43 protein-coding genes and 3 pseudogenes (2 of these 46 cut by a window edge) are annotated in these 57,671 nt (G+C 68.1%); 32 read left to right on the plus strand and 14 right to left on the minus strand.

Features of this window, described 5'->3' with window-relative positions; translation table 11 throughout:
- The 8 genes and pseudogenes from ALI144C_RS07855 to ALI144C_RS58975 all read left to right on the plus strand — a co-directional run.
- Positions 1–2,452, plus strand: the 3' end of a protein-coding gene (locus ALI144C_RS07855) for a protein-glutamine glutaminase family protein (protein WP_076986342.1). The gene continues 10,439 nt to the left of window position 1, outside the view; only the last 2,452 of its 12,891 coding nucleotides appear in the window; its start codon lies off the left edge, out of view; the stop codon is at positions 2,450–2,452.
- 105 nt (positions 2,453–2,557) lie between these two features.
- On the plus strand, positions 2,558–4,060 hold the full coding sequence (locus tag ALI144C_RS07860; protein ID WP_076986343.1) for a hypothetical protein: 1,503 nt from the start codon (positions 2,558–2,560) through the stop codon (positions 4,058–4,060).
- The gene (locus ALI144C_RS07865; RefSeq protein ID WP_076986344.1) at positions 4,057–4,620 is read left to right on the plus strand and encodes a type VII secretion system-associated protein; all 564 of its coding nucleotides are present in this window, start codon (positions 4,057–4,059) and stop codon (positions 4,618–4,620) included. Before ALI144C_RS07860 ends, ALI144C_RS07865 begins: the two co-directional genes overlap by 4 nt.
- An 81-nt stretch (positions 4,621–4,701) precedes the next feature.
- Positions 4,702–5,757: an AraC family transcriptional regulator gene (locus ALI144C_RS07870; RefSeq protein ID WP_083752832.1), complete on the plus strand. Its 1,056-nt coding sequence runs from the start codon at positions 4,702–4,704 to the stop codon at positions 5,755–5,757.
- Positions 5,758–6,013: 256 nt separating this feature from the next.
- Positions 6,014–7,438 (plus strand): carotenoid oxygenase family protein, encoded by a 1,425-nt coding sequence (locus ALI144C_RS07875; RefSeq protein WP_076986345.1) that lies wholly within the window; start codon positions 6,014–6,016, stop codon positions 7,436–7,438.
- Positions 7,439–7,563: 125 nt separating this feature from the next.
- On the plus strand, positions 7,564–8,334 hold the full coding sequence (locus ALI144C_RS07880; protein WP_076986346.1) for an alpha/beta fold hydrolase: 771 nt from the start codon (positions 7,564–7,566) through the stop codon (positions 8,332–8,334).
- Positions 8,335–8,566: 232 nt separating this feature from the next.
- A complete protein-coding gene (locus tag ALI144C_RS58970; RefSeq protein WP_143230508.1) occupies positions 8,567–8,638 on the plus strand; it encodes an SDR family oxidoreductase in 72 nt (23 codons plus the stop codon).
- Positions 8,639–8,801: 163 nt separating this feature from the next.
- Positions 8,802–9,178: pseudogene (locus ALI144C_RS58975) on the plus strand (SDR family oxidoreductase).
- On the opposite strand, the gene ALI144C_RS07895 reads toward ALI144C_RS58975, so the two are convergent.
- The gene (locus ALI144C_RS07895) at positions 9,114–9,449 is read right to left on the minus strand and encodes an acyl carrier protein (RefSeq protein ID WP_076986349.1); all 336 of its coding nucleotides are present in this window, start codon (positions 9,447–9,449) and stop codon (positions 9,114–9,116) included. The pseudogene ALI144C_RS58975 and the gene ALI144C_RS07895 sit on opposite strands and share 65 nt — an antisense overlap.
- Positions 9,436–10,128 carry a ketoreductase domain-containing protein gene (locus ALI144C_RS07900; protein ID WP_168211205.1) on the minus strand — a complete coding sequence of 231 codons (693 nt, stop codon included), beginning with the start codon at positions 10,126–10,128 and terminating at the stop codon, positions 9,436–9,438. The genes ALI144C_RS07895 and ALI144C_RS07900 overlap by 14 nt, the downstream gene beginning before the upstream one ends.
- A 328-nt stretch (positions 10,129–10,456) precedes the next feature.
- On the opposite strand from ALI144C_RS07900, the gene ALI144C_RS07905 reads away from it, so the two are divergent.
- Positions 10,457–10,735 (plus strand): hypothetical protein, encoded by a 279-nt coding sequence (locus ALI144C_RS07905; protein WP_076986351.1) that lies wholly within the window; start codon positions 10,457–10,459, stop codon positions 10,733–10,735.
- Between the two features lie 365 nt (positions 10,736–11,100).
- Here ALI144C_RS07905 and ALI144C_RS07910 read toward each other — a convergent pair whose 3' ends face one another.
- Complete coding sequence (locus tag ALI144C_RS07910) at positions 11,101–11,529, minus strand: hypothetical protein (protein WP_143230499.1); 429 nt, start codon at positions 11,527–11,529, stop codon at positions 11,101–11,103.
- A 153-nt stretch (positions 11,530–11,682) separates the two neighbouring features.
- Between ALI144C_RS07910 and ALI144C_RS07915 the strand changes: the two genes are divergently transcribed.
- The 3 genes from ALI144C_RS07915 (at position 11,683) to ALI144C_RS07925 (ending at position 13,182) form a co-directional block, all read left to right on the plus strand.
- Positions 11,683–12,057 (plus strand): VOC family protein, encoded by a 375-nt coding sequence (locus ALI144C_RS07915; protein WP_076986353.1) that lies wholly within the window; start codon positions 11,683–11,685, stop codon positions 12,055–12,057.
- A gap of 249 nt (positions 12,058–12,306) precedes the next feature.
- A complete protein-coding gene (locus tag ALI144C_RS07920) occupies positions 12,307–12,549 on the plus strand; it encodes an acyl carrier protein (protein ID WP_076986354.1) in 243 nt (80 codons plus the stop codon).
- Between the two features lie 261 nt (positions 12,550–12,810).
- On the plus strand, positions 12,811–13,182 hold the full coding sequence (locus ALI144C_RS07925; RefSeq protein ID WP_143230500.1) for a hypothetical protein: 372 nt from the start codon (positions 12,811–12,813) through the stop codon (positions 13,180–13,182).
- Between the two features lie 22 nt (positions 13,183–13,204).
- Here ALI144C_RS07925 and ALI144C_RS07930 read toward each other — a convergent pair whose 3' ends face one another.
- Together ALI144C_RS07930 and ALI144C_RS07935 are read right to left on the minus strand one after the other, a co-directional pair.
- Entirely contained in the window at positions 13,205–14,323 is a 1,119-nt protein-coding gene (locus tag ALI144C_RS07930; protein WP_076986356.1) for a carboxylate-amine ligase, read from the minus strand.
- Between the two features lie 230 nt (positions 14,324–14,553).
- On the minus strand, positions 14,554–15,297 hold the full coding sequence (locus ALI144C_RS07935) for a GAF and ANTAR domain-containing protein (protein ID WP_076986357.1): 744 nt from the start codon (positions 15,295–15,297) through the stop codon (positions 14,554–14,556).
- Between the two features lie 511 nt (positions 15,298–15,808).
- Here ALI144C_RS07935 and ALI144C_RS07940 point away from each other — a divergent pair.
- The 7 genes and pseudogenes from ALI144C_RS07940 (at position 15,809) to ALI144C_RS07975 (ending at position 26,189) form a co-directional block, all read left to right on the plus strand.
- Positions 15,809–20,011: a SpoIIE family protein phosphatase gene (locus ALI144C_RS07940; RefSeq protein WP_076986358.1), complete on the plus strand. Its 4,203-nt coding sequence runs from the start codon at positions 15,809–15,811 to the stop codon at positions 20,009–20,011.
- Positions 20,008–20,316, plus strand: a complete 309-nt coding sequence (locus ALI144C_RS07945; RefSeq protein WP_076986359.1) for an STAS domain-containing protein — start codon at positions 20,008–20,010, stop codon at positions 20,314–20,316. The genes ALI144C_RS07940 and ALI144C_RS07945 overlap by 4 nt, the downstream gene beginning before the upstream one ends.
- Before the next feature lie 226 nt (positions 20,317–20,542).
- Positions 20,543–21,364, plus strand: a complete 822-nt coding sequence (locus tag ALI144C_RS07950) for a S1 family peptidase (RefSeq protein ID WP_076986360.1) — start codon at positions 20,543–20,545, stop codon at positions 21,362–21,364.
- A 510-nt stretch (positions 21,365–21,874) separates the two neighbouring features.
- A pseudogene (locus ALI144C_RS07955) lies at positions 21,875–22,648 on the plus strand (prenyltransferase); the annotation flags it as partial.
- 282 nt (positions 22,649–22,930) lie between these two features.
- Positions 22,931–23,380, plus strand: a pseudogene (locus ALI144C_RS07960) (VOC family protein); the annotation flags it as partial.
- A gap of 141 nt (positions 23,381–23,521) precedes the next feature.
- Complete coding sequence (locus ALI144C_RS53080) at positions 23,522–25,087, plus strand: oxygenase MpaB family protein (protein ID WP_143230501.1); 1,566 nt, start codon at positions 23,522–23,524, stop codon at positions 25,085–25,087.
- A 13-nt stretch (positions 25,088–25,100) separates the two neighbouring features.
- Positions 25,101–26,189 carry a polyprenyl synthetase family protein gene (locus ALI144C_RS07975; protein WP_083752835.1) on the plus strand — a complete coding sequence of 363 codons (1,089 nt, stop codon included), beginning with the start codon at positions 25,101–25,103 and terminating at the stop codon, positions 26,187–26,189.
- Here ALI144C_RS07975 and ALI144C_RS07980 read toward each other — a convergent pair.
- Together ALI144C_RS07980 and ALI144C_RS07985 are read right to left on the minus strand one after the other, a co-directional pair.
- Complete coding sequence (locus ALI144C_RS07980; RefSeq protein WP_076986361.1) at positions 26,145–26,969, minus strand: hypothetical protein; 825 nt, start codon at positions 26,967–26,969, stop codon at positions 26,145–26,147. The genes ALI144C_RS07975 and ALI144C_RS07980 overlap by 45 nt on opposite strands.
- Positions 26,969–27,604, minus strand: coding sequence for an ATP-binding cassette domain-containing protein (locus tag ALI144C_RS07985; protein ID WP_237774038.1), 636 nt, complete (start codon positions 27,602–27,604; stop codon positions 26,969–26,971). The genes ALI144C_RS07980 and ALI144C_RS07985 overlap by 1 nt, the downstream gene beginning before the upstream one ends.
- A 268-nt stretch (positions 27,605–27,872) precedes the next feature.
- Here ALI144C_RS07985 and ALI144C_RS07990 point away from each other — a divergent pair, with 268 nt between their 5' ends.
- Positions 27,873–28,502 carry a hypothetical protein gene (locus ALI144C_RS07990; protein ID WP_143230502.1) on the plus strand — a complete coding sequence of 210 codons (630 nt, stop codon included), beginning with the start codon at positions 27,873–27,875 and terminating at the stop codon, positions 28,500–28,502.
- A gap of 169 nt (positions 28,503–28,671) precedes the next feature.
- On the opposite strand, the gene ALI144C_RS07995 is transcribed toward ALI144C_RS07990, so the two are convergent.
- Complete coding sequence (locus tag ALI144C_RS07995; RefSeq protein WP_076986364.1) at positions 28,672–29,976, minus strand: helix-turn-helix domain-containing protein; 1,305 nt, start codon at positions 29,974–29,976, stop codon at positions 28,672–28,674.
- 489 nt (positions 29,977–30,465) lie between these two features.
- Between ALI144C_RS07995 and ALI144C_RS08000 the strand changes: the two genes are divergently transcribed.
- A complete protein-coding gene (locus ALI144C_RS08000) occupies positions 30,466–31,431 on the plus strand; it encodes an AAA family ATPase (RefSeq protein ID WP_143230503.1) in 966 nt (321 codons plus the stop codon).
- A 4-nt stretch (positions 31,432–31,435) separates the two neighbouring features.
- Positions 31,436–32,602 carry a DUF58 domain-containing protein gene (locus tag ALI144C_RS08005; protein WP_076986451.1) on the plus strand — a complete coding sequence of 389 codons (1,167 nt, stop codon included), beginning with the start codon at positions 31,436–31,438 and terminating at the stop codon, positions 32,600–32,602.
- 5 nt (positions 32,603–32,607) lie between these two features.
- Here the strand turns inward: ALI144C_RS08005 and ALI144C_RS08010 are convergent, their stop codons facing one another.
- Complete coding sequence (locus ALI144C_RS08010; RefSeq protein WP_076986366.1) at positions 32,608–33,888, minus strand: toll/interleukin-1 receptor domain-containing protein; 1,281 nt, start codon at positions 33,886–33,888, stop codon at positions 32,608–32,610.
- Between the two features lie 69 nt (positions 33,889–33,957).
- Between ALI144C_RS08010 and ALI144C_RS08015 the strand changes: the two genes are divergently transcribed.
- Positions 33,958–38,703, plus strand: coding sequence for an nSTAND1 domain-containing NTPase (locus ALI144C_RS08015; RefSeq protein ID WP_076986367.1), 4,746 nt, complete (start codon positions 33,958–33,960; stop codon positions 38,701–38,703).
- On the opposite strand, the gene ALI144C_RS08020 is transcribed toward ALI144C_RS08015, so the two are convergent.
- Positions 38,659–41,316 carry a PKD domain-containing protein gene (locus tag ALI144C_RS08020; protein ID WP_168211206.1) on the minus strand — a complete coding sequence of 886 codons (2,658 nt, stop codon included), beginning with the start codon at positions 41,314–41,316 and terminating at the stop codon, positions 38,659–38,661. The two genes, ALI144C_RS08015 and ALI144C_RS08020, sit on opposite strands and share 45 nt — an antisense overlap.
- Before the next feature lie 301 nt (positions 41,317–41,617).
- Positions 41,618–43,861 (minus strand): transglutaminase TgpA family protein, encoded by a 2,244-nt coding sequence (locus ALI144C_RS08025; RefSeq protein WP_083752839.1) that lies wholly within the window; start codon positions 43,859–43,861, stop codon positions 41,618–41,620.
- Between the two features lie 385 nt (positions 43,862–44,246).
- Between ALI144C_RS08025 and ALI144C_RS08030 the strand changes: the two genes are divergently transcribed.
- Together ALI144C_RS08030 and ALI144C_RS08035 are read left to right on the plus strand one after the other, a co-directional pair.
- A complete protein-coding gene (locus ALI144C_RS08030) occupies positions 44,247–45,896 on the plus strand; it encodes an amidase (RefSeq protein ID WP_193441163.1) in 1,650 nt (549 codons plus the stop codon).
- 369 nt (positions 45,897–46,265) lie between these two features.
- Complete coding sequence (locus tag ALI144C_RS08035) at positions 46,266–47,234, plus strand: helix-turn-helix domain-containing protein (protein WP_076986370.1); 969 nt, start codon at positions 46,266–46,268, stop codon at positions 47,232–47,234.
- A gap of 69 nt (positions 47,235–47,303) precedes the next feature.
- On the opposite strand, the gene ALI144C_RS08040 is transcribed toward ALI144C_RS08035, so the two are convergent.
- The 3 genes from ALI144C_RS08040 to ALI144C_RS08050 form a co-directional block, all read right to left on the minus strand.
- Positions 47,304–47,972: an ArsR/SmtB family transcription factor gene (locus tag ALI144C_RS08040; RefSeq protein WP_076986371.1), complete on the minus strand. Its 669-nt coding sequence runs from the start codon at positions 47,970–47,972 to the stop codon at positions 47,304–47,306.
- A gap of 11 nt (positions 47,973–47,983) precedes the next feature.
- A complete protein-coding gene (locus ALI144C_RS08045) occupies positions 47,984–49,201 on the minus strand; it encodes a CynX/NimT family MFS transporter (RefSeq protein WP_083752840.1) in 1,218 nt (405 codons plus the stop codon).
- Positions 49,202–49,268: 67 nt separating this feature from the next.
- On the minus strand, positions 49,269–50,357 hold the full coding sequence (locus tag ALI144C_RS08050) for a methyltransferase (RefSeq protein ID WP_076986372.1): 1,089 nt from the start codon (positions 50,355–50,357) through the stop codon (positions 49,269–49,271).
- Positions 50,358–50,673: 316 nt separating this feature from the next.
- Here ALI144C_RS08050 and asnB point away from each other — a divergent pair, with 316 nt between their 5' ends.
- The 7 genes from asnB to ALI144C_RS08080 form a co-directional block, all read left to right on the plus strand.
- A complete protein-coding gene (gene asnB / locus ALI144C_RS08055) occupies positions 50,674–52,431 on the plus strand; it encodes an asparagine synthase (glutamine-hydrolyzing) (protein ID WP_076986373.1) in 1,758 nt (585 codons plus the stop codon).
- A complete protein-coding gene (locus tag ALI144C_RS08060) occupies positions 52,428–53,474 on the plus strand; it encodes a PrpF domain-containing protein (RefSeq protein ID WP_076986374.1) in 1,047 nt (348 codons plus the stop codon). The genes asnB and ALI144C_RS08060 overlap by 4 nt, the downstream gene beginning before the upstream one ends.
- Positions 53,471–54,544 carry an acyl-CoA dehydrogenase family protein gene (locus tag ALI144C_RS08065; protein ID WP_076986375.1) on the plus strand — a complete coding sequence of 358 codons (1,074 nt, stop codon included), beginning with the start codon at positions 53,471–53,473 and terminating at the stop codon, positions 54,542–54,544. Before ALI144C_RS08060 ends, ALI144C_RS08065 begins: the two co-directional genes overlap by 4 nt.
- Positions 54,532–55,869 (plus strand): dihydroorotase, encoded by a 1,338-nt coding sequence (locus ALI144C_RS08070; RefSeq protein WP_076986376.1) that lies wholly within the window; start codon positions 54,532–54,534, stop codon positions 55,867–55,869. The genes ALI144C_RS08065 and ALI144C_RS08070 overlap by 13 nt, the downstream gene beginning before the upstream one ends.
- Positions 55,870–55,898: 29 nt before the next feature.
- Positions 55,899–56,069 carry a hypothetical protein gene (locus tag ALI144C_RS57330; RefSeq protein ID WP_237774047.1) on the plus strand — a complete coding sequence of 57 codons (171 nt, stop codon included), beginning with the start codon at positions 55,899–55,901 and terminating at the stop codon, positions 56,067–56,069.
- Complete coding sequence (locus ALI144C_RS08075; protein ID WP_237774045.1) at positions 55,997–57,157, plus strand: FAD-dependent monooxygenase; 1,161 nt, start codon at positions 55,997–55,999, stop codon at positions 57,155–57,157. Before ALI144C_RS57330 ends, ALI144C_RS08075 begins: the two co-directional genes overlap by 73 nt.
- A gap of 148 nt (positions 57,158–57,305) precedes the next feature.
- On the plus strand, positions 57,306–57,671 hold the 5' portion of the coding sequence (locus tag ALI144C_RS08080) for a class I SAM-dependent methyltransferase (protein ID WP_076986378.1). It continues 348 nt past the right edge of the window; 366 of the gene's 714 nt are visible here — the first part of the coding sequence; its start codon is at positions 57,306–57,308; the stop codon falls past the right edge of the window.

Genomic DNA, 57,671 nt, shown 5'->3' on the forward strand with positions numbered 1-57,671 from the left:
GGTGCGGTGGCTCGTCGACCTGGCGGGCACGGTCAGCGCGTGGTCCGGCTACGAGCCGAAGCTGGTCCTCGTGACCGACGAAGCGACGACCAGCCTGGTCGGGGAGACCATGCAGAACCACCTTGACGACGTCTGGGACGCGGGGCCCGGCTTCGCCGTTCCGAACCTGGAGGCGCGGCCTCCGGAACCCGGCGAGAACGCGCACATCGAGTTCGTCCACGACCTCAGACCGTCCACTGCGGAAGATGTACCGGTTTCCGCTCCGCCCACCAGGCCGGTCGACGATTCGGCGCGTTCGCTGGATCCGGATCTGACTGGCGGGGCGGGTGGACCCGCCCGGACGAGCGCTCCGGTGGGGGAAGCACCGCTCAACGTGCGCCGGGCATTGGATCTGCCCGCTGGTTCTCTTGTGGCACAGGGGACTTTCGCGACCAGAGGCGAAGCGGCGAACTATTTCGCCTCACGGTACGGAAATCTGCGTGGCGTGGACACGAACGAGGCCGCCAACAACTGTTTCGAGGTGACTGTCCAGGGATCGTTCTCCATCCTGGACGAGGACACCTTCGTGGCGGGTTCCAGTGAATGGACGAGGGTGGGTGACGCGAACGATCTCGCGGGCGCCCAGTTCCGGACGGCCACGTTCGACGAGATCTTCCGGCACATGCGCGATCAGGCGCCGGGTGCCCAGGGCATGGTCTTCATGGGCGGTGGCGGTGCCGAAGGGCACTACATCCTCGTCCACAAGGACGAACGCGGTGTCGTCAACTTCGTCGACGTGAAGAACCAGACCATGGGCGCACTGCCCACGAACCGGCCGATCGTGGGTTTCGTGCCGCTGCCGTGGACCGGAGCCACCGAGCTGCCTCCGCTGTCCACACTGCCCATGGAGGGGCAGAGTGTGCCGCGGGAGCCGGTGCCGGAGGACGAGCGTGGCGGCGCGGACGCCTACTGGCATGCCCAGCTGGTCGCGAACCCCGGCTATGAACTGGAGCGCGGGGAACCGACGTCGGTGAACGACGTCGACGTGATGCGGCCGGAGGCGCCGGTCATGCGTGTGCCCGGTGGGATCGGCGGTTCGTACGAGGTGCGCAGGATGGAGGTGGATGCCGACGAGTGGGTGCGCGAGGCGACGGTCAACGTGTTCCTGGACGGCCCCGGCCTGACCACCGATCAACTCGATCAGGTGTCGGAGCACCTGATCAAGAGCATCGACCAACGGTTCAACCAGGGGTACCGGTTGCCCGACGGGGACGAGTTCCAGGTGAATCCGGTCCGGGTGCGAAACGCGGCTGACGCCGATCTGGCCGTTCCCGTCGGGCTCGCCGACGCCGGGAAGCCGGAGACTCCCGAGGACCGCGCCCGGCTGGAAGCTTCCGGCGAGAGACTCGCCCGGACGATGGGGGCCTTCCTGGGGCTCGGTCCTGACGGTCGACTGACCTGGCGGAATCTGTCCGGCCTGCAGTGGATCGAGCAGGAGCCGGCCAGTCTCTCGCTCGATGACCAGCGTCCGGAGCGGGACTGGCTGGAAGGCATCGACGACGCCGGCAGGTTCAGGGCGTTCGCCGTCGACCAGGTGAAGACGACTCCGCTGGACCACCCCGCCAGGGGGATCATGCTGTACGACGCGCCCGACGAGATCACGGCGGTGCGGAGCTGGGCCGCCTACCTCGATCTGGCGGTCAGCCGGATGTACGAGGTCGGCACATCCGAACATGAGCTCATCGACCTGGTGAACAACCGGCCCGACCAGCTCGACACCGTGCGCAGCATCAACAGCGACCTGCCGTTCACGATCGATGAGGCGTTCATCGTCCAAGGGCACGGCCACGACACGATCGCCGCGGTCACCGTGCCGGGAATCGGGACGATGTCCGTCGACGGGAAGGACCTGGCGAAGATCATCCGGAAGTCTCCGGAGTTCCGCGCGGCCAGGGGCGAAGGACGTCACACACTGGTGCTCGCCCTCTGCTCGGCCGGCGGCAGCGTGGAGCGTGGCGACCTGGCGCCCGATGTGTTCCGGAAGCTGTCCAACCATGGCGTCGATCGCGTGTTCGCGCCCACCACGCACGCCGTCTGGTCGGCGATGTGGATGCCTGGCGTGGCCAGGCCGGTGAGTACCAGCATGCTCGTCGCCGGAGGACATTGGAACGTGTACGGCGAGACGGCGCCCCACCACGATCAGGCCATCGTGCGGGAACTGGTGACCGCGGTCCAGCAGGGCTGGCAGTACAAGCAGGGCGAACCGCACGACGGGCCGGTTCGGTTGTCCGACCGCGTTGCCACGCTCGGGCTTGTGAGGGATATCTGGGCGGCGTGGCGCCAAGGCCAACGGGACTACGTACAGCAATTGCTGAACTCGCACGAGCGGCCCGAGTTGATCAAAGACGTGATGCGGGAGTTGGGGCGGGTCGCGGCCGGCAGGGCTGGACAGCCGAGCGGCGTTGGTTCGTGAGGGAAATCCAGCAATGCCCACCGGTTGGGTCGACGGTGCCCACGGACGTGGCCGGGTTGGGTGATGGTGAAGGGACCAGAGGTCCCTGACCCGAAGAGGAAGCCCATGTCTCTGTTGACCAGGATCCGCGTACGGATGCGAACCGGTGCTGGCGCCACGCGGACCACTGTGCGGACTACTGTGGGCAACGCGCTGCTGGTGCACGGGGCAGATGGGCCGACGGAGGACGCCCGCACGCTGGCGGAGTCGTTGCCCGTCGATCCAGGGCACGAGCTGGTGGTGGCGGACCTGCCGCCCGACGCCCCGGCCGAGGTGTGGGAGTCCTTCGTGGCCGCTTTGCCCAAGGGGCGCAACCCGATGCGGCTGGTGCTCGGCCGGCATCCCCGCGAGGTCGGGCCGCGTCTCGGGCAGTGGCTCGCCGACCGGACCGGCCGGGTCGTGCTCGCGCCCTACGGTCTCATGCACCAGGGTGTCGCAGGTGCTCTGTTCGTGCATTCCGTGGCGAGCAGTTGCTGGGTGCGGTTCCGGCGGGGCCAGATGGCGGTGCGGGAGTCGAAACGCTTTCCCCGCCCGGCTTGGGAGTCGCCCGCGGTGGCGGAGGTCCGGCCGGTGGGAGCGGACGGCAGTGTCGCCGAACCGTTGCCTGCCGGGATGTGGATCCGGCCGGGCGGTGTCGACGACTTGTTCGTGGGCAGCCGCACCAGGCTTGTCAGGGCACTGCCCTGCCAGCCCGGCGTGCCGGTGATCGTGGTGGGCAGCCCGGGTGCTCCCGCGCTCGAACTCGGCGCTGTCAAGGCGTTCTGGCAGACGCTGCCCGCCGACATCAAGTCCGAGGCGTGGTTCACCCGGTTCGGTGAGGTGGCTCTGCCGGACGGCGCTTCGCTCGGGCAGACCCTGGCGAACGTGCTCAAGCAGGAAGTGCGCTGCTACACGGGCATTCCAGTCGGTGCGCCGGACGCTCCAGCTGTGGTCGCGCTCCGTGCGGACGGTACGCACGGCTGGAACACGTTCGCACAGGGATTCGCCTACCGTCCTCAGGGGACTGACGCCCAGCCCGGTCCACGCCGACTGCGTGCCCACCGACCGCCGGCCCCGCAGTTGCGCGAGGTCTCGCCCGGCGTCTACGAATGCGCGCCGGACATCGTCGTCGAGGTCGTGGAGGCAGGGCTCTGGGTCCGGTCCGCGGAAGAACCCGCGGCCGCGGCCGTCGTACGGGCTGCCGAGCTCGATCCCGTACGCAACCACGTGCTGTACGAGGCGGTTGATCCCCAGCAGGCCCAACGCGTGCGTGCGGCGGCGGAAAGCCTGGTAGGCCGCATCGACTACCAGACCAAGCTCGTGACCACGCTGATGCCCGTTACCACACCGCCGAGCCCAGCTCCGCCGAGCACGGAGTCACCAACCGCCGCCCTGCCCACCGTGGAACCAGAAGAGTCCGGTATGAAACCGATCACGGCGGAGTCGGCCACCACCGCGCTGCGAAAGGCGGAGCCGTCCGGCGTGGAGCCGCCCCTGCCGGAGTTGCCGTTGCTGTCCCGCATGATGGAGACGATGGCGATGCGGGCACCCGAGTTCCCGTCCCTGCCCACGGAAGGCACCGGACGATGACCGAGCACGACCCGCGGGGCGGGCTGCTTCTGCTGATCGACCCCGAACGGGCGTCGCTCGACGACACCTCGGACGCGCCGGTGGACGCGGTGATCGGCGCCTGGCTGGTGAACCCGGACGGCACCCGCGGCCGGTTCCAGCCCAACCCCGTGTACCAGCCGTCCAGCCCGAACTCGCCACTCGACCCGGTCGACGCGGTACTCGGCCTGATCGCCCATGACGACACCGACGCCGCGGAGCTCCTCCCCGCTGTGCTCGCCGACATGACATTCGGCGTCGCACTGGACGAGCAGGGGGTCGCGCTTGTCCGTCCCGCTCCCGACGGCGTCCCCTCGGTCCTGGTGACGACGTCGTACGGGCACCGCGGCCGTGTGAACGCCGCGGGATGGCGAGACACCACACTCGCGGAACTCGCCGCCGCCCTGCCACCCCAAGGTGTCGACGTCCTGCTCAACCCCAGCGCACCGACGTCCATACGGCTCCACGCCGACGTCGTACGGGAAGCCACGGAGCGGCAACCGGACCAGCCCGGGCCGCACCCATCCGATAGCCCCGCCTGACAGGACCGCTCCCGAGCCGGTTGACGGGCCGAGGCAGAATTGGCTCAGCGAGCGTGGCCTGGACGGGGGGAGACGCACGGGATGTCGGTCGAACCGTCGCTCGGCTCTTCGGGCAAGGCTGTGATCCCTCCGACGATCCTGGCCGGGGTCCTGGACATCGGGCGCCGCGAGGGGTTGCCGGTGACGTCGTGGCTCTCGGGAACCGGCCTCGATCCCGCTGTGCTCTACGCGCCCGGCGCACGTGTTTCGTTGCGGCAGGCGCGGACGGTGTTGCGCCGCGCGCTCGCCGCCTTGCCGGGACGTGCGCTGGGGCTGGAGGTGGGCGAGCGGGACGCGTTGCTGTCGTTCGGCCTGCTCGGGGTGGCGATGCGGGCGTCGGGGACCGTCGGCGAGGGTCTCGATCTCGCCGAGGAGCTGCACCAGGCTTCGGGCAGCCTGCTCGACGTGGAGCGCGAGGATCTCGGTGGCCGGATCGGGGTTCGGTTCTGGGAGCGCTGGCCCGACCCGGAACTGCTGGCGTTCCTGTGCGAAGAGGCGCTGGTCAGCACCGTCATGGTCATTCGTTCGATGCTGGCAGACCCGACATGGGCGCCGCTGCGGGTCGACCTGGCCTACCCGCGGCCTGCGCACGCCGCGCGCTACCACACTGTCTTCCGGTGCCCGGTCACATTCCGGAGCGACGCGAACCGGATGGTCATCCCGGGCACGCTGATGGAACGTCCACTCCCGACCCGGCACGAGCCGACGCGGCGGGCGGCCATCGAGGCGTGCCAGAAGATGCTCGCCCCCAGCGACCCGCCGTCCGACCTCGTCGCCTCACTCGAGACGCTGCTCGCCATGCACCTGCGGCGGCCGCTGAGCATGCGAGACGTCGCCGAGCGGTTGCACGTGACCGAGCGGACGCTGCACCGCCGGCTGGCCGAGTCCGGCGTGCGCTTCCGCGACGTCTCGGACCGGGTGCGCGAGCACCGCGCCACGTCGCTACTGCGTCATTCGTCGGTCCCGGTCAGCGAGGTAGCGGCCGAGGTCGGGTTCGGTGACAGCCGCGAGTTCCGGCGTGCCTACCTCCGGTGGACCGGCCGCACGCCTTCGCAGACGCGCGGCCAGTCCACCGGAGCAGGTCCGGTGGGAGGCTGAGGCGAGGTTGTCCGCCGTCTTGGACACCCAGTTCCGCTTCTGACCGCCGCCGCGCCCGTCGAAGTACAGGAGCGCCCGGAGCGCGCATGTCCGGTCCGCCCCACTTCGTGTCTGTTCCAGCCCTCCATCACCGTGCGCACCGACGTGTTCCATGGACTGCGGGCACAGGCATCGCCGCCGCGATGGCCGCACATCGCGGCGTTTCTTGTTGCTCGACAACCCATTGCCGCGCGCACCTGAACCAAGAGGAAGAACGATGACAGAAACGGCGAACACCAGCACGTCCGGCATTCCCCTCCACGTGACCGGGCACCTCGCTCCAGTAGCTGACGAGATCGACGCTGTCGACCTGCCCGTGGAGGGTGCGCTGCCGCCCGAACTGGTCGGCCGCTACCTGCGCAACGGCCCCAACCCGCTGCCCGGCCAGCCGTCGGTGCACTGGTTCGCAGGCCACGGCATGGTGCACGGCATCCGCCTCGACGGGGGCCGCGCGCGGTGGTACCGCAACCGCTGGGTGCGGACGAAGGCGTTGGCCGGGGAGTCCGCGACGCGGCCTGACGGGAGTTTCGACCTGACCGTCGGCGAGGCGAACACGAGCGTCATCGCCCACGCGGGCAAAATCCTGACGCTGGTCGAGAGCGGCTTGCCGCACGTGCTCACCCCGGACTTGGAAACCGTGGGCACCAGCGACTTCGACGGCCGGCTCACCACTGCCATGACCGCGCACCCCAAAACCGATCCGGTGACGGGCGACCTGCACTTCTTCGGCTACAGCGTGACGGCACCGTTCGTCACGTACCACCGGCTCTCCGCCAGGGGTGAGCTGGTGACCAGTGCGCCGATCACTGTCCCCGGCCCGACGATGATGCACGACTTCGCCATCACCGACCGGCACGCGGTGTTCCTCGACCTCCCGATGACGTTCAACCCGGAACGGATCGGCCACCCGCTGCCCTTCGACTGGGACGAGTCCTACGGCGCGCGCATCGGAGTGATGCCGCTCGAGCGGCCGGGCGAGGTGCGCTGGTACGACATCGACCCGTCCTACGTCTTCCATGTCGGCAACGCGCACACCGACCACGCCGGTCGGGTGGTGCTTGACGCTGCCCGGTACGCGGGCGCGGACGCGGCTCGAGCGTGGGCACGCACCGGCACCCCGTCCGCGTCGACCGGGGTTCCCGCCCATCCCGACCCGGCCGGCCCCGCCGCCGCGGCCGCCAACAGTGGTTTGGCCCGCCTGCACCGCTGGGTGCTCGACCCGGTCACCGGCACCGTCACCGAGACCACCATGGACGATCGCGGAATCGAGTTCCCCACCGTCGACGACGACCGCGTCGGACGTAGCGCCCGCTACCGCTACGCCGTCTCCGGTGGCGGTCGCTTCGCGACGGCGATCGTCAAGCTCGACGCGGATGCCGGTGTCATCGCCGAGCACGCACTCGGCCCCGACGTCGTTGCCGGTGAAGCGGTGTTCGTGCCCTCCGCGGCGCCCGACCGCGCCGAGGACGACGGCTGGCTGCTCAGCATCGCCAGCCGGCGCGATGGCGGCGGCTCGAAGCTTCTCGTGCTCGACGCCACCGACGTCGGCGGCAGGCCCGTCGCCTCGGTCACCCTGCCCCGACGAGTCCCAAGCGGTTTCCACGGCTCGTGGATCACAGACGAGGAGCTCGAGCAGCCGTAGGTAATGAGCACTGACCATGGAGCGGAGCACAGCATGAGGTCCCGGCTCGATACCGGAGCCGCACTCACCGGACCAGGACCGGCCTGGCACCGGGGCACAGCACACGTACGACGGAGGACTGATTCATGACCGCGGTGTTCGTACACGGCAATCCGGAGAGTGCGGCGATCTGGACCGCCCTGCTCGACGAGCTGGCGAAGGTCGGCAACACCGACACGGTGTGCCTGTCCCCGCCGGGGTTCGGCGCTCCGCTCCCGGACCACTTCGCCATCGACGTGACTGGCTACCGGGACTGGCTGATCGCCGAGCTCGAGCGCTTCAACGGGCCGGTGCACCTGGTCGGGCACGACTGGGGCGGCGGCCACGTCGTCAACGTCGCCATGACCCGGCCAGACCTGCTTCGGAGCTGGGCCAGCGACGCCATCGGGATCTTCGACCCCCACTACGTCTGGCACGACCTCGCCCAACGCTGGCAGGCCGACGGCGTGGGCGAAGCCGACGTCGCCGCCCAGTTCGGTGCCCCGCACGAGGAGAAGACCGAGCAGATGGTCTCGCTCGGGTTCGAAAGGTCGGTCGCCGAACACGTCGCGCACGCCCAGAACCCCGACATGGGCCGCGCGCTGCTCGGGTTGTACCGCACCGCCAGGCAACCGGCGATGGCGGAGTTCGGCCGCGCGCTACCCGACGCCGCGGCTCGACCCGGGCTCGCCCTGGTGGCGAGCGAGGACCACTACGTCGGCTCCGTGGCCCAGCGTCGCCGGGCGGCCGCGCGTGCCCGCGCCCGCGTCGAGGTCCTTGAAGGTTGCGGGCACTGGTGGATGGCCGAGGCACCGGCAGAGGCCGCTGACGTCCTCACCCGGTTCTGGGCCTCGGCCCCCGACCGGGTGCGCATATGACGACGATCGGCTTCCTCGGCGCCGGTGAGGTCGATGTCCACCAGCAGCGCGCCGTAACGGTGGCCGTTTCGCGACGTGACAGTCCGCACCACGTTACGACTCGCCTCACCCGTGCCTCGGTTGGGTGAATCGTCTTTCGCCTCGTCGAGTGGGTGTGTCGGATATCAGGCCCTCGTGCTGTGTGCTGGTGTGGGGCCGCGACACTGGGAACTGAGCGGGAGTCTTTCGCCGTATGGATATCGCTGTCACGGGTGCTACCGGTTTTCTGGGGTTGCATTTGGTTCGTGAGCTGTTGGCTGGGTGACGGGGCGTTGACTGTGCTGGCGCGGCGTTCGGTTCCTGATCCGTTGTTGCGGATCAGGAGGTTTCTGGCTCTGGTTGATCCGCCGGGCCCGTTGCGGCAGGAGCTGGCCTCGCGTGTGCGGGTGGTGGAGGTCGATCTGACCGAGCTCGCCGAGGACGTCGATGTGATCTGGCACTGTGCCGGGGACACGGACCTGACCGGTGACCTGGAACCGTTGCGGCAGACCAATGTGGAGGGTACTCGCCGGGTTCTCGAGTGGGCGGCGCTGTGTCCCAGGAAGCCGGTGGTGCACCATCTCAGCACTGCGTTCGTCGCCGGACGGCGTGGCGTGACGTGGTGTATGAGGGCGATCTAGCCGATGCGCACGGTTTCGTGACGGCCTACCAGCGTTCGAAGTACGAGGCGGAGGTGCTGGTGCACCGATGGTCTCGGGTGCACCAGCGGCCGGTGGTGATCTTCCGCCCGACTGTTCTGGTCACCGACCGACCACCGCACCCGGCGATGCCCGCGCACACCTTTCGGTCTTCGCCGACGTGCTGATGAGCAACGTGCGTGAGGTCTTCATCAGTTCCATCGGGGAGATCCGGCACTGGAACTGTTCACGCACGATGGCCAGCAGTTCCATGGCCATCAACGAGTCCACGCCCATCTGGTCAAGAGCCGCGTCACGCTCGACGCGTTCCGGATCAGTCTGCATCACCGTGGCGGCATGGCGCACGATCTCGTCCTCGATCAGGTGCAGTGCCTCGTCATGGGGCAGTGTTTTCAGCTTGTCGCGCAGTTCGTTGACGCGCAGGTCACTGCCATGCACCAGGGCAGGCGACAGCCCTGCCCGGCCGGGGGCTGTCCATCATCGGCAGCCACGAGCTGGCCCGGCTCCAGTCAGCTTGGGCGGACACCGTGACGTCGGTTTCCGGCTCGGCCAGAACGTCTTCCAGGAGGTCGAGTGCCCGATCGACCCCCATGCTGTGGAAGTCGGCCTTGCGCAGATGTTCTCCCAGGTTGTGGCGGACCACGTATCCGACCTGGTCGATAGCGCCCCAGGCGATGACCGTCGCGGGTTTGGCGCAGGCGCGGCGCGCGCGGGTGAAGGCTTCCAGGAACAAGTTCCCCGCGCCGTAGTTGGCCTGATGGACGTTGCCGACCAGGGTTGTCCCGGATGAGTAGGAGACGAAGAAGTCCAGCGGCCGGTCTCCCAGCACCTCGTCGAGGACGAGCACGCCGAGCGCTTTGGGCGCCAGGACCGCCTCGAAGGTATCCTTCGTGGCCTCGGCCAGTGGCATGTCGTTGAGCACCATCGCGGCGTGCACCACGCCGCGCACTGGATGTCCGGTGTGGTCGACCGTGTCGACGACATGCCGCATCGCGTCAAGGTCGGTGACGTCGGCAGCGTGCACGCTCACCTGCGCGCCGAGCCGGGTCAGTTCGTCGAGTGTGTCGGCGGCTTCGGACGTGTCCGCTCCACGGCGGCCGACCAGAGCCAGGTGCACTGCGCCAGGGACACTACTTCCCAGCCGGAGCCTGACCAACCACAGCACAACCACCCAGATCCCCACCACACCATCATCCAGCACTGACCGGATGCCACCGATCGGGTGCACACGGCTTCTTCACTGCAAACCTCGCCCTAGACGGACTGCCCAGAGAAACCTCACCACCATGCGCAAACCAGTCGGGGCCGTCATCGCCGCCACGACCGCGCCTCCACCTTCACCCTGATCGGCTCGGGGTCCGCTCCCGCCACATCCTCTCGGTCGAGACCAACCAAGCCGTGCGGACGGGTGGGGTTGGCGTGCTCTCGCGCATATCGTAGGGGTCGTGTCGGATCCTTGGCTGCTCATCGAGGTGCTCGACGGGGAAGTCCCAGCGAGCGAGTGGCGTCGCGCCCATGGTGAAGCATTTCTCAACGCCGCGATCGCCGAACGGGCCGTGCGGTGGTCGTGGCGAGTGCATCGTCGCGGTGTGGTGTTCGAGATCGCCTTCCGGACGGAGCGCATCCGCGACGAGTTCCGCAGCCGATCCTCGATCAAGGAAGCACTCGCCGCCGTGCCGGACCCGCATTACGGGCTCACCATTGTTCCAGGCGGCGGCGACTAGCATCCGTCAAGCTGTCTTCGGAGAGCGCGTCCCGAACATCACGGGGCGCTGGCTGGGATGGCAGGACATGGGCATGGTGTATCGGCAGCGTCCCGATCACCTGTCCGTGAAGAGCGTCTACAAGCCAGGCGACTTCGAAAGTTCGCTGGAACCGAGTCTCGTACGGGCGGAGCCGATCCGTTCTCACCGTTTCGGCGGGACGTCCCGGGGTCGACCGGCACACAGCGCAGATGGTGAGCGCTTGAACGAAGTGCACAGAGAAGACTGACCGGTCTGACGTCCTTCCTCGGGAGGGTGACTGTTGTCGCCCGACGCCTGGCGACTGCGGCCGTCCGCGTTCGGTAGGTTCGCATGGCGGGTCCTGGTCACGTGCAGGAGATGATCCGTGAATGTGGTCCCTGGGCGAGGTCCTCATTCGGCAGGAAGGTTTGCGTCAGCTGACACCGCACCAGGTCGCCCACTCGCTTGCCAGGGCCGACTGGAACGTCGTCGTTGACGAACTCGCGCAGCGGAGGCGAATCCGCGGTACCTGGCACGCTTTCGATCCGCTGCCTCTCGGGTCCGATGTGGACTATTCGGAATGTCATGGCCCCGTCCCAGGTCCTTGTCATGAAGTATTCGCGATAGATCATCACACCGCAGCCGCCGAACATCAGCACAACCACTGCCAGCACCCAGACCACGGGACGGCGATGAATCGGGCGCCGGTCCCGCCGGGCGGTGACAGAGCGCGGCGTGCGCTGGTTGACCGGCAATCCCGTTGATCGAGGATCCTCAGGCGACGACGGGAGCATACCGGGCATTGTGCCGCACTCTTGCGGTCGCGGTCGGAGCCCTATCGCAGTGCGCAGCGGACAACGGTCGTTCACGAGCGAGGTTGCGAAAAGTGCAACATCTGCTGCACGGTCTGTTTTACGAGCCGAAGGGCCTGTGCCAGACTTGGCCACATGCTGACTCTAGGCGCCGTCATCCTCGGCGTGGACGACATGGCTCGGGCAGTCGAATTCTGGAGCAGAGCGCTCGGATATCAACCACGGCAGGGAGAATCCCGCGACGACTGGACGGTGTTGGATCCACCGGAATCGTCACGGGGAATCCAATTGGCCTTGGACAGGAGCGATTCGGCTGTCCAGGAAATCCCACGGATCCACCTGGATCTGCATACCGAGAACGCACAGGAGCAGGCCGCGGAGGTCGATCGCCTGATCTCGTTGGGTGCGACCAGAGTCGAGTGGCCGCTCTATCCGCCCGACCCGGATTTCATCGTATTGGCCGACACCGAGGGCAACCGGTTCTGTGTCATCGACCTCGCGCACGGCTGACACTCGCCAGGCGGTCGACAACGGCCGGATGCAGCCCGACGGCGCCCGGCGCATTGCGATGAAGCATCTAGAGGTTCGGACAATGCGAGAGCGGGCACTGAACCCCGTCGCTCGCCCGCGGCCAGCCACCTGCGGACAGTGGTGAGCTGTCGCCCCTGTGTACCGCAGCACGCGGGAGGCGGCTTGGTTAAGCGGCCGACAGCCGGGTACATCGGATGCGCAGGTGGTTCTCGGTGAGAAGGAGTTGTGATGGCTACGGGCGAGACCGGTTTTGACGACGTGACCTTCGACCTTGTCTCCGTGCAGTATCACGCGTTGAAAGCGGGGCACGACTACGGGCAGTACGTGCGGGATGCCAAGAACGCCGGCCGCGATGACATCGCCGAATTCTTCAGCTCGATCATGGCCGAGGACTCGGCTCGGGCGAAGCGGTGCCACGAGTTCTTGAAGGACCTCGCGGGTAGCGCGCAAGCGGGACCTGCGACATCGTGACCCGGGGCCCTGGGCAGAGGACGGGGCCGTGAGACAGCTCGCACGCAGGGCGGTTCTCGCTGCGACGTGCTGGGCGTAGAAAGGAGCGGTTCGTCCCGTCGGTCGTGTGACCGGCGAGGCGGGCCGCTCCGGGACGCGTCCGCACCGACGCGAAGAGTCGCGACGCCTCCTGGACACAGTCGCCGTCGACGCATCCCACCGGCGACGATCCAGTGCCATCGCTCGATCGTGTTCTCGGGACGTGCCCTATCGTCGCTGGTCATGACAACAATGGTGGCGGGCGCTGTCACGTACTCCGTGACCTTGAGGCGAACGGGTTCCGACTCCGCGACGGTGCTCAGCCGCTGCGCCCACGCACCGACGCCGATCATCGCGTTCCTCGACGACCTGATCACCCTCGCCGCGGCGATACCCCAGGACATGCGTCATCGGACCGACCCCGACAAGCTCTACGTCGTCGACATCGAGGGGCGCCTGCTGGACGGGCCCGAACTCGTGCGCACGGACTGTCGCGGCATGCCTGCCGACGTCGCCCGTTTCCTCACCGGTCTGGCACACCTGTTCGCGGAGCGGTTCCACACTGCGAAGCCGAAACTCACTGAGCCGTGTGGCCCAGAATTTCACTGCCAGTAGCGGCACAGAGCATTGTCCGCTGTCATCGGCGAGATCGTGGAGCGTCCATGGTCGCCCGGTTGTCCACGTAGCCGACGGCGAGCATGCTCACGACATCCTCGGCTTGGCCGCTGTGTTCGAGCGTCTGTCGTTGGCGGTCTGCCCCGCCCCCGCGAACGGCTAAAAGCGCGGCTTGCTCGCACGCGAAGTCGTAGTCACCGTTCTCGCGCAGGATCGGCGCGAGGTCAAGCAGCAGGTCGGACACCAGCACATGGGTAGGAACGGCGTCGCCGTGCAGGGGATGGGGACAGTGGCCGGTGAAGCCGTCTCGAGACGCCCGCCACAGCCGTGCTCGCAGGATCTCGTTCGACAGCTCCGGTGCGGGCGTTGTGGCGTTCAGCGCGGCGTGGGTGAGGGCTCGGATGAGCACCGCGAGCAGGACCGCCTCCTGCGCGGTCGCGGCGACGTCGCTGACGCGGAACTCCACCGTGGGGTGGGCGTCGGAGAGCCTGATGTCCCAGTAGACCATCGCCCGGTCCAGGATCGCCCCGGACGCGAGGCACCCGTCCACGATGGACTGGTAGTGGTCGTGCGAGGAGAACCGGGGCGGCGGCCCGGCCGAGGGCCATTGTGTCCATTGCCGGTACCGCCAGCTCGCGTAGCCGGTGTCGGCGCCTGCTTCGATCGGTGAGTTCGCGGTCAGGGCGAGCAGGAGCGGCAGCCAGGGCCGGACGTGGTTGATCACCCGGACACCGGCTTCCTTGTCCGGTATCCCGATGTGCACGTGACAGCCACACGTCGTGACTTGTTCGGCCACGGCACCGAAGTGGTCGGCCATTCGTTGGTAGCGGGGATTCGGTGTGATACCGGGCGGGTCGGACTCGGCGACCAGCGCCGCGCCGCTGGGAACCACCCGCAGGCCTCGCCGTTGACCGGCTGTGGCCAGGCCGGTGCGCAGGTCGTTGAGCTGTCCGAGCAGTTCCTGATGTGTCTGGCAGACGCCGGTGGCGAGTTCCGCCTGGGATCGGTTGAGTTCCGTCTGTAGCTCGCCCTCGTGCTCGTCCGCGGCGTCGACGAGAGCGGCCGCGTGCCGGGACAGCCGACCACGGCGGTCCACGACGAAGAACTCCTCCTCGACCCCGAAGGTCAACTGCTCACTCATAGTGTTCTTCCTGCCGCGGGCTGCTCGCCATCCGAATCGATCTGCGCGAGAAGTACCCTTTCAACGCCATCACCAATCACGGCACCGGGATCGGCGCGCGGAGGTCGCGCACAGTGACGGCGTGACAGCGATGAAAGCACAGTCTACTGTGGACTATCCTGCTGGATGTCGAGCCTGACCCGGATGTCCTGATCCGGCCGATCGGACCATGCAGCGGTGGCGTCACACCTCTACGTCGTGTCGCCACTGCTCGGTGGACGAGTGGGTGCGTCGGTGGAGGCGGCTTTGCGGACGAAGTCGGCGGCGACGTGCCGGAGTTTGGTGTTGGTGTCCTGGGAGTGGGTGATCAGGCGCTGGATCGCCATCTCGTCGGTGATCTTGTGGGTTGCCATGAGGATGCCTTTGGCTTGCTCGATCACCGCGCGGGTGCGCATCGCTGTTTCGAGGTGGTCGGCCAGCTCCCGCACTTGTTGGTAGCGGCGGGTGGTGCGGAGTCCGAACACGACCACCGTGGTGTAGAGGGTGAGTAGCTGGGAGTCCAGTTCGGCGAAGCCGTGGTTGTCGAACCCGAACAGGTTGATCGCGCCCGAGAGGTGGTCGTCCACTCGCAGGGGTGTGGCGAGGTAGCTGCCCAGGCCGATGCGTTTGGCGCTGGCGGTGAAGTCCGGCCAGATCTCGCTGGCGGTGTCGAGCGACAGCCGCACTGTTTCGCCGGTGGTGGCCGCGTGCAGGCATGGGCCGTGCCCCAGCGCGTACTGAGCTTGGTCGACCTGGAGGGCTCGGGCATCGGTGTACGCCGCGGTGCGGGCCGTACCCTCGTCGATGGTGGTGATGCTTGCCATGTCGGCGCCGGGGACCACCCGGACCGCTTCCGCGCAGACCGCGTCGAGCATCTCCGCGGTACCGGAGGCTGTTTCCAGTGTGGCGGTCAAGGTGACCAGTGCGGATCTGATGTCATCCAGCAATTCGCTCATACGCGGGTCACCCACCAACCAGTCAGCTTCTACCGCTGTTTCCTGACATCGGAGGAAACAGCGTGCGATCAACTCGGAGATGATCGCTGACTGTTCAACGCCACCGAGGTCACCTTACCGCTGAGGGTGCGTGCGGCGAATGGGGTGATCCGTGCTGGTTTGATCGGCGGGCAACTCGGAAACTTCCGCAGTAGGCCTGCTTACATCATGTGGTGTAGGAGGGCCGCGGCCTCGTCGGTCCAACAGTGTGCCGACGAGGCCGTCTTCCTCGTCAGGGGTCGTCCCTGGCGAGTCGACGTCGACGGTTCGGTCGCGCGTGGGCTTCCCGGGCAGCGGACGGTGGTTCTGCTAAGTTGTGCGCGCCGGTCAAGAAGGTCGCCGGTGTCTCGCGCCCGGCCGGTGCGCTGTATGCCGCGCACCGCCAAGGACACACCATGTTGGGGATGCGCTGTGGTGCGTCCTGTGCTGGGTTGGTGGTGGATGGGTACGGGGTCGGGAAGGGCGGCGCACGATGGCCGGTTCGGACGAGGTCGTGGCTCGCGTGACGTCAGGGGTGGACGTCTTCGCCGCCGACGCCGAAGTAGGTCGTGACCTGGCCGCGGTCGACTGGGCCGGCACGCCGCTTGGCCCGCCGCAGGGGTGGCCGCAAAGCTTGCGGACCGCGGTGAACATCCTGTTGTCGTCGCGGTTTTCCATGTGGATGGCCTGGGGCCCGGAGCTGACGTTCTTCTGCAACGACGCTTACCGGCGCGACACGCTGGGCCAGAAGTACCCGTGGGCGCTGGGACGCCCGGCCAGCGAGGTGTGGCAGGAGATCTGGCAGGACATCGGTCCACGCATCGACCGGGTGCTCGAGATCGGTACCGCGACCTGGGACGAGGGACTGCTGCTGTTCCTGGAGCGCGCGGGCTACCCGGAAGAGACATATCACACCTTCTCCTACAGTCCGCTGCGCGATGAGCACGGCGCGGTGGTGGGCATGTTGTGTGTGGTCACGGAGGACACCGAGCGGGTCATCGGCGAACGCCGGATGGCGACGCTGCGCGATCTGGGTTCGGATCCGAGCGTGATCCGGACCGAGACGCAGATGCTGGAGTTCGCCGGTGTCCAGTTGGGCGGGAACCAGCGAGATCTGCCGTTCACGCTGACCTACTTGTTCGACGAGGCCGGCAGCCCGGCGTTGGCCGCGTCCAGTGGTGTGACCGGCCCGGTCGATGCGGTGGCTGGGAGCGTCGAGGTGTGGCTGGACGCGGCGGTGCGGGCCGGCGTGACGCGACTGGTGCAGCTCGACCGGGGTGCGGGGGAGTCGTTGCCGACTGGTGAGTGGCCACTGCCGCCTGTGCAGGCGATGGTGGTGCCGTTGCGGCAGCAAGGTGAGACACCGCTGGGGTTCATGGTGATGGCGCTCAACCGGTACCGGCCGCTGGATGAGGCTTATCGAGCGTTCGTGGAACTGGCCGCCGGGCACGTGGCCGCGGGTGTCCTGAGTGCCCGCAGCTATCAGGCGCAGCGCAGCCGGGCGGATGAGCTGGCCGCGTTGGACCGCGCCAAGACCACGTTCTTCTCCAACGTCAGCCACGAGTTCCGTACGCCGTTGTCGTTGATCACCGGTCCGGTGCAGCAGTTGCGCGCATGGATGTCCGATCCGGATGCCCACCCGCCGGCGTCCGTGCGGGAGGACGTGGAGGTCATCCACCGCAACGGGCTGCGGCTGGGCAAGCTGGTGAACACGTTGCTGGACTTCTCCCGCATCGAGGCCGGGCGGATGCAGGCGCGCTACGAACCGGTGGACCTGGCCGCGGTGACCCTGGAGTTGGCCAGCTCGTTCCGCTCGGCGGTCGACCAGGCCGGGTTGCGGTTCGATGTGGACTGTCCGGCTTTGCCGCAGCGGGTGTACGTGGATCGGGACATGTGGGAGAAGGTGATCCTGAACCTGCTGTCCAACGCGGTGAAGTTCACCTTCGACGGCAGCATCAGCATCCGGTTGACCGGCCACGAAGACCATGTGGTGCTGGAAGTGGCCGACACCGGCACCGGGATCGCCGAGACGGAGATGCCGCGCCTGTTCGAGCGGTTCCACCGCGTCGAGCACGCCCGGTCCCGCTCCACCGAAGGCAGCGGGATCGGCCTTGCCTTGGTGAAAGAACTCGTCGGCCTGCATGGCGGCAGCATCACCGCGGTGTCACGGGAACATCAGGGCACGACGTTCACCATCCAGGTGCCGTTCGGTCGGGCACACCTGCCTGCCGAGTGCGTTGTGGAGGAACCCGGCCAGGACGATGGTGGGGCACCGGGCACGGCGGAATCGTTTGTGCAGGAGGCGTTGCGCTGGCAACCCACTCCGGAGCTCAGCAGGCCGGCGAGTGTCGACGGGCCTGCCGACACCGAACACCCCGTCGCCGCGCCGCTCGTGAGCGGGCCGATGGCGGGGCGAGTGCTGGTCGCGGACGACAACGCGGACATGCGGGGATACCTGGCGCGGCTGTTGCGCGGCACGGGGCACGAGGTGCGCATTGTCAGCGACGGCCAAGCGGCGCTGGAGGCGATTCGTGCCGATCCACCCGACGTGGTGGTCAGTGACGTGATGATGCCTCGCCTGGACGGGCTGGAGTTGATCGCCGCGCTGCGGGCGGACCCCCGGGTGGCCAGCGTGCCGGTGTTGCTGTTGTCGGCCCGTGCCGGGCAGGAGGCCTCCGTCCAAGGCCTGGAGGCGGGCGCGGATGACTACCTGGTCAAACCGTTCGCCGCGGCGGATCTGCTGGCCAGAGTGCGCGCCAACATCGGCTTGGCGCGGTTGCGGGCCCAGCACGCCCGGTGGCGCACCGCGCTGGTCGACTCCCTGCAGGAAGGATTCTTCCTCAGCGACGCCGACGGCACACTCGTGGAGATCAACGCGGCCTTCGCCACAATCCTCGGCTACGGCCCCGACGGGCTCCCGTATCCGCAGCCTTACCCGTGGTGGCCCGACCCAAAGGGCGACCCGCACGCCTACCAACTCGTGGTGGAGGAACACGCGCGAGCGCTCGAGCGGGGCACCGGTGAGGCCACGGTGCCGGCGACGCATCGCGACGGGCACCGGGTCTGGTTGCGCTCCACCTTCAGCCGCGTCGAGGACCCCGTGACCGGTGAGCACCTGGTCGTGGGCACGATCCGTGATGTCACCGCCGAGCACTACACCACGCGCCGCGACGCCGCGCTGGCCACCCTGGCCGAACACGTGGCCTCGGCCGACACCGTGTCCCAGGCGTTGGCTGCGACGGTCATCGCTCTGCAGCGGATCTGGTCCGCCCGCCACGTGGCCGTCGCGAGCTTCGCGGCCCCACCCACCGGCTCGGGCGACGTGGGGGAGCCGGACGTGGTCCGGGTCAGCGACCGGACCGAGTGGGCCGAGCTGGCACCGGCGGTACGGGACGCGATCCGGGGCATGTGCACGGCGCCGGCGTTGACCCCGCAGGTGGAGCTGCCGGGCTGCGTGGGGATCAGCATGACCCACCTGGACGGGGTCGTGGCGGTGCGGATCGACCTGGGGCCGCACCGGACGATCTCACCCGAGGACCAGGCGCTGCTCTCAGTGCTGGCGGGGCGGTTGAGCCAGAGTCTGCACCGGCTCTACGAACTGGACCAGCAACGCGAGACCGCGCTGGCGTTGCAGCACGCCATCCTCGGCCCGGACGCGTTGCCGGACGGGTTCGCCGTCCGCTACCAGCCCGCGTCGCGGCCGTTGCAGATCGGCGGCGACTGGTACGACACCGTACCGCTGTCGGAGGGGCGGATCGGTGTCGTGGTCGGCGACTGTGTCGGCCACGGTTTGGCCGCCGCCACCGTGATGGGCCAGTTGCGCAGCGCCTGCCGCGCTCTGCTGCTGGAGCACGGCGACCCGGCGCAGGCGCTGGCCGGGCTGGATCGGTTCGCCGCGCTGCTGCCCGGCGCCCGCTGCGCCACCGTTCTGTGCGCCGTGCTCGATCCCGCCACCGGGCACTTGGTCTACAGCAGCGCGGGACACCCGCCGCCGATCCTCGCGCACGCCGACGGCACCACGACCACCCTGGAGGGCGGTCACGGCATCCCGCTCGGCGTGCGGATCAACCGGCCCCGTGACCTGGACAGTGTCACGTTGCCGCCGCGGGCGACGTTGCTGCTCTACACCGACGGTCTGGTCGAGCGGCGCCGCCGCTCCTTGAGCGAGGGCATCAGCCGTGCGGCGTCCGCCGTGCACGACGCCCGGGAGATCCCGGTGAACGCGTTGGCCAGCCACCTGATGACCAGCCTGGCCCCCGACAGCGGGTTCGAGGACGACGTGGCGGTGCTGATCTACCGCCAGCCGGGACCGTTGCAGGTCGAGTTCCCCGCGCAGGCCAGCGAGCTGCCCCCGGTGCGCGAGGCGGTCCGGGACTGGTTGACCCGCTGCGACGTCGATCCGCACCAGGCCACCAATGTGCTGATCGCGACCGGGGAGGCCTGCGCCAACGCCGTCGAACACGGCCACCGCCACCACGTCAACGGCGTGATCCGGCTGCGCGCGACCGCACTGGCCCACGCCGTGCGCATCACCGTCATCGACAGCGGCAGCTGGAAAACCCCCGACCTGCGGGCCACCGCCGTCGGCCGCCGCGGCCGGGGCATCCCGCTGATGCGGGGCCTGATGCACCAGGTCGCCATCCACCCCACCGAGAACGGCACCACCGTCGAGATGTACGCGAGGATCACCGCATGACCGCCCCGCTCACCCTCACCACCGGACACCACCCCGACGGACGCCCCCTGCTGACCGCCCACGGCGAGATCGATCTGACCACCATCGCCGAGTTCGGCGCCGCCCTGGCCACCGCGGTCGGCGACGGCAGGCCCGTCGTGGTCGACCTGACCGGTGTGGACTACCTCGACAGCGGTGCGATCAACGCCCTGTTCACCCACGCCGACCACCTGCACCTCATCGTCAACCCCCTGCTGATGTCCGCGATGACCGTGAGCGGCCTGACCACCCTGGTCACCATCGAACAATCCACCACCCAGGCCTGACCACCACATCCCACGTGCGGTCCGCGTCGCACCCCTGTGCGAACGAACCCGTTCGCCGGTGACACGAGCGCCGGTTGGTGGGTCCGCGACCGAGTGGTAGCGCGGGCGCTACCGCCGAGGTCGCGCTGTCATCACCGCGGTTCGGCGTGTTGGCCGGATGGTGCGTGACGTGGCGGACGGCGATGCTTGACTCGATCGATCCGAAGTCGTCGAACGAAGGACAAGCATGTCGAGAGTGGATTCCGTGCGCCGCAACCTGGCTCGTGCCGCGGGTGTCGTGTTGGTGGGAGCTTTTTGCGCGATCGCGGTACCCAGCGCCGCTGAGGCCGTGGTGAACGGGAAGAACTCCACCGAGCGCTACGAGTTCATGGCCTCCATTCCGGAGGTCGTGCCCGAGATGAACAACGCCAAGGGGGTCTGCGGGGCGGTGTTGATCCACCCGCAGTGGGTGGTGACCGCGGCGCACTGCGTCGACCCGGGGCGTAACCCGGCCGTGCCGGAGGGGACTGTGCGCGTCGGAAGCAAGTGGCGGACCTCCGGCGGCACCGTGCGCAAGATCGACCGCATGGTGCGCCACCCGGGTTACCAGCCGGGTGAGCCGAACAAGAACGACATCGCGCTGGTGCGCCTGGACCGCCCGGTCTCCGAACGGCCGATCCGCATTGCCGCTCGCCCTGGTCGACCCGGCACGCCGACCCGTTTGCTCGGCTTCGGCACGACGGTCGACACCGGCGACCTCACCAAGGTGAAGTTCCCGGAACGGCTCCAGCAGCTCGACACCCGCCGCGCGGCGGAGTCCGAGTGCTCGCCCGGCTACGCGGATTCGACCCGGCTGTGCACCATCAGCCGCAAGCCCAACGCGATGGCGTGCATGGGCGACTCCGGCGGCCCGCAAATCCAGCGCGGCAAGGGCGGCCGGTGGGAGCTGATCGGCGTCACCTCCGGTCCCGGCGACAACGACGTGCCCTGCGCCAACGGACCCGGCCTCTACACCAGCGTGCCCGCCTACGCCGACTGGATCCACCGCACCATTCACGGACGCAACTGATCCCGCATCGACACGTCCACTGCGACCGGGTGGATGGTGGTGGCGGTGGTCAGCTGAGGTCCAAATCGGACGTCACAGGTGAACCGCCCCATGCGGAGAACCACAGTGGTGAGCGTTCCTGCGGCCGAGCCGCCTGTCGGCTCGGCCGCAGTGGTGGATACCGATCATTCCTCCGCACCTCACCCTGATCTGGCGAACTATCGGTGAGGACGGTATGCGCGACACCGCGCTGACGAACCGGAACCCGCACATTCGGGTGATTCCTCGCCTGTTTTGAGTATCCCGGGGCTCGTCGGGGAACCGTCCCGCGTGGACACAAAGCAGCAGAGGGCGGGGGCCGCGCCGCGGCACGACGAAACACATCCGCCGTACACCGAGTCCGCGAAGAGCAAGCCGGGTGCGGCAACGAACAGCTACCTGTCGAGCGGCGATCGTGTCCGCGGCAGCGCGGTTGCTGGCACCCTGGTCGACGGTGCGGACCGGTCCCGGTGGTCCCGCTTCGGCTCGTTCGTGCGGCTTGGGCGTCCGAAGTTCCTCCTGCAGAGCACGGCGGCCATCGGTCTCGGCGTCACCATAGCCGCGTACGACGGCCATCAGATCAACTACACGTGGTACGTCATCACCCTGCTGGGGGTGTGGTGTGCGCATTTGATGGCGCACTACAGCAACGAGTTCTTCGACCTCAAGGCGGACAAGGCGAACACGTCGCACACGGAATGGACCGGCGGGAGCCGGGTGCTGGTGCGGGGACTGGTCCAGCCGTCGACGAGTGTGTCCGCCGCCTACGTCCTGCTGTTCACGGCGATGATGTTGGTCGTCGTCGTGCCCGACACGGTGTTGCGCGTCCTGGCTGTCCTCGGTTTGGCGCTGGCGTGGTTCTACACCGCGCCGCCGGTACGGCTCAACTACCGTGGTCTCGGGGAGTTGACGACCGCGGTCACGTTGTACGGCTTGGCCCCGGTGGGTTCGTACTACTTCCAGGCACACAGCCTTTCGACCACTGTGTTCGCTGTCGTGTGCCCGATCTTCCTGTTCCAGCTGGCGCGCCAGTTCCTGATGAACCTGTCCGATTTCGAAGGAGACCGGAAGACGGGGAAGCGCACGGTCGCCGTCCTGTTGGGACCGCGGCGTCTGGTGCGCGCGTACATGGTCGTGCAGGCCGTGGCGTACTGCCTGATCGTGACACTGGGACTGGTCGGGGCGTTGCCGCCGCTTGTGGCCACTGCGATGGTGTTGACCTCGGTGTTGCCGTTGTGGATCTCGCGGCAACTGGTGACTGGAGCGATGGCGGTTCCGGCCAGGGCGAACGCGGTGACGTTCTGGGCATCGATGCAACTGCCGGCGGGTGTGTGCGCGGCAATGCTCAGCCTGCTGCTCGACGCGGCGCTGTACGGCAATCACGGCGAGTACACGGAGTGGGCCGGAGTGGCGGTCGGCACGTCACTGGTGTGCACGACGTGGGTGGTCGGCTGGCTGCTGGCCAAGCCCAGTCGGGAGCGGCGACTGGGGGAGCCGTCCGTGGTGGACCGCAGGGGCGGCGTGGCCGATCCGGTCGTGATCCACGACCTCGACGCGGTGGTGTTCGTGGTCGGCAACGCCACCCAGACCGCGTGGTTCTACCAGGTCGCGTTCGGAATGAGCCTGGTCGCGTACTCCGGACCGGAGACCGGCAATCGGGACTACAAGTCCTATGTGCTCAAATCGGGTTCGGCCCGGTTCGTGATCAACGGTGGTGTGGCGCCGGACAGCCCGCTGCTCGACCACCACCGCAGGCACGGCGACGGCGTGACCGATCTGGCGCTCGAGGTCGGCGATGTGGACCAGTGCGTGGCACACGCCCGCGAACAGGGCGCGACTGTGCTCGAGGAGCCGCACGACGTCTCCGACGAGAACGGCACAGTGCGGATCGCGGCGATCGCGGCGTACGGCGAGACCCGCCACAGCCTGATCGACCGCTCCCGCTACTCCGGCCCGTACCTGACCGGCTACGTGGCCGGGGAAAGCACGGTCAAACGGTGACCGGCCGACGGTGTTCTACGAGTTGATCGAACGGCACGGCTCGCTCGGCTTCGGCAAGGGCAACTTCAAGGCCCTGTTCGAGGCGATCGAGCGCGAGCAGGAGCGCCGGGGAAATCTCTGAGGGAAAGGGAGGTGCCGGTGCGACAGGACTCCGATGACCTGCTGGGCCCGGATTCGGTGACCTGGCGATACCTCGGTGACCGCCGATTGGCGCTGTTCGCGTTGCGTGGAGTGCTGCTGCAGGTCATGCACCCGGAGGTGGACGCCGCGGTTCGGCCGGATTCGCCGTGGGTGACCCAGCCGTGGATCCGGTCCCACCGGGCGTTGCGCCGTATCCTGCGCGTCGCCTATGGCTGCCGCGCCGGGGTGGACGAGGCCAGGCGAATCCGTGACTTCCACCGTCCGATTCATGAGGTGGACGTCGCCGGACGTCGTCGGCACGCTTTGCACCCCAATGCCTTCTATTGGTCGCATGCCGTGTTCTTCGAGGCGGTGATCCCGATGACCGAGTGGTTCGGTGATCCTTTGGACGCACAACAGAGGGAACGGCTGTACGCGGAGAGCCGACAATGGTACGCCCGTTATGGCGTGGGCGATCGAGTGATGCCTGCGGACTGGGCAAGCTTCGCCGAGTATTTCGACCGCACCTGCGCCGACGTGCTTGACCACACGGCGGCGGCGGAAAAGACGCTACAGGGCCTGCGTGCGCCGCGGACCTGGCGGCACCCGTGGCTGCCACACTTCGTGTGGTGGCCGTTCGCTGCTGTAGCCGCCAAGTTCCTGTGGTTCATCGCGCGCGGCACGCTGCATCCAGCTGTACGAGAACGCTTGAAGATCCGGTGCAGCGCCGCCGACCAACGACTGCTGCGTGTGTTCGCGGCGGTCGTGCGTCGCGTGTGGCCGTTGCTGCCGCGCTGGGTCCGCTACGACCGCATCGCCCGGGAAGCCCTCTGCCGAGCCGAGATCGACACGCCACGAACGGTGGTGAGAGCGCGCAATGACCCGCAGCAGTACGAGGACCTGGCGACACAGTGGTGGTCACCGCACGGTGTCTTCGCCGGATTGCACTGGCTCGCCGCGGTCCGGGGTGACGCCATCCCTCCCGCGCCACGGCCTGGCGCCGTCCTGGTCGACCTGGCCTGTGGTGGCGGCCTGCTGGCACCGCACCTCACGGGCAAGGGCTACCGGCACGTCGGCGTCGACCTCTCGCCGTCAGCGCTGCGGCAGGCCACCGACCACGGAGTGGAGGCGGTGCGCGGTGACGTGACCCGGCTCCCGTTCGCGGACGCCGCCGCGGACGTCGTGGTCGCGGGGGAGATCCTGGAGCACGTCACCGACCTGCCCGCAGTGGTCGCCGAAGCGTGCCGCGTTCTACGACCGGACGGCTTGCTGGTGCTGGACACCCTGGCGGACACACCGATCGCCCGGTTCCTCGCGGTCACCGTCGCCGAACGCATCCCCAGGCTGATGGCACCGGGAATCCACGACCCTGACCTGTTCGTGAACCGCGCCGAACTGGTGCGTGAATGCCGTGCGCGCGGGGTGGAACTGCACCTCACCGGGCTGCGTCCGTCCATAGTGGACCTGGCGCGGTGGCTGCTCGGGCGAGGCGAAACGGTACGCATGCTCCCAATCCCCGTCACCGCCTTCGTCTTCCAGGGCGTCGGCCGCAAACGCGCAGGCAACTCCCGGTCCGGCCGATGAGAAAGAGGTTGTCATGTCCCTGGTGATGCCCGGCGAGGTGCTGGATGTCAACGATGTCGCGCTGCTGGCCGACGATCAGCGGGCCGTGGACCAGCGGCTGGCCTGCTTCCTGGCGGACAAGGAGCGCACCGCCGACTCACCCGGGCTGCGGTCCCTTGTCGTGCTCCTGCGGGAGTGCCTCGTCGGCGGGAAGCGGATGCGGCCGCTCCTGCTGGCCTGCGGTCAGCGCGCCGGCGGGGAACTCGGCCCCTTGACGCCGGGCGCGGTGAACGTGGCCGGGGCACTGGAGATGTTCCACGCCTTCGCCCTCATCCACGACGATGTCATGGACGACAGTGACCGCCGCCGTGGTCACGCCACGCTGCACCGGCTGGTCGCGCACCGCCATCGCAGTCATCCCGACGCTGCCCGGTTCGGGCTCAGCATCGCGATTCTGGTCGGAGACATGGCTCTGGGCTGGTCCCACGAGCTGATCCGCACCGCGGACCTCACCGCCGAGCAGTCTGCGGCGGCGTGGCAGGTGTTCAACGCCATGAGTACCGACACCGTGGCCGGGCAACACCTGGATCTGCTCACCGCGGGCACAGCCGCGACCAGCGTGGAACAGGCCATGCTCATCACCCGCTACAAGACCGCCATGTACACCGTGACCCATCCTTTGCGGCTGGGGCTTCTGCTGGCCGACGCCAACCACCGGCAGTTGGAGGCGGGCACCGAGCTCGGCACCGCGCTGGGCGAGGCGTTCCAGTTGCGTGACGACCTGCTGGGCGTGTACGGCGACCCGGAGCTCACCGGCAAGCCGACCACAGACGACCTGCGTGCTGGGAAGAACACAGTGCTCCTCGCCTTGGCCCGCCGACACGCCGATGCCCAGCAGCACGGCCTGCTGAACACCCTGGTCGGGTCTCCCGACCTCGACGCCGACGGCGTCGCGCTGGTCCGGGACGTCTTCGACGCCACTGGCGCCCGCGCCACCGTCGAACGGATGATCACCCAACGCCGCGCCACCGCGCTCGCCCTGCTCGACACCGGTGTCTTCCACCCTGTCGGCGAACGCCTACTGCGCAACGCGGTGACCGTCGCCACCGCTCGGGACCACTAGCGGAGACCGGCTGACTCGTGCACGACGACGATCACGAGTGTGCCAGGAGAAAACCACCAGGCACATCACCGCCCACGCGGCAGTCCAGAGCAACTGCAGACCGATGTGTCCCAGTGCGGGGTTGTCGGCGAACCCAGCCGAGACACTGGCCTGCACCGCTCCGTACGAAGGCAGGTACCGAAGCGACGGGCTGTCGGCGGCGGGGTTGGACAACGGGCTCTGCAGTCCCAGATCCACGAGACTGATCATGATGATCGTGAACATCCCCGCGAGTTCGGTGCGCAGCAGCGAACCGAGCACCATCCCGATCGCTCCGTACGTCAACGCAGCGCTGAACAGGCCAAGCCACAGCGCAGTTGTCGACTCGGACCGCCAGAACAGTCCCATGACTGTCGTGGCGTACACGCCGATCAACGCTGACGCGAGCACTACCACGACGCCCTTGGCCAACAACAGGAACGTCCGCGGATACCCGGCCATGACCAGTCGTCGGTCGAACGCCAGTGACGAGAACGTGGTGGCGAACATCGCGAAGCCCACGATCAGCGTCACGGCGTTGAGCGCGCCGGTGATCTGCGCGGCCTGGTTGGCGGGAGCGGTGATCACCTCGCCGGTTGCCCGGACACGGAACCCGATCGGCTGCGCGCTGAACACGAGGTGAGCCAGCGTGATCCACGTGGGTATGAACAGGACCACGAGCGCGAGCGCCATCCTGTTGCGTGCTATCTCGATCAGCGCCATCCGTATCGCGGTGGTGACATATGTTCCTGAGCGAGACATCAGGCCGCCCGACCTCCGACGCGATCGTCCCGAGTGAGAACACCACTGTCCAAACGGTACAGTTCGGTCAAATGAGCGGTGTCATGGGCAAGGTGTGACACGATCAGCACTGTGCGGCCACGGTCACGCAGCACCGCGGTCAGTTCCCAGAACCGCAGGTAGGTCTCCCAGTCGAAACCCTGGTACGGCTCGTCGAGCAACAGGATCCCGGGATCGCACATCAACGTCAGCGTCAGGTTGAGCTTCTGCCGGCTACCTCCGCTGAGCGCGCCGACGCGGTGATCCAGAAACCGGCGGAACCGCAGCACGTCCATGATCTCCTCGGCCCACCGCAGATCCGCCAGCCCGTAGGCGACCCGGAAGAACTCCAGGTGTTGCGCCACCGTGAAGGCGGGATTGAGCACCGGTTGCTGCGGGCAGTAGGCGATGCTGCCCGTCCACTCGACAACGCCGTGCCGCAGCGGAAGGTCGCCGGTGAGAACGCGCAGCAACGTCGACTTTCCCGCACCGTTCTCACCGACCACGCCCACCACGGACGTGGCGGTCAGTTCGAAGTTGACATCACGCAGGACCCGATTCCGCCCGTACGAATAGGCGACATTCCTGACGCGCAGAACCTTGCCGTCACCCGCCACGTGCTGCCTCCTCGGCCTTTGCCATCCAGGTTTCATGAAGCCGTCAGCTCACTCAACAAGGCTCTCCGTCTCGAACGGACGTGCCACACCATCGAGTGATGGTGATGACCGCATGACGCCGAGAACTGGTTCGACAATTGCCCCCTGAACGAGCGCCCCGCGCTTCTTGGGAGAGTCTCAGGTTGACCTTGTGTCTGTTCTCAGCTTCCGTCTCTATACCGGTGACATGCTCGCCGAAGGCGAACAATGAAGTTGAGGGGTGTTCGCTGTGGCGGATGATCGGCAATCGAGATCCGGCAGGGTCGGAGAGGAGATCGACAACGACTTCAGCGGCAGTGCGCGTGCGGTTGCGCAGGTCGGCGCGATGCACGGCAACATACACATGCATCATCGAGCAGACAGCCGGGGGAACAGGGTCTGGCTGGTCGTCGGCCTGGTGGTGACTGCGGTACTCGCCGGCCTGACGGCGGCGTTGGTCCTGGCGAGAACGCAGGAAAAACACGGCCGTACCACGCCTACGGCGACGAACGCCGATCCGCCGGCTGTGATGATCTCCAGTGACGACTTGGCCTGTCGTCGAGTGGTCGCCACCTCTCTCATCCTCTCGAACGACGAGCTGGATATGCATTCGGTGCTGTGGGAACACGCGCATCAGCTCGTCGGGAAGACCTGGTCGCCAGAGGCGATGACGCGTTATGAAACTCCGCAGGAGACCGTGCTGACATCCCCGGCTGGCATGCGCCATCCGGCCATGGAAATCGAGGTCGAGATCGGGTCGGCAACCGGACGCCGAGGCCCGGGTGAGATGAATGTGCTGCGGCTCGTGGTTCTGGATACGGGCGACCACTATGTGATCCACGCCGTTGCGCTGATCGACTGTCGGATGTGGCGCAACTGAGGGCCGCCGGGCACCCCGAGCACAAGCTTCGCGTGGACCGTCGCCCCGATGACGACTGGGCGGAGCCCGTCTCGCTGTTCGCATGAGCGAATAGCTCGGTGTCGTTTTGGCAAGTCCGGGCTCAGTGGTTGCGATCGGAAGTTCGTTGGGGGTGTTCGGCGGATCCAGGCTAAGGCATTCGCGTGCGGAGCGCCGCATTCAGCTGGGGCAGCACGTCACGCACGGAGCTGTGGGTGTGCCAGCGGACGAGCATACGGGCCAGTCGGCGCAGGTCCTGCCGAACAGTCGCCGAGTCGACCACTTCAGCGACATCAAGGATCTCACCTGCCAATGCACAGGCATGATCGACTTCCCCTGCGGCGGCATACGCCAACGCTCGGCGTGCGCCGAAACGGGCATGCGCACGCCGAGCGTTACCGGGCAGGGACGCCAGTTGCCGGTCGAGGATGGCCACCGCTTGCCGGGAATGGCCGAGATCGTGCATGCACCAGCCCGCCACCAGGCTGCTCAAGTCACCTCCGGTCACCGACGCGGAGCCGATCACCATTCCGTCGGAAGCGTTGTCCTTGCTCTTTTCCAGCAACCCCGTCGCATGATCAAGCGCCCGCTGACACTGGTCGTAGTCGCAAGCCAGCGCGTGACCCTGCGCCTCCCGCAACGCGGCAAGGCCACGGACGCGAGGCGATGTTCGCGGGTCAGCCTGTGCCTGTTGGGCCAAGTCGACAGTGCCTGCGGCATCTTCGCGGTACAGCGTGATCAACGCCTGCCGAATCAGGGCGTACTGGGCCAGTTGGGTGTCACCGGCGGCGGTCCCGAGTTCCACCGCGTGGTGTGTCCACCACAACGCGCCCCGCTCGTCACCGGCTTCCTGGGCCATCCATCCGGCGTACTCGGCGTAGCGGGCGGCCAGGCCAAGCAGGTCGTCACGGGTGGTCGCGGGCGCAGCGGTGGCCAGGCCACGCAGGGTGTGGGTCTGGGCGATCACGGTGGGCAGCACCACGCTGGGGCTGGTGGTCTGCCCCAGCCGCCGGACCTGTTCGAACAGCGAACGAAACACCGCCACTGTGGACTCCTGCTCGGCTGCCGCTGTCATGCCGTGCGAGCCGAAGTGCAGTCCCAACAACGATGCCGAACCTGTCGCGAGCGCCTCGCGCCGCGGCACCGGCGTCAGCCAACTGGATCCATCCGGCGCCATGCTCATCACCCACACTTCGCCGTCGTGGTCGGCGACGACTGGCGGTGGACTCGGCGGCTGGGCCTGGTCGACCAGACCAACCAGATGGCCGCCCGCATCAAGGATCGCGTCGCAGCGCCGCGCGAGATCGATGCTCGGGAATCTGTTCCCCGTTTCGATCTTGCCCAGATAACCCTTGCTGTAGTGAACCCGCTTGGCCAGCATCGACAGCGACAAACCGGCGGTCATCCGGCGGCTTCGCAGTTCCGCACCAAAAGCGTCCGGCTGCTGCTCTGACATGCGCACTCCCCTACGCTTCGGCCTGCGCTCCGACAGCATGCCAATTGGCGCATTGTGCAGAATGCCGACGAGGCGCCCTATGGCCCGCTGCCGTAACCGTGCCAGGCTACTAAGCAACGGTCGCCGTGGCCTAGCTTTCTCCGGATGCCGACCACCGTTCGCGCGATTTCCACGCGTCTCCCGTCGTCTGCGCGGCCAGGCGACAGGAACCCCCTGCTCCGCGCGGGCAACACAGGTCCATGCTGGTGGGGCATTGCAAAGGGGGCTTGCCGGGTGTTCCGGCAAAACTCCGCAGGGGGTGCTTGCGGCAGTGGAGACCAGTCCCCGCTGTGATCTCCACTGCCGCACGGCCACATCCCTCCCGCCGCCCACTGTGTTCGTGGCCCGGAAAAGGTCGTGCGTCGACCGGTCAGGGGAACCAGGGCGCAATTTCGCGCGAGTGGTCCAGACTGTTGCTGAACCGCGAAACTGCGAGGACAGGGGGCATCAGTGCCCGATGAGGTCATCTTCCAACGGCAGTTCCAAGAGCTGTGCCGGAACATCGACGATTTCATCCGCGGCAAGCCCCGTGTCGTTCACCTCGCGGTGGTGTGTCTGCTCGCCCGGGGGCATCTGTTGATCGAGGACGTCCCCGGCGTGGCCAAGACGTCGCTGGCCAAGGTGATCGCCCAGTCGATCGCCGGTGCGACGGTGAAGCGGATCCAGTTCACCCCCGACCTGCTGCCGTCGGATGTCACCGGTGTGCAGATCTACGACCAGACCCGGGGCGTCTTCGAGTTCCGGCAGGGACCTGTGTTCGCGAACATCCTGCTGGGGGACGAGATCAACCGGGCCTCCCCGAAGACCCAGTCGGCACTGCTGGAGGTCATGGCCGAACGGCAGGTCACCGTGGACGGTGTTCCGCGCGGGGTACCGGATCCGTTTCTGTGCGTCGCCACGCAGAACCCCGTCGAGCACCAGGGCACGTTCACCCTGCCGGAGGCCCAGCTCGACCGGTTCCTGATGCGGATCACCGTCGGCTACCCCGACACACTGGAAGACGAGGCGGTCATCATCGCCGACGGCATCGCTCGCCGCCGTCCCGAGGAGTCGGCGTCGGTGATGGAACTCGACGATCTCCGCCTCATGATCAAGGCGGCTCAGGAACTCCACGTGTCCGAGGAACTGCGGCGCTACGTCGGAACCATCACGCGGGCGACCCGCAACCACCAGGACGTCAGGCTGGGCGTCAGCCCTCGAGGCAGCATCGCCCTTGCCGTCGCGTCGCAGGCGTATGCGATCTCCATGGGCCGGTCGTTCGTCACGTCCGATGACGTGAAAGCGGTCGCGGTACCCGTGTTGGGCCACCGAATCCTGCTGACGCCGGAAGCCAAGGTCCAGAAGCAGACCACCGAGGCGCTCGTGGAGGACATACTGGCGAGCGCACCGGTTCCCCGGTCGCGCGGGCGTGGGTGAGCGGGTGGTCACCAAGAACGGTGTCGCCACCGCGGTGTGCACGATCACCCTGTTGGCGGGCGGCATCCTGGCCGACTACCCCGAACTGGTCATGTTCGGCCTGGCTGGGGTCGCGGCGTTCCTGGTTGCCGCGATCTGGGTGGTGGCGCGTCCGAGGCTCACCGCCGTGCGGGACATCCGCCCGCGGCGGGTGGTCGAAGGAGACCCTGCCCGCGGGGTGCTGACGGTGACGAATGCCGGGTCGCGGCGCAGTCCTCCGCTGGTGGCGATCGAGACGATCGCGGGCGTTGAGGTCCGTGTGCCGTTGCCGAGCCTGGCCGCGAGGAGCAGCGACCAGGTCGAGTACCCGTTGCCGCCCGCTGGTCGTGGCCGCCATGTGATCCCCGCGCTCACGATCGGCCACGCCGACCCGTTCCGACTGCTCCACATCGGACGGTCCTGCGGTGGCGAGTCGGTGTTGTACGTGCACCCGCGAGTGCACCGCGTCGCCCCCGTTCCCCTCGGCGGCCCACGGGACGTGGAAGGACGCACGTCGAGCAGATCCGTGCAGGGCGGTGCTGCCTTCCACAGTCTGCGCGAGTACGAACCCGGCGACGACTGGCGCCTGATCGACTGGAAGTCCACGGCACGAACCGGGACTCTCGTGGTCCGGCACAACGTCGTGCCCGACGAGCCACGGCAGCTGATCTTCCTCGACACCAGCGCCGGACCGTACGGCCGCGGATCGTTCGACGAGGCAGTGCGGATCGCCGCCTCGTTCTGCGTGGCCGCCAGCCGGTCAGGGTTCCCTGTCGCCCTCCGAACCACCGGTGACCTTGTCGACGGCGACGATCAGGCGATCCAATGGCATGACACGGCAACAGCTCCACTCGACCAGTTGTCCGTCGTGAGATGCTCCGCGGCCGATCGCGGCCTGTCCGCTCTGGTCGACATCGTTCGCGTCGTCGTGGCCCATGGCGACCAGGCCGCCATCGCGATCGTCACCGGACAGGTGACCGCCGGGCACCTCGAGCTGATGGCCGCGCTGCGGCCGCGATTCCTCACCGCCGGACTGGTCCAGGTGAGTGACGAGTCCGCGAAGGTGGTGGTCCCACCGAGAGAACTGATCGCCGTCCGGGCGTCGAGCTGTGCGAGGTTCGCGATGGCGTGGAACAAGCTGGTGCCGCAGTGAACCTTTCACCGGTACCGGCCGCGGATGGCGACGGCGAGCTGATGCCTGGCCGCCGCCGCTTTGGCCGCGTCGCCGTCGAAAGCGCCTGCTCGTAGCAGCACGGAGTCCGACGTCAGCCGGGTGCTCATCCGTTCGGCCACCGTGGTGGTGCCCTGATCCTGGTGGAAGGCGAACTCGCCGAGCGAGGTGAAGGCCATGCTGTGCAGTTCCAGCAGGCTGCGAAGGTACTCGTACTCCTCGAAAGCGAGTTCGTACGCACGGTCGCCCACCAGGTGGTGGAAGATCGGATGCAACTCCTGGCGTAAATGCACGCTCAACGCGTGGTGGTGGCGCGTTCCCCGCCATTTCGGGAAGGCTGTGGCGTACTGCGGGTCGACCACGAGGCGCAGCGCGAGAACTCGGAGCGCGGACCGTTCCTTCTGTGTGGGCCCGTGGGCCTTCGCGAGCGCGAGTTGCCGGTACGCCAGGTCGTCGTGCCCAGCGGCTATGCCCGAGATTCCGATCGTATAACTCAACAACAGGGCCGGGTACAGTTCGGCGGCCAGCCACGGGCGACAGCCGTCGGCAGGCGGCGCCTCGTCTCGGCGGTTCAGAAATCGATCGAGAACCCCGATCCACTGCTTGTGCGGGCCTCCGCCGAGGTAGCCGCCTGTGGCGGTCAGGCGCAGCAACCGCGTCATGTCCCGGGCGTAGCGGGCAAGCCGATCCTCCAGTGCGGCAGGTGCCTCACTGTCCGGTGGTCGTGGAACGGAAACCGGGTAACGGGACTCGTCGAGTTCGGCGAGCGTCTGGCTGGCGACCCGGTGGATGGTGTCCTCGGACGGTGGCTGACGGGCAAGGGCGACGACCTCGTCGAGCAGGCGGGCGAGGTCACCGTCGTCACCATGGCGCAGGCGCAAGGCGGGGCAACTAGCCAGGGCTCCGAGGTCGTCGGGCAGGTCGGCCGTGGCCGGAGAGGCTGTGGTGTCAAGGAATACCGGTATCACTCGCAGTCCGTGGCGGAACGCCTCGGCGATCTCCTTGCGCACCCAGTCAGCCGGATTGCTCAGCCGCCGGGAACCGTGCCGGTCGGTGGCATCGAGCCACCGCGCGCCGATGACGGCCAGCATCACCTCGCATTCGCGGAGCCGGCCGAGGATCTGCGTGACGAAATCCTGCCCGACTCCAATCGACCTGCTGGCGAAGAAAACATTCGCAGAACCGATGCGGGCCGACAACTCACGTGCGAGCAATGTCGCGACCCAGTCCCCGTCCCCGGTGCGGTAGTTGATGAACACCCCACCCACACAGCCACTCCCCTTGCCATTATGGGGCACTGCTGCCAACCTCGACACGTTGAGGAGGCAGGGGACCATATGGGCGGAGTGTTCGTCAACTTCCGTGCGGGGGACGGGGACTGGGCCGCGACACTGATCGCGAGAGAGCTCTCCGCTCGCTTCGGCGACGAGCACGTCTTCCTGGCCAGCCGGTCGATCCGCCCCGGCGAGGACTCCGTTCGGACCGTGCACGAGAGCCTCGTCCAGTGCGACGTTCTGCTGACCGTCATCGGATCCCGCTGGCGGGATGCCGGGAACTCCCGCGACGGGGTCCACACCGAGATCGCCGAGGCGTTCCGCCACGGCCTACGGGTCATCCCGGTGTTCCTCGATCACATGTCGCCGATGGCCGAGGCGGATCTCCCCGCTGACATCGCCGCACTGGCCCGGTCCCAGTACCTGCGGCTGAGCCACCGCAACGACGCGCAGGACCTCGATCGGCTGGTCGGTGAGCTCGCCGGGCTGATACCCGACCTCGCCCTCACCCGGATCGTCACCCCGGTTCGGCCGCCGAACCGGAGTTCGTTGCCCAGCACCTGGTTACGGGCCGAGCACGAGATCGTGCCCTTCGCGGGCAGGGACACCGAGCTCGCCGACCTGGTCGCCTGGATCGACGCGCCGGACCTGGTGTCCGCTCGGCTGATGACCGGCCCGACCGGACAGGGCAAGACCCGCCTCGCGCTGCGCCTGTGCCAGGAGCTCGCCGAACGCGGGTGGGTCGCGGGGATCGTCCATGACCGGGCTGCCGAAACCGATCTGGCCGCGGTGGGCGAGATCAACAGCCCGCTGCTGCTGGTCGTCGACGACGCCGAAACCCAAGTCTCGCAGGTCCAAGCCGTCGCCACAGCGTTGTCGACGCGCGCGGCCACCGCGCAACCGGCGCGTCTGCTGCTGGTCAGCCGGGAAGTCGGGGACTGGCTACGCGGGTTGTACACCCTGACCGATGACCGCGTCGCCGGTTTGTTCCGTGCTCTCGTCGACCAACCACTCGCCCCACTCGTCTCATCCACGGCTGATCGGCAGGCTGAGTTCCGCCGCGCCACCACGGCCTACGGCGGGTTCCTCGGTTTCCCGCGGACAGACCACACCCCGCCTGCGGACTTGACTCAGTCCCGTTACGTCGGTGTGCGGGAGATTCACGCCAACGCGCTGGTCACGCTGCTGCGGGCGCACGCTTCCAGCGATGCCGTCCCGACACCGGATCCGGAACTGTTGCGCGCGGCCCGGCCCGGTTGCCCCTACCGCGGCCTGCGGCCGTTCCAGGAGCAGGACGCAGCCTTGTTCCACGGCCGCGACAAGCAGGTCCGCCAGTTGAGCACAGAACTGGAGCGGCACGGCTTGGTCATGGTGGTGGGAGCGTCCGGGAGCGGGAAGTCCTCGCTGGTTCGAGCAGGCATCCTTCCGTTGCTACGCCAGCAGGACGCGGCCGTGGCGGTGTTCCGGCCCACCCCCGGCATCGAACCGGCGGAGCTGCTGGCGCACGCGCTCGGCCCGGTCGTGGGAACGGAGCCGACCGCCGGACTGACCGCCGAACGGATTCCGTCGCTGGCCAGCGTGGTCGTCGACGCGGTGGGGCGGCTGGTGCTGTTCGTGGACCAGTTCGAGGAACTGGTCGCGACCGACCCGGCGACCGCGCGGGAACTGCTCGACCTGGTCGCCAGGCTGGTTCGGGCGGGGCCAGCCGAGCCACCCGCGCTGTGCGCCCTGTTCACCGCGCGGTCGGCGGACGTCGACGAGGTACTCACCCCCGAAGTGGCGCCGGTGCTGCGCATGGTCGCGGTGCCCCGGATGGCGCAGGCTGAGCTGCGGATCGCCGTCGCCGGACCAGCCGACCTGCCGCTGGCGTCCTTCGAACCAGGGCTGGTCGACCGGATCCTCGCCGATGCCGCGGACGCACCCGGCCAACTGCCGTTGGTGGAGTTCGTGCTGACTCTGCTGTGGGAATCCCGGCAAGGGGAAATGCTGACCCACCAGGCGTACGACGACCAAGGCGGGGTGGCGGGAGCACTGGCCGCCTACGCACAGGAGGTCTACACCGAGCAACTCCTGCCGAACGAGCAACGGCTGGCCGAGGCCCTGCTGGTCCAGTTGGCCCGTCCCGACGAGCACGACGCCTTCACCCTCACCCCGGCCCGGCTCGACCAACTCGACGCCGAGGCGCAGGCCCTCACACGCAAGCTCGCCGCGCACCGGCTGGTCGTGATCCGCCAGGATCCCGGTCACCCGGAGGTCGTCGCACTGGCCCACGAGGCACTCATCGAGCAGTGGCGGCAACTGCGCGACTGGCTCGTCGCGGCAAGGGACTTCCGGTCCTGGCAGGAGCAACTCAGGACCGCGTTGGGCCAATGGCGTCGATCGGACAACGACCCCGAGACGCTGCTGCGTGGTGCGGCACTGGCCACGGCCGAGGACTGGCTGGCCGAACGACCCACCGGGCTCACCGACGGAGAACGGGACTATGTCGTCGCCAGCCGGGCCCGTCAACGGCGTGGAGTGCGCCGATGGTGGGCGATCACAGCGCTGATCGCGACGCTCGCGCTCGTGGCGGGGGTGGCCGCGGTGATCGCGGCGAACCAGAACGACGAACTCACGGAACAACTCCGCCGAGCGGCGGCCGTGACACTGGGACAAGAGGCTGCCCGGCGTGCTGAGACCGACCCGTTGGCGGCCCTGCAGTTCGCACAGGCGGCGTGGCGCCACGACCCGGACAACCGGGACGCGTACGCCGCCTTGTTACAGCACTACCTCAGGAACATCGACGTCGAAGAGATCCGCAGCGGCCTTTGGGAAGGGCCGGTCGCCATGACCGCTGGCACGGTCGACGGCCAGGTGGTCGCGGTGGCCGGGCCGGACGGCCGGATCACGCTGTGGACCGGTCTGCTCGACCGAGCGCCGCAACGCTGGTTCCTGGCCACTATCTCCAACCTGTACCGGCTCACGTTGAGCCCGGACGGCCGGTGGCTTGCCGCGGTGACGGGTGACGGCGGCATCACCCTGTGGGACATCGGGTCTCGCGGCGCACCGGTGGCGTTGCGCCAAGCGGGGCCGCGCGAGGGCGTGGACCCTGTCCAGGCACGGAGCGCGGATTTCGCACTGGACGGAAGCACGCTCGTCGTCACGCTGAAGCAGACGAACGTGGGATCGAACTTGGTCGAGATATGGGACGTGGCACAACGCCAGCCTGTAGCGCACGGCGTCGCACCGCCACGCGCGCTGCGGGACGTCTCCGTGCGCCAAGTGGCGCCGAACGGCACGAGTGCCTGGTTCGGAGAGCACGGTGTCGACGGAACGCGCCGCAACGTGCTCCGTGATTTCGCATCGGGCGCAGTGCTGCGGGAGGTTCCCGCTGACTTCGTCACGCGGGACGGTGTGTTCGTCGAATGCCAGAACGCCCGGCTCTCGGTTCGGGACGCCACGACCGGCGCGGTTCGTTTCACCCGGGCGGTACTCGAGTGCCCCGGCACTGACGCCGCCGACATCACGGACCTGAGCGGAAGGTACGCGGTGTTTCGCCTCGGTTCTCCCGAGCACTCCTTCCAGCAGATCCAACTCGTCGATCTGCAAACGGGCAAGTCCTACTCGCTCCGGAGCCGACCAACTGACCGGCGGACGGGCGAACGTCATGTGGAGAACATCATCGCGCTCGGAAACGAGTCGGCCCCACCGACCGTCTTCGCGTTCGACACCGGTGCGCTGCTTCGGCTACGCGCAGCGGGCCCCGCTGGCGACCTTCCTCCATTCACCCCGTCGAAAGTGCCCGGGTCCACTGCGCTGAGTCCGGATGGTCGGCTGATAACCACAACTGATCAGTTCGGGCTGCTGGCTTTCGAGTCGGACACCCGTCGGATGATCACGGGTGGAGCGGAAACCCTGGAGGTGGTGCAGTCTCCTCCGCCGATCTTCACCGCTGACGGGCGGTATCTGCTCGTTTTGGGCAAGTCGACTGAGGTGATAGTGATTTCCGTCCCTGATTTCACCGTGCGACGGCGGATTGCGCTGCCGACCGCCTACGACCGCCTCAAAGTGAACTACTTCGGGGTCGATTTCTCAATCCTGCCGCTGACGGACGACGACGTGGCCGTGGTGATGGACGAGGTGTGTACTCGGTGGCGACCCAGTACCGGAGAGCTTCTCGGCGAAAACTGCGGACCGTACGGGTTCGGCACCCGCAGGGGCAACTGGGGGAGGACGATCAGGTGGCCCGCCAACCCGCATGAGGTGCTCGTCGTGTCCAGTGGTGGATTCGAGATATGGGACCTGATTCGGAAGGCCGCCGTACGAACCTTCCACCAAGGACCGGACAACTCGCATCCGGCTGTCGTGATCGATTCTGCCGCACTCCGTGTTGCCGCACACTTCGCGCCTGCTGGACAACTCGTGCTCTGGAGCCCTGACCGAAGCGCCGAATCCCGCACCATTCCCCTGCCCGGTGACGTGTCACCGGTGGCCTTCGCTCCGGACGGCAAGCTGATCACCGGTTCCGGCAACGGCGAGTTGCAGGTCTGGGGGCTCGACGCCCGCGGTCACATGGCGACCGTGCGCTCGCCGGGTCAACCGGCTGGATGGTCGTCGTACGCTGGCACTCTGGTCGCCGTCACCGAGTTCGGGCCGCAGTTGATCGACATGAACTTCGAGCGCTGGCTGGGGCATCTGTGCCGGATCAACAATCGGGACTACACGCCCGAGGAGCGGGCGCTTCTGCCGTCTGGTGCCGACTCCGCTCCACCCTGTGCCGCCGCGTCACGGGCAGAACACACCACGACACCCCTTCGGGTTTCCCAATGAGGTGTTCCCGCCGCCGTCCTTCACGCTCCCGGGATTTGCGTTGATGCCGTATTCCAAGTTGTTCTTGGTGTGATTGTTGGTCACCGTGACAAGTACTCCCGGCGGGACGTTGTCAATGTGTAGGCCATCTCGCCCGGAAAAACGTTCGCCGTTGGATTCGAACACATTCTCGGAAATCTCGATAGTGCGCGGCCCCTGAGTCTGATCCGCAACTTCAACACCGTGGCCCCTGTGACGAAAGAACGTGTTCCTTGTCAGCGTTCCGTGTGCACTGCGGATGATCTTCAGCCCTGAAGATCGTTTCTCCGGCGAGTTTGCCGACCCGTCGAACACGTTGTTGATGATGGCAAATTGGCCGAATGAAACCTGTGTATAATGCTGTTGTAGGAACGTGTTGTTCGCTAACGTCACGCTGATGACGAAAATGTTTCCAAGCTTCTTCCATGTGCTGTTCTTTATTGTTGCTGCGCAGAGGCCAAACAATTGTTGGGCTGTGACGTCGCTCTCGGTGATGGTGATCGACGTGTTCCCATTTTCATTGTGCACATCACAGGAGATTATGTTGGTGCGCAGACTGCTTCTCTGAATAACGCAGGAAGTGTCCAATTCGCATGTCGGGACGCCACCCACTGAAAACTGCTCGCTTCCCATCAGAGTTGATCCCACGATGGTGACCGACGATCCGTAGCGAAAACGAAATATACCGAAGCTGTCTATGCTGACATTGCGGATCTGTGCTCCGCGCACCTTGTCTCCCCGGATGCCATACCCAGCCTGTTCCGCAGGTGGCGTGAGCATGGTCGCGTTGGCGATGGTGACGTCGCTCGCGTCGGTCATTCGGATGCTGGTGACGAACTTGGCGACCGTGCCGTTGCGAATGGTGATGTTCGACAAGGTTCCGTCGCCCTCCACGACGATTCCCTTGCTGGTCTTCGTGGGCGCGTCCGTCGAGAGGGTACGGCCGCCGAGGTCGAGGGTCACGTTGCTGGCGGCGATCGTCAGGCCCACCTCCTGCGGGCAGATCAGGTCCTTGGTCAGGATGGCATCGGTCGTGAGGGTGTCTCCGCATTTCGCCTCACGCGGTGGCGGCGTCACGGTGATCGGCCTGGACTGCCGGTCCGAGCCAGCCTCGCCGGTCACCGTGAGAGTCACGGTATAGCTGCCCGTGCCGTCGAAGACGTGCGGGAACCGTTGCGCTGTCGAAGTGGTCACGACGCCCCGGTTGCTGGTCACGGTCCACGCCCACGTCCGGGGGCTCTGGCCGGTCACCTCAGCGCTGAAGTGCACCTGCTGACCGACGCGGGGCGCCTCAGGCTCCACGACGAGCCGCACGATGCGGGGCGGGGCGCTCGGCAAGTCGATCACGACCTCGGCGGCGGCAGTCGCCTGTCGTCCTGTGCTGAGTTGGACGGTGACGCCGACCGGAAAGGTACCGGGGCGACTCCAACGGTGGCGCGCGGCCGTACCGGTCGCCGCTGTGCCGTCGCCGAAGGTCCACTGGGCCTCGGTGGCGCGAGCGGCGCCTGCCGTCACCACGGTGAACCGGAACTCCGCTGCCACGACGCCCCGGTTACCCGGGCTGACCACAATGGACACCGTGGTGTCGTCCGGTGTTCCGGTCCGGGTGTCCCCGGGTCCGGCAACGGGCGGCACGTTGTCGCGTGGTCCTGTGGGGATGTCGTTGGGTGGACCGGCATGCGTGCCCCCAGCGCCAACGCCGGGCAGTGCATTGTCGTGTGGTCCGCCGGGCGAGGGTTGCGTCGGCGCGCCACTGGGGCCCTGGCCAGGGGCGGCGCGGTCGTACTTGGTGATCGGCCGCACCCGGCCGTCGAGGTCGAGCACACCGGCCTGCTCGGTGTTCGGGTCGTTGTAGAAGACGATGCCGTCCCGGACGAGCAGGTCGAACCGGCGTGGCGAGTCGAACAGCCGTCGTTCGGCCACCGGGCGCATCGCGACGAGGTCGACGACCCACACCCGTCCGGTCGTGTAGTCGGGCACCATCGCGCGGTCGCCGACCTCCACCGGCGGACCGAGATCCACCGGTCCCGGAGCGAGCACGACCGGTGTGCATTCCTGGGCGCCGAGGTCGCAGACCAGAAGGTGGCCTCGGGAACCCGCCGAGACCAGCAGCCTGCTCTCCTGCGGGGAGCCGCTGACCGGTGCGGCGTCGTCCGGCCCGAGGTTCACCGGTGCCGACTGGGTCACGGCTCCTGTGTCCCGGTTCAGCAACTCCGCGGTGCGCCGTGCGGAGTCCAGCAGGGCCGGTCGGCCGTCGGTCAGTACGAGCCTGCTTCTGCCCGGGGTGCCTGCGCGGGCCCGCGCGTGACGGGTGCCGTCGGCGAACCAGACGAGATCGCCGGTGCGGTGATCGAGCGTCCAGAGGCGGCCGTCCGGGTCCACGACCGAGCCGTCCGGCGACGGCTGGGCGTCCAACTGGTACGGCTTGCCCTGCGGCGTCAGGGTTTCCGGGTCAGACCTGGCGAGCAGCCCCTGTCGCCTGTCCAGCGCGAACAGCGCGTGCGGCGTCGGGAACACGGTGAGTTCGTCGTCGGCGCCCGTGACCGGGGACACCGCACCGGACGGCGTCAGCGTAGCGCCGTCGACCCGGACCACCGACCCCTGTGACCGGTTGACCGCGTACCCGTTCATGCCGTGTTGGACTGCGTGTAGCGAGGAGCCGGGCGGGGCGACCGGGACTCGAGCCGAGACTGTCGCGGACGTGCCGTCCAGCAGTGTCAGCTGTCCCGCTTGGCTGGACGCCACCCACGCGGAGCCGACATGCATCCGTACCTGCGGGGCGACCGGGACCTGGTCCGCGCCGAGCACCACGAACCCGGTCGTCGTCACGGCCGCCACCAGGATCCACGCTGCCACCCGCAGTTGCGTCGGGCCCACCCTGCGCCGTTTCATGCGATCACTCGACTCCCAATCGCGCCAAGGACTTCCGGTGCTGTCTGGCCTCGCGCCACTGGGCCGCCAACGGCCGGGGATCGACCTTGGCGCGAAGCCAGCGCGGTGAGAACCTTCGCGCGTACAGCCGCCGTCGCAGTTCATGTTCCAACCGCCAGGCCTCACGTACGTCGTTGTCGTCCGGTTCGTCGTGCGCGAACACCGCCGCTGTGCTCAGACGCGCCAGGCTTACCAACGTGTCCGCGGTCGCGCCCGACAGGCCCGTGACGTGGTTCGTGACGTGGTCCGCGGCTTCGAGGGCGGTACGGGACACCGGTACGGTCATACCCCGCTCGACCAACCGATCTACAGCTTCGTGCCACGCCCCCAGCACCCGCGCCGCGTTGTCGCCCGTGCGACGTCGACGGCTTCTTCGACGCGCCTTCTCCACTGTGGTAACCATTACCGTCACGACGAACAACGCCACCAGCAGCGCGGCGGCGAGCGCCCAGCCGGGCACCAGTTCGTCACTGGGTTCATCCGTCCGGCCAGGTACGTCCGGCACGGGTTGGACGGCGGGCGGCGCCGCCACCGGGGGATTCGGCCGGCGGGGCGTGACCGTCGCGCCCTGCGCCGGTGTGCTCTGGCCGGGTTTTCTCGTGACGTCGGTGGGTTCGAAGGCCGTCCAGCCGTATCGGTCGAAATGCACCTCAGCCCAGGCGTGCGCGTCGTGGGTGGTCACCGTGTGCGTACCGGCGAGGTCGCCGGGCAGGCGGTAACCCACGGCGACCCGCGTGGGAAAGCCCACGGCACGTGCCAGCACGGCGAAAGCCGTAGCGTGCTGCTCGGCGTAGCCCTCGTTGTCCTGGTGCCCGGTTCCGGTCAGCAGCCTCGTCAACGCGGCGTAGGAATGACCGGCCGGGCTGTCGAGCCGGTAGGGCAGGCCACGCAGTTCGCGTTCGATCGCGACCAGTTTGTCGTACGGGGTCGACTCAGCAGCGGTGAGCTCCTGTGCCAGGAGGCGCAACGGGGGCGGCAGGTTGCCGGGCAAAACCGTGTAACGGCGGTATTCCGCGGTGCTGCTGGGCATGGCCTTCGGCAGCGCGGAATCACGGTCGCTCACCACGCCCGTCAGGGCATAACCGAAGTCGGATGCCATCCGCCCGCTGGTGGCCAGGACGCCCGAGTCGACGCTGACACCGATCCGGCCCGCATCACCCGAAGTCAGATCCAGCCGGGTGGGCCACCCCAACGCGGGAAGAAACGGTCCGGCCAGGTTCGTGACCGTGACGTGCATGGTGACCTGCCGGGCCGTGGTCATCGCCGGGTCGGCCGCAAGGTCGTGATCCGCAACGAGAAAGCGGTCCGTGGAGGTCCACTGCACACCGTCGAACCTGTCCAGTGCGGCGGTCCGCACCCGGTCCACGCCCGAGCCGCCGTCGATCCGAACGGTGAACAGCGGGCGCGGCGGCTCCTGCAGCTGGCTCTTGATCTGTACCAACGGGTTGAGGGTGTTCGTGATCCGGACCGGCGGCGACAACAGCGTTCGAGGATCGGCGCGGTGCTCGCCGGTGGCCAGAGGCAGGACCTGCCAGCCAAGGACACCCACCAGGGTGACGAGCGCGACCACCGGGATCCCGAAGCCGAGCCAGTTCATCGTCACACGGCGATTCGACGCCTCTCTGCGGATGGTGCGCAGCAGCACCACCATCAGCGTGATGGAGAGAAGCGCAACGGTGACGGCGGTTTGAGTGCCCGCTGGCTGGACCAGCACCAGTGCGGCAATGAACGCCACCACTGCCGGAGCGCAGGCCGCGAGCGCGCAACGCGTGCGCAGCGCGACCGTGGCGGCTGCGGCCGCTGCGATCCACGTGATCAGTACCGGGGTGATGAGCAGGTCGCCGCGCACGTCCGCGGGCGGGGCCACCGTGAGCATCCGGGCCCACCCGCTGACCAGCTCCACGGCGGTCGCCCGGGTCGGCAGGCCGTGCTCGACCGTGTCACCGAGAACGCCGTATACCGCCAATACAGCGAATCCGCCGCCCACCGTCAACACGGTGCGAAACGTTGCCCAACGGCGCAGCGCCGCGATCGCGGCGGTCCCGCCCCCGCCAAGTGTGGCCGCGCCCAACCATGGCAGGTAGTCGTCAGCGGCGAAGAAATCGCCGTACAGCGAGCCGCTGACGCCCACTCCTGCCAGACACAAGGCGACCTCGAGAAGGCGAAGAAGTCGTTCGACACCTCTGGCGGGCGGCGGCATGCCGGCCATCTTGCACCCTCACGATGATCCACACCAGACGTTGCGTGCCAATCAGTCTGCTCCGCCACTCACGCGTCTCCCAGGCGTCGCCCGTCGCCACCAGGGCGAGGCGACGGGCGACGGCATCCGGAGTCCACACAGACTGTCCAGAGTGGAATGAAGCTGGCGGATCAGCGTCGCGTCAAGCCGCAGCGCGGGAACAGTCAATCGAGGCGCTCCTCACGCGATTCGAGGAGGCTCTTCGTGCGTGCGGGCGGCGTGATGAGCCCCATCTGGCGGGTAGCCGTTGCGGCACATTCGTTCCACAATCGGTCCCGGTCACCGGCTGGCAGGGCGTACCGCACGTCTCCGTCAGCTGTCCATCGAGGGGCCGAGCGGCGACGAGGAGGCCGATGTGGCAGGACGCGGGCCGAGATGGCACATCCGATCAGCGGTCCTCGCGGCCGGTCTCGTCGTCCTGGCGACTGCCGCAGTGCCGACCAGTGCGGCGGCGGGCAATGGGGCGGCGTTGGCCGACAACCGCGCAACTCCTGGGGAGATCGCCCGGTGGGTGGTCGACATGGACGTCACCGGGCTGCGCGGGCTGGTGAAGAGCGGCCGGGTCACCTCGGTCCAACTGGTCAAGGCGTACCAGGCCCGCATCGACGCCTACGAGCGGGCCTACGCCGACCAGCCCGGCATCAACGCGGTCATCCGCAGGAATCCGTCGGCGATCGCCGACGCCGCCCGTCTGGACACCGAACGCCGTCGAGGGCACCTTCGCGGCCCGCTGCACGGTATCCCGATCCTGCTCAAGGACAACTACGACACCAGGGACATGCCCACGTCCAACGGCTCGCTGGCGTTGCGACACTGGCGGACCGCCGATGACGCGGAACAGGTCGAGAGGCTGCGCAGGGCCGGCGCGGTCGTCGTCGCCAAGACCAACCTGCACGAGTTCGCCTCGGGTATCGAGACCATCAGCTCGCTCGGCGGGCAAACCCGTAACCCCTACGACCAGACCCGCAACCCGGGCGGTTCCAGCGGTGGCACGGCCGCCGGAATCGCGGCCGGGTTCGGTGCGGTCGGTCTGGGCTCGGACACCTGTGGCTCCATCCGCAACCCCGCGGCGCACAACAGCCTGACCGGGCTGCGGCCGACCCAGGGGCTGTCCAGCCGTGACGGCATCGCGCCGATATCCAACACCCAGGACGTCGGCGGCCCCATCGCCCGGTCGGTCAGCGACATCGCGCTGGTGCTGGACGCCACCGCCGGGTACGACCCGGACGACCCGGACACCCGGGTGTCCATCGGCCGGATTCCGCGCACCTACACCGCCGCGTTGAGCGACACCGCCCTGCACGGCGCTCGGATCGGGGTCTTTTCCGACTACCTGGGCACGTCGCCCCCGACCCAGGCGACGACCGCGTTGGTCAGGGCGGCCGTCAAGGACATGGCGTCACATGGTGCGACCGTCGTCGAACTGCCGGCCCAACCCGCACTGCTGTCGGCCGTGGACGCCTCCTACCTGATCAACGACGAGTTCGAGCGCGACCTCAACCGCTATCTCGCGGCCGCGGGCTCACGATTCCCGCGCTCGCTGGCCCGGCTGGAGCCACCGGCCGACATCGTGACCCTGGCCGACATCGTCACCTCCGGCCAGGTCACGCCCACGGTACTGGTGCGGCTCAAGGACCGGCTGGGCCGATCGACCGGCCCGCAGGACGCCTACCACCAGCGACTGGCGCGCCGTGCGGAGGCACAGCGGCTGCTCTGGACCCTGCTGGCCGACCACGACCTGGACGCCTTGGTCTACCCGACGGTGCAGCACCAGGCCGCACCAGTCGGGCAACCGCAGGAGGGCAACAGGTCCTGCGCTCTCGCCGCCAACACGGGGTTTCCCGCCTTGACAGTCCCTGCCGGCTTCACCCCGGACGGCATGCCAGTGGGGGTGGAACTGCTGGGCAGGCCGTTCAGCGAACCAACACTGCTCGGGTTCGGCTTCGACTACGAGCAAGCGTCACGCCACCGTCGGCCTCCGGTGAGCACACCGCCCCTGAGCTGACTTTCCGCGAGGCTGAGTTGTCGGGAGGCCGGTAAACCTGCTCCGCTACCGGCGGTACCAGCCGCGCCAACCGCCGTCGTAGTAGCTGTACCAGATCGAGCTTCCTACGGTGACCTCAATTTGGCGCTGACCGTTGCCGCGAAAGACGCCGCCAGGACAGCCGATTGCACCCTTTTCCTCATCGTTGTTCCCCTCGTTGAACGGGTTGTGAGCATCGAACGCTCTTTGCTGCTGTTTCCGCTGACAGCGGTATTCGGCCCGGGGCCGGATAGAGCGCCTGTCTGCAAGCATTCGCGCTGAACCTGCTCCCCTCACTGGCCGCTGGCGTACAGTCGTTGGCGCAGAGCGCACTACGCCTGGGGAGGGGCGATGACGCGTCCGAAAGCTGCCACTGAGCTGCTGCTGGGGGAACAGGCAGAGGCTGGGGTTGAGATCTCGGTGCTGTCCGGTGTCCCCGCTGGGATCCGGCCCGGTGAGGTCGGTGTGCCCGTCACCCTCGCGCGAGGGGTGGCTTTCGGTGCGGCCAAACTGGGGACGGCGACCTTCGCGTGGATACAGGCCCAGCGCACCCCCAGGCTGGTGCGGGGCTTCGATCCCGAGCTGTACCACGTCGCGGTCATCACATCCGGCCAGTACGCCGTCGAGCAGTTCGGCACCCGGTCCGTGCTCACCTCGGGCGGGTTGACAGTTCTCGACAGCTCAGCGCCCTACAAGCTGCTCATCGGCGGCACTCCGGCAACCCATGTCGTGCTCCAGGTACCGAAGACGATGGTGCCCCTCCACCACCGCCAGGTCACCCGACTGTGTGGCCACGCGTTGCACAGCCACACCGGGACAGGCCGTTTGCTCGCTCAGTTCCTGCGTACGTTGGCCGAGGACTACACCACCTACACCGCGGCCGACGTTGCCCGGCTCTCACCGACAGCGATCGACTTGGCCACCGCCGCACTGGCACACCAAGTAGGCGACACCGCGCCGTTACCAGAGGGATCCAGAGCCGACGCGTTGTTCCGCGAGATCAGTGCGTTCATCCTGCGCGAACTCGCCGATCCGCAGCTGTCCCCCGACAGGATCGCCTCATCCCACCACATCTCGGTTCGCTACTTGCACCAGATCTTCCAACGGCACGGCGCCACACCCACCGCTTTCGTGACCGAAGAGCGGATGCGCCGATGCCGACGCGACCTCGCCGACCCCGCCCACACCCACCTCACGATCGCAGCCATCGCGAACCGCTGGGGCTACCCACATCCAGACCGGTTCTCGCGCGCCTTCCGCGCCACCACCGGAATGACACCAAGCGAGTACCGCGCCTCGGTCAACCGGCCTGCTCGGTAACCGCTCCACCTGGCGGGCCGGGTGTGCGGCGTGACGATCGAACTGCTGGGACAACGGCGGATGTCCGGATCACGCCGATTCGGTGACGGGAAGGCCGCGGCGGCGCCAACGAGCCAGGCCGCCCGCGAGTGAACTGGCCTGATGGCCGTGTTCGCGCAGCAGTTTGACCGCCCGGGGAGAGGCTACGCAGTACGGGCCCTGGCAGTACGCCACGATCTCCTGGTCGTCCGGCAGGGTGCTGAGCCGATCCCGCAGTTGTGCCTGCGGCATCGACAAGGCGCCCGGGATGTGGCCTCGTTCGTAGTCGTCAGCCGAGCGTACGTCGATGACCACGACCTGGGACTCCGTCATCCGGGTGGACAGGTCCTCGGCCGTGACCGGTTCGAGTGCGGCGAGATCGCCGAGTTCCTCGGCCACGGCGCTGCGCAGGTCCGCAAGGCGGTCTCCGGCGAAGTCCTGGACTGTGCCGAGAAACCGCGCTACAGCTTCGTCTGCCAGCCGGTAGTAGACGCGTGTGCCTTCCTTGCGGCTGCGGACCAAGTTCGTTGCTCGCAGCTGGTTGAGTTGCGCCGAGGCGTTCTTGACGCCGATCCCGGCTGCCGCGGCCAGTTCCTCGACTGATCGCTCCCGCTGGTCGAGCAGGTCCAGCAGGCGCAGCCGGACCGGACTGGCGAGTGCTTTGCCGATCCGAGCCAGTTGCGCGTACACCGGTTCGGGGAATGGGAACTCTTCCGCCATGATCTTCCAGTCTATCCGGTGGCGCGTACTTCGCCGCGCCTGCCTGCGACGATGCCTGTCCCGAACTGCACCGCGGACACCAGGACCAGCAGGACGAGTGCGGCCGTCCAGGTTCCGGTGGCGCTGTGCAGCAGGCCGGTCGCCAGCGGACCGAGCGCCGAGACGGTGTACCCGACGCCCTGGGTCATCCCGGACAGTCCCGTCGCCGTCACCGCGTCCCTGGCGCGCAACCCGATCAACGTCATCGCGAGGCCGAATCCGATTCCTTGCCCCATTCCCAGGACGACGGCCGAGATCCACACCCCCGCGGGAACCGGTGCGGTCATCACACCGACCAGGCCCACCCCGTTGATCACCGCGACCGAACACGCCAGCCCCCGCTGATCACCCACCCGCTTGAGCGCGAGGGGCACCACGAGCGATCCGACGACCTGCACCAACGCCACCACCGACAGCACAAGGCCACCCGCTGTCGCGCCCATACCTCGGTCTCGGCACACCGTCGGCAGCCAGCTGAGCACGAAGTAGAAGAGGAAACCCGTGCAGGCGAAGAACCCGGTCACGTTCCATGCGAGTTTGTCGCGCCACATCGCGGACGGGATCACCAGGTGGTTGCGGCGGCGCGACGTTCGCCGCAGCTTCGTCGACCACCACAACACGGCCAGCACGGCGACGGGGATGGTGATGATCCCGAGCGGAAGGGTCCACTTCGAATCCAGGGCTTCGGCGAGCGGGTTGGCCAGACCGGACGCACCCGCGGCGCCGACCGTCAACGTCACGGTGTAGACCGCCATCAGACCGGCGAACTGGTCCGGGAACGCACGCTTGATCAGGCTCGGGATCGCGCTGGTCACCAGGCCGATGGCGGCGCCGAGGAGGACGGTGCCGCCGAACAGGGCCGCGGAGGACGGGGCCAGCCGCACGAGGTTGCCCGCGAGGAGCAGCAACGCACTGCCCGCGATCAGCCGTTCCTCGCCCCACCGGCCGGTCAGCCGGGGGCCCAGGAACGCGAACACCGCGAGGCCGATCGTGGGCAGCGTCGTCAGCACGCTCACCGCCGGGGTGGACAGCCCCAGGTCATCTTTGATGGCACCGAGCAGAGCCGACACAGCCGAGATCGCGGGGCGCAGGTTGAGGGTGATGAGCACCAGCGCCACCAGCAACCAGGCGTGGTTGGTGCGGCTCTCCGCCTCGCCGTGCGCAGTTGGAGCCATGCTGTCGTTGCTCACGAGCTCCCCTTCGGCTCATATTCCAAGGACCTTTAGAATATGAGTACCATGTGATGACCGCAACCGGTCACCGCTGCTTTGTCCCCACGTGCAGGCCGTGTGCGACGGCGAGACCTTCGAACCGCTGGAATCCGCTGAACCCGGCCTCCCGCATCCACTGCTCGTAGGTCGACCACGGGTAGAAGGTGCCGCGGCCGGACGCGATGGTCAGGTAGTAGGCCGGGAAAAGGATCGCGTAGTCGGGACCGTCCCGTTCGTCGTTCTGCAACGGGTCGAACAGCAGCGCTTGGCCGTTGTCGGGCAGCGCGTCATACACTTTGGACAACAGTTCGCGGTTCGCCTCGGGTGACCAGATGGGCAGCATGTGCGCGAGCAGCGCGGTGTCCGCGCCGACGGGCAACGGGTCGTTGAACACGTCGCACGCCAGCACGTCGATCCGGTCGGACAGGCCGTGGCTGTCGATGGCGCGCGCGGCGGCCTCGACGACGTTCTCCAGGTCCACCAGTGTGATTCGCAGATCGGGGTAGTGGTTGGCGAGGGGGATCGCGTTGGTCGCGGTGCCACCGCCGATGTCGAGCAGGTGCCGGGTGTTGTCCAGCGCGCCGGTCGCCACGAGGTCGGCCAGTGTCGCCTCGGACGTCGCCCGCAGGTGTTCGTGCAGGGACCGCAGCTTGTCCGGGTCGCTCTCCAGCCTGGAGTACAGGCTGGTCCCGTCACCGGGGAAGTGGCGCAGACCCAGGTTGGTGGCTTGGCGGACCGAGTCGATGAACTCGCTCATGCCGGGGTTGACGATCTCGTGGATGAAGGGCAGGTGCTTGCCGTCCTCGCCCTTGACGAAACACTGCTCGACGAGCGGGGCGTTGGTCATCCGCGTTTCGTCGCCGAGGACCAGTTCGAGGCCCCGCAGTCCGGTGAGGAGGATGTCGCACGGGTAGGGCGCGATGCCGAGCGCCGTCGCGATGTCCTGGGTGGACGAGCCCGGATTGCGGCCGAGGTGGTCGAACACCCCCAGTTCGCTGGCCGCGTGCAGCATCTCGAACGCGATCGACCCGTACATGATCCGGTACAGCTGGTCCTCGGTGATTCCTCGATCCGCGGACATCGTGCGCTCCTTCGTTGTCGTGGTCAGCCTGTGGTCGGTACGCTCGACGAGCACGAGGTCACCCCCTTCCACAGTGGATAGTCGGCGCGCACACGGCCGTGGAGTCGAAATGCCCGTATATGCGGCACACCATTGCCCCCTCTGCGCGTTGTTTCGCGTCGCTCCACTCGTTTTCACCTAACGATCGACCGTTCCCGGCGTCTTGAGTCTTCTGTCCCGGATCGGCTGGGACGACCTGGTGGCTTCGCCAACCGGCATCGCAGTGCCGGACCACGAGCACAATCCCAGCGCGCCGGGACCCCTGACCCATGACGGGTGGACTGCCCCGCTGCCAGCCTCGAGGGGCACGACCGGGGAGGTGGGCATACGGATGTGCCGGATATACGGCCATTTCAACGCGGTGGTGGCACCGCACGAAATGCGGACAGTCGCGGCTCTGCAGCGACACGGAGGGCCCGACGGACAGGGCAACGGCCAGTGGGCCGGGTGTGCGCTGGGCAGCAACCGGCTGGCCATCATGGACCCGGCAGGGGACCAGCCGCCGTACGAGGCCGGGGCCGTCAAGGTGGTCTTCAACGGCGAGATCTACAACCACGAGGCGCTGCGGCACCGGCTGCGGGCGAAGGGGTACACGTTCTCCGACCGGTGTGACGGGTCGATCCTGCCCGCGCTCTACCTCGAGTACGGGGACAGCTTCCCCGAGCACATCGACGGCATGTTCGCCGTGGTCGTGCTCGACCTGCGCGCCGAGCCCCGGATGGTCGTCGCGACCGACCACGCGGGCATGAAACCGCTGTTCTACCGGTGGGACGCCGAGCGGCGGTCGCTGCACTTCTCGTCCGAGATCGGTGCGCTGCTCGCGTTCGGGGCGGTGCCGAGGGACGTCTGGACGCCTGGGCTCGACGCGTACCTCGCCACCAAGACGCCGTTCGGTGAGCAGACCATGTTCACCGGCATCAAGGTCATGCCCCCCGCGGCCACCGCCGTGTGCGACCTGACCGGGATGCGGACGTGGATCAGGCCCGCTTCGGCCGAGAGCGGGGAGGACATCCGGGTGGCGCTGGGCGACGAGGTGCAGAAGCTGCTCATCGCGGACGTGCCGGTCGCGACGATCACCTCGGGCGGTCTCGACTCCGGCCTGGTCACCGAGTTCGCCGCGCAGGTCGAGCCGGACCTGCACACGTTCAACATCGCGTACCGCGGCACGTGGCCGCACGACGAGCGGCACTTCGCACGCCAGGTCGCCGACGCCACCCGTGCCCACTACCACCAGATCGAGATCGACCCGGCCACGTTCCCGAAGCTGCTGTCCGACGTCGTGTGGCACCTCGGCCAGCCCAACGCCGATCCGATCACGCTCAGCACGTACGCGTTGTTCCGCGGGGTCCGCGACGCCGGGTTCACCGTGGCCTTGACCGGGGACGCCGCCGACGAGCTGTTCGGCGGGTACGACCGGATGCGCGAGGCCGCGAACGGCGGGGCGCGGTGGCAGACCCGATATCTGGATGCGTTGGCCGTACTGCCGAGCGCTCAACGGCATGCGTTGTACACCAGGGAGTACGCCCACGAACTGCCGCCTCCGCTGCCGGACGCGGCGATGGCGATCCTCAACGGCAGCGGCAGCGTTCTGCGGCGGATCACCGAGTTCGAACTGCGCTACCGGCTGCCCGCCTACCACCTGCGCCGGGTCGACCACCTCAGCATGGCCAGCGGAGTAGAAGCCCGGCTCCCGTTCTGCCAGCGGCGGATCGTCGGCATCGGTCGTGCGTTGCCGGACGAGCGGCGGATCAGCGCCGGTAACGTCAAGCGGGCGCTGTACGCGGCAGCGCGGGGGTTGTTGCCGCCTGCCGTGCTCAACCGGCCCAAGCAGCCGTTCACGCTGCCGATCGCCGCGATGTTGCGGCCCGGAACGGCGTTGTGGGAGTTCGCGCGGGACATGCTGGCGCCGAGCCGACTGCTGCACACCGGCCAGATCGCACCGGATCGAGTGCAGGCCCTGTTCAGCGGCCAGGCGGCCGACCCTGACCCGGTCACGGCGCTGACCTTGTGGGCCTTGCTCGTGTACGAGGTGTGGCGCGACCAGTTCAGCGTGCGCACGCGGTCCCTGGCGGAGATGGCGGCGGCGTGATCGGCCACCTCGCGTACGCATCGGGAAGTCCGTGCCCGACGCTCGTCCTCGACTCCCGCTACCTGCCCGCCGAGGACGAGCCCCTGTTAGCCGCCCTCGCCGACGCCCGCCGGTGGCTGGGCAAGGCGGGCGGCGGGCACGTGCTGAAGATCGCGCTCGTCGGGCCGTCCACGCATCCGTTGCTGGACCTGGACTACCGGTTCATCCAGGCGCTGCCCGGCGGGCCGGACCGGTTCGACCTGCGCGGCTCCTGTGGGCATTCGGTACTGGCGTCGATCACCGCAGCGGCCGAGGCCGGGCGGCTACCCAAGCTCACGGCCGGTGACCGCATCCGGGTCAACGTGCTCAACAACGGTGACTACTTGGTGTGCGAAGTGGACAACGTGGACCGGACGAGCGTCGGGTTCACCGTGCACTTCATGCAGACTCCACCGCGGCCGATCAGCGACCTGCTGCTGGCCGGGACACCGCGCACCACGCTCCGGGTCGACGGGCGCGACGTCGAGGTTTCCCTGGTGTCGGCGGGAAACCCGTACGTGTTCGTCGACGCGGCAGGCGCGCGGGTGCGGCACGTCGACGAGTTGTTCGCCGCCGACAACGTCCTCTTCGAGCGGCTCGTCCGGATCCGGCACGCGGCCGCCGAGTACCTCGGCTGGTCTCCTGCGGGAGCGTTCCCGAAGGTCGCTGTGACGTTGCCGCTGGACGGGATGCTCGCGGCCCGCGCGGTGTCCGTGCCCACATGGCACCCGACGCTCGCGCTGACCGGCGTGGCTTGTCTCGGCGCCGCCATCGAGATTCCCGGCACCATCCCGTGGCGCACCGCGCGCGAGGCGTCGTGCTCGCCGGGGATGGTCGAGGTCCGTACACCGGGGAGCGTGCTCTCGGTCACCGCCGCGACAACCACGTCCGCGACCGGCGAACCGTGCCTGAGCTGGACGACTATCGGTGACAAGCAGGTGACGTTCCTCGGCTCGTTCTTCCTCGAACCACTCGCCCACTTCCAATTCAAGGAAATCGCCGAATGTCTCTCACTACCAGTGTGACCGAACCCCTCTCGGTATCCCTTGTGGACGAACTGAAGGCGTCAGCCGCCCGGACCGCGCGGTCCGGCACACCGGACACCGAAGCGCTGGCGCTGCTGCGGCGTTCGGGACTGTGCGCGGCCTGGGAGACCGGTGAGTCGGTCAACCGGGTGGTCGAGGAGATCGCAACAGCCAACCCGTCCCTCGCGATCGTGCTCTTCCAGCACTGCGCGGTCGCCGCGCGGATCGCCGAATGGGGCTCCGATGCGCAGAAGGAGACCCTGCTGCCCGCCTTGTCGAGCGGTGCGGTGCTCGCGGCGTCGGCGTGGAGCGAACCCGGTGCCGGCGCGGCGAAGAAGGTGCTCGCGACATCCGCGGTGCGGCGGGCCTGGGGTTGGGTGCTCGACGGCGGCAAGTCGTTCACGACCGGGGCGGGGATCGCGGATCTCTACCTGGTGCTGGTGCAGACCGCCGCGCCGGGCGAGGACACCGAGAGCGTGTACGGGTCGGCCGGGCAGTCGTTCTTCCTGGTGTCCGGTGACAACCCGGGGCTGGTGCCCGACCTGGGGCTCGACCTGGCAGGCATGCGCGGTTCGGCGACCGGGTTCGTGACGCTGAAGGACTGCGTGGTCGCGGACACGGATCTGCTCGGCCCGCTCGGTGAGGCGCCGAAGATCATCGCCGGGGTGCGGCGGACCGGCGCCACGCTCGGCGCGGTGTCCGCCGGGATCGCCAGGGCCGCGCTGTCGCTGGCCGAAGACCACCTCGCGCGCGCCGGGAAGCTGTCCTCCCAGTCGGTCCGCCACCAGCTGGTCGACCTCGGCGTCCAGGTGGAGGCGGCGTGTTCGACCGTGGCACGCGCTGGTTCGCTGTCGTCCGCTGATCCCGGTATGACCACGTTGCGCAGCAAGCTGTTCGCCACCGTCGTCGCCGAGCACGTCTGCCTCGAGGTCGCGCGGTTGCTCAGCTCGACGGGGTACGTCGTCGGCAACCGGATCAACCAGTTGCTCGCCGACGCCCGTGCCGTGGCACTGATGGGTCCCGCCAACGAGTTGTGCCGGGAACTGGTGGCGGCGCCATGGCTGCGGTAGATCTCCTGGTGACCGGCGGGCGGCTCGTCACACCGGACGGTGTGCGGACCGGTGACATCGCTGTGTCCGGCGGCAGGATCGTGCCGGGTGGCGAGGCACTCCACGTGCTGGACGCCAAAGGTGCTTACGTCCTTCCCGGCCTGATCGACTCGCACGTGCACTTCCGCACACCCGGCTTGACGTACAAAGAGGACTGGGCACACGGCAGTCGCGCCGCGGTCGTCGGCGGTGTCACGACCGTGATGGACATGCCCAACACCGTGCCGCCGACGCTCTCACCGGAAGCGGTGCTCGCCAAGGCCGCGATGATCGACGGGACGTCGCTGGTGGACTACGCGTTCCACGTCGGCGCCGACCCACAACGGCCCGAGCTGCTGGCCGACCTGGATCCCGGTGTCGCGGTGAGCGCCAAGGTGTTCATGGCGGGCCACCACACCGCGCCGACCGTCGTCCGCGACGAAGCCCAGCTGGACAAGGTCTTCGCGGCTGCCGCGGCCGGCGGCGTGCGGCTCGTGCTGCACGCCGAGGACGAGGCGGTGTTCGCGTTGCTCGACCGCTGGCGCGGCACACCGGAGCGGCACAGGGACTACGAACGTTATCGTCCGCGAACGGGGCCGATCGCCGCGGTGGCACAGGTGTTGCGGCTCGTCGAGCGGCACGGCACGGCGGCGCACGTGTTGCACCTGTCGACCGCCGAGGAAGCCGATCTGGTCACCGCCGCCCGGTTCGCCGGGCTGCCGGTGACGTTCGAGGTGACCGGGCACCACCTGTCGTTCACCGACGCCGACACCAGGCGTCTCGGCGCCCGCACCCGGCTCGCGCCCGCGATCCGGCAGCGAGCCGACCAGGACCGGTTGTGGGAGGCCGTGTGGCGGGGTGAGGTCAGCACGCTGGGCAGCGACCACGCGCCGCACACCATCGAGGAGAAGTGCCGTCCGGTGCCCGACGCGCCGCCTGGGCTGCCCGGTGTGCAGGAGCTCGCCGTCGCCGTGTGGACCGGGATGCGGGAACGGCTGCCCGACGAGTCTCCCGATGTGGCCATCGCGCGGCTGGTCCGGTACCTGGCCGAGCAACCGGCCGCGCTGTTCGGGCTGCGGGGCAAGGGGCGGCTGGAGATCGGGGCGGACGCGGACCTCACGGTGTTCGAGCCAGGCGGTCGTCACATGCTCTCGGCACGGGACGTGCGGGCCAAGTGCGGCTGGTCCGCTTACGAGGGCTGGACGATGGCCGGCCGGGTGCGGACCACCATCCGTGCCGGACAGGTCGTGTGGGACGCCGACACCGGCACTTTCGGCGCGCCGACCGGCCGTTGGGTGAGGCGATGAGTCGTGCGCATCAGCGGAAAGGACAGGGCATGGACGAACACCGGGCCGACTTCGACCAGTGGAGCGCCGAGCTGAACGGAGACGACAAATGGTGGCAGACGAGGGCGGCGGTCCCTCCGTTGTCGTGGTGGGTGGCGGTATCGCTGGGCTGTCCCTATGTGCCGCTCTACGAGCCCCCGGAGCTCCACGAAGGCGAGTGACCGTGATCGAACGCGCGCCTCGCATCGCCGACGTCGGATCGGGGCTTGTGCTGTACCCCAACGGAATCAAGGCGGCCGACGCGGTCAGCGCGCAGCTCGGTGAACGGATCCGCGCAGCCGGGTACGTCCCGCGCCCCTCGGATGCACGGCCATTGGTCGCGCCGGACGGAACCGTGCTGTCGAACGACCCGATCGGCGGCCTCGATGCCCGGTTCGGCGCACCCCAGGTGAGCCTGCTGAGGTCCGCGCTGTACCGGGCGTTGCAGGCGACGACAGGCGACGCCGAACTGGTCACCGGAACCGAAGTGGTCGGGCACACCGACGACGGCGACCGTGTACGCGTCAAACTGTCCACCGGAGACAGTGTGGAAGCGGACGTGCTCGTTGGCGCCGACGGCGTCAACTCGCGCACGCGTCGCCAGGTGTTCGACGACGGAGCACCGGTCTACCGCGGTTACACGTCGCTGCGTGGGCGGTCGAGCACCCCGGTCGAGTTCCCCCACGGGTTCACAGTCGCGGGCGACGGCATCGACCTGTTCGTGGCCCCGGTCGGCGGCGGCCGGGTGTACTGGACGGCCAAAGTCGTCGCGGAGCAGGGGCACTGGCCCGATCTGGGCGTCGACATCGCGCTCGCCGCGCTGCTGCGGAAGATCCGGGACTGGCACCGGCCGATCGTGGACATGATCCGGCGCACCGACAAGCAGGCGGGCATCGTCGTCACCGACATCTGCGACCGCGATCCCACCGACCACTGGGCCAAGGGCCGGGTGGTGCTGATCGGCGACGCCGCGCACCCCATGTCACCGGCGATGGGGCAGGGCGCGAGCATGGCGATCGAGGACGCCGCCGAGTTGAGCGCGGTGCTGAACACGTTGCCGGGGAACGTGCCCGGCGCGCTGGCCGAGTTCTGCGCCGAACGCGCACCGCGCACGTCCGAGATAGTGCTGGAGTCACGGCGCAAGGGCGGTGTCGACAGCAGGGCACTGCGCGGGGCGGACGTACGGGCCCGCACAGCGAACGAGTTCACCACGCAGGACGAGCGCCTCACCAGCCTTTTCGGCTGGCAGCCGCGGGTCAGGGGAGGGTGACCATGACCGGGACGGCCTCGTCGTCGAAGGCGAACCGGCCGGTTCGCCGGTCACGGGGGTGCTGGGCGGGCGCCACCGTAGTCACGATCTTGCCCGACAGCGGTGAACGCTACCTGTCCATCTGGGACACACTGGAAACGGAGACGCAATGACCCAGACCCACTGGAACGACGTCGGTATCGACTACGACAAGGTGCTCGGGACCGACGCGTCCAACGTGGCGCTGCTGTCCGCCGCCGTGGACCTGTTGCCCCGCGACGCCAAGGACGTGCTCGACATAGGATCGGGTACGGGCAGGCTCACCTCGATGGTGCGCGAAGCCCTGCCCGGCAGCGAGATCGTCGGCATCGACCCGGCGCCGAACATGGTGCAGGCGGCCGAGGAGAAGTTCGCGGACGACAGCGGCGCGTCGTTCACCGGCGGTACCGTCGAGGACCTGTCCCAGTTCGCCGACAACAGCTTCGACGTCGCCATCACGAGCTTCGCCCTGCACCACCTCGAACTCGACACGTAC

Origin of the sequence: Actinosynnema sp. ALI-1.44 (assembly GCF_001984155.1) — a bacterium.
In the GTDB taxonomy this organism is placed as follows: domain Bacteria; phylum Actinomycetota; class Actinomycetes; order Mycobacteriales; family Pseudonocardiaceae; genus Kibdelosporangium.

Excerpts from the sequence above, each read along its gene's own strand:
- ALI144C_RS07860 (WP_076986343.1), top strand. The coding sequence starts at position 2,558 with ATGTCTCTGTTGACCAGGATCCGCGTACGGATGCGAACCGGTGCTGGC.
- ALI144C_RS07865 (WP_076986344.1), top strand. The coding sequence starts at position 4,057 with ATGACCGAGCACGACCCGCGGGGCGGGCTGCTTCTGCTGATCGACCCC.
- ALI144C_RS07870 (WP_083752832.1), top strand. The coding sequence starts at position 4,702 with ATGTCGGTCGAACCGTCGCTCGGCTCTTCGGGCAAGGCTGTGATCCCT.
- ALI144C_RS07875 (WP_076986345.1), top strand. The coding sequence starts at position 6,014 with ATGACAGAAACGGCGAACACCAGCACGTCCGGCATTCCCCTCCACGTG.
- ALI144C_RS07880 (WP_076986346.1), top strand. The coding sequence starts at position 7,564 with ATGACCGCGGTGTTCGTACACGGCAATCCGGAGAGTGCGGCGATCTGG.
- ALI144C_RS07910 (WP_143230499.1), bottom strand. The coding sequence starts at position 11,529 with ATGCTCCCGTCGTCGCCTGAGGATCCTCGATCAACGGGATTGCCGGTC.
- ALI144C_RS07915 (WP_076986353.1), top strand. The coding sequence starts at position 11,683 with ATGCTGACTCTAGGCGCCGTCATCCTCGGCGTGGACGACATGGCTCGG.
- ALI144C_RS07920 (WP_076986354.1), top strand. The coding sequence starts at position 12,307 with ATGGCTACGGGCGAGACCGGTTTTGACGACGTGACCTTCGACCTTGTC.
- ALI144C_RS07925 (WP_143230500.1), top strand. The coding sequence starts at position 12,811 with ATGACAACAATGGTGGCGGGCGCTGTCACGTACTCCGTGACCTTGAGG.
- ALI144C_RS07930 (WP_076986356.1), bottom strand. The coding sequence starts at position 14,323 with ATGAGTGAGCAGTTGACCTTCGGGGTCGAGGAGGAGTTCTTCGTCGTG.
- ALI144C_RS07935 (WP_076986357.1), bottom strand. The coding sequence starts at position 15,297 with ATGAGCGAATTGCTGGATGACATCAGATCCGCACTGGTCACCTTGACC.
- ALI144C_RS07940 (WP_076986358.1), top strand. The coding sequence starts at position 15,809 with ATGGCCGGTTCGGACGAGGTCGTGGCTCGCGTGACGTCAGGGGTGGAC.
- ALI144C_RS07945 (WP_076986359.1), top strand. The coding sequence starts at position 20,008 with ATGACCGCCCCGCTCACCCTCACCACCGGACACCACCCCGACGGACGC.
- ALI144C_RS07950 (WP_076986360.1), top strand. The coding sequence starts at position 20,543 with ATGTCGAGAGTGGATTCCGTGCGCCGCAACCTGGCTCGTGCCGCGGGT.
- ALI144C_RS07975 (WP_083752835.1), top strand. The coding sequence starts at position 25,101 with ATGTCCCTGGTGATGCCCGGCGAGGTGCTGGATGTCAACGATGTCGCG.
- ALI144C_RS07980 (WP_076986361.1), bottom strand. The coding sequence starts at position 26,969 with ATGTCTCGCTCAGGAACATATGTCACCACCGCGATACGGATGGCGCTG.
- ALI144C_RS07995 (WP_076986364.1), bottom strand. The coding sequence starts at position 29,976 with ATGTCAGAGCAGCAGCCGGACGCTTTTGGTGCGGAACTGCGAAGCCGC.
- ALI144C_RS08015 (WP_076986367.1), top strand. The coding sequence starts at position 33,958 with ATGGGCGGAGTGTTCGTCAACTTCCGTGCGGGGGACGGGGACTGGGCC.
- ALI144C_RS08025 (WP_083752839.1), bottom strand. The coding sequence starts at position 43,861 with ATGGCCGGCATGCCGCCGCCCGCCAGAGGTGTCGAACGACTTCTTCGC.
- ALI144C_RS08035 (WP_076986370.1), top strand. The coding sequence starts at position 46,266 with ATGACGCGTCCGAAAGCTGCCACTGAGCTGCTGCTGGGGGAACAGGCA.
- ALI144C_RS08040 (WP_076986371.1), bottom strand. The coding sequence starts at position 47,972 with ATGGCGGAAGAGTTCCCATTCCCCGAACCGGTGTACGCGCAACTGGCT.
- asnB (WP_076986373.1), top strand. The coding sequence starts at position 50,674 with ATGTGCCGGATATACGGCCATTTCAACGCGGTGGTGGCACCGCACGAA.
- ALI144C_RS08070 (WP_076986376.1), top strand. The coding sequence starts at position 54,532 with ATGGCTGCGGTAGATCTCCTGGTGACCGGCGGGCGGCTCGTCACACCG.
- ALI144C_RS57330 (WP_237774047.1), top strand. The coding sequence starts at position 55,899 with ATGGACGAACACCGGGCCGACTTCGACCAGTGGAGCGCCGAGCTGAAC.